Annotated in this window: 52 protein-coding genes, 1 tRNA gene and 2 riboswitches (1 of these 55 running past the window's edge); of the genes, 18 read left to right on the top strand and 35 right to left on the bottom strand. The window is 65.7% G+C overall.

Annotated features, from left to right (window positions below; genetic code table 11):
- From AB4Y73_RS13800 to AB4Y73_RS13765, 8 genes are all read right to left on the bottom strand, one after another.
- Positions 1–331, bottom strand: the 5' end (the start) of a protein-coding gene (locus AB4Y73_RS13800) for a Cgl0159 family (beta/alpha)8-fold protein (RefSeq protein ID WP_441872440.1). The gene continues 593 nt to the left of window position 1, outside the view; the window shows 331 of its 924 coding nt (coding positions 1–331); the start codon lies at positions 329–331; its stop codon lies off the left edge, out of view.
- Complete coding sequence (iolC, locus tag AB4Y73_RS13795; RefSeq protein ID WP_441872439.1) at positions 328–1353, bottom strand: 5-dehydro-2-deoxygluconokinase; 1026 nt, start codon at positions 1351–1353, stop codon at positions 328–330. Before iolC ends, AB4Y73_RS13800 begins: the two co-directional genes overlap by 4 nt.
- A gap of 208 nt (positions 1354–1561) precedes the next feature.
- Positions 1562–1966 (bottom strand): tautomerase family protein, encoded by a 405-nt coding sequence (locus AB4Y73_RS13790; protein ID WP_441872438.1) that lies wholly within the window; start codon positions 1964–1966, stop codon positions 1562–1564.
- Positions 1967–2393: 427 nt separating this feature from the next.
- The gene (gene sucD / locus AB4Y73_RS13785) at positions 2394–3296 is read right to left on the bottom strand and encodes a succinate--CoA ligase subunit alpha (RefSeq protein ID WP_441872437.1); all 903 of its coding nucleotides are present in this window, start codon (positions 3294–3296) and stop codon (positions 2394–2396) included.
- 11 nt (positions 3297–3307) lie between these two features.
- On the bottom strand, positions 3308–4477 hold the full coding sequence (gene sucC, locus AB4Y73_RS13780) for an ADP-forming succinate--CoA ligase subunit beta (protein ID WP_441872436.1): 1170 nt from the start codon (positions 4475–4477) through the stop codon (positions 3308–3310).
- A gap of 223 nt (positions 4478–4700) precedes the next feature.
- Positions 4701–5408 (bottom strand): hypothetical protein, encoded by a 708-nt coding sequence (locus AB4Y73_RS13775; protein ID WP_441872435.1) that lies wholly within the window; start codon positions 5406–5408, stop codon positions 4701–4703.
- Positions 5409–5461: 53 nt separating this feature from the next.
- Positions 5462–8008, bottom strand: coding sequence for a DNA helicase PcrA (pcrA, locus tag AB4Y73_RS13770; protein ID WP_441872479.1), 2547 nt, complete (start codon positions 8006–8008; stop codon positions 5462–5464).
- Between the two features lie 176 nt (positions 8009–8184).
- Positions 8185–9012: an inositol monophosphatase family protein gene (locus AB4Y73_RS13765; protein WP_441872434.1), complete on the bottom strand. Its 828-nt coding sequence runs from the start codon at positions 9010–9012 to the stop codon at positions 8185–8187.
- Positions 9013–9044: 32 nt separating this feature from the next.
- Between AB4Y73_RS13765 and AB4Y73_RS13760 the strand changes: the two genes are divergently transcribed.
- Entirely contained in the window at positions 9045–9695 is a 651-nt protein-coding gene (locus AB4Y73_RS13760; RefSeq protein WP_441872433.1) for a hypothetical protein, read from the top strand.
- On the opposite strand, the gene AB4Y73_RS13755 is transcribed toward AB4Y73_RS13760, so the two are convergent.
- Positions 9667–10428, bottom strand: a complete 762-nt coding sequence (locus tag AB4Y73_RS13755) for a DUF998 domain-containing protein (RefSeq protein ID WP_441872432.1) — start codon at positions 10426–10428, stop codon at positions 9667–9669. The genes AB4Y73_RS13760 and AB4Y73_RS13755 overlap by 29 nt on opposite strands.
- 83 nt (positions 10429–10511) lie before the next feature.
- Here AB4Y73_RS13755 and AB4Y73_RS13750 point away from each other — a divergent pair.
- The 3 genes from AB4Y73_RS13750 to AB4Y73_RS13740 all read left to right on the top strand — a co-directional run bounded on the left by AB4Y73_RS13750 (position 10512) and on the right by AB4Y73_RS13740 (position 11507).
- A tRNA-Arg gene (locus AB4Y73_RS13750) sits at positions 10512–10584 on the top strand.
- A 1-nt stretch (position 10585) separates the two neighbouring features.
- Positions 10586–11059: a DUF6314 family protein gene (locus AB4Y73_RS13745; RefSeq protein WP_441872431.1), complete on the top strand. Its 474-nt coding sequence runs from the start codon at positions 10586–10588 to the stop codon at positions 11057–11059.
- Between the two features lie 19 nt (positions 11060–11078).
- Entirely contained in the window at positions 11079–11507 is a 429-nt protein-coding gene (locus AB4Y73_RS13740) for an NUDIX hydrolase (protein ID WP_441872430.1), read from the top strand.
- Between the two features lie 70 nt (positions 11508–11577).
- Here AB4Y73_RS13740 and AB4Y73_RS13735 read toward each other — a convergent pair whose 3' ends face one another.
- Together AB4Y73_RS13735 and AB4Y73_RS13730 are read right to left on the bottom strand one after the other, a co-directional pair.
- On the bottom strand, positions 11578–13491 hold the full coding sequence (locus AB4Y73_RS13735; RefSeq protein ID WP_441872429.1) for an ABC transporter ATP-binding protein: 1914 nt from the start codon (positions 13489–13491) through the stop codon (positions 11578–11580).
- Positions 13488–15158 carry an ABC-F family ATP-binding cassette domain-containing protein gene (locus AB4Y73_RS13730; RefSeq protein WP_441872428.1) on the bottom strand — a complete coding sequence of 557 codons (1671 nt, stop codon included), beginning with the start codon at positions 15156–15158 and terminating at the stop codon, positions 13488–13490. The genes AB4Y73_RS13735 and AB4Y73_RS13730 overlap by 4 nt, the downstream gene beginning before the upstream one ends.
- A 255-nt stretch (positions 15159–15413) precedes the next feature.
- Between AB4Y73_RS13730 and AB4Y73_RS13725 the strand changes: the two genes are divergently transcribed.
- Together AB4Y73_RS13725 and AB4Y73_RS13720 are read left to right on the top strand one after the other, a co-directional pair.
- Positions 15414–16199, top strand: coding sequence for a hypothetical protein (locus tag AB4Y73_RS13725; protein ID WP_441872427.1), 786 nt, complete (start codon positions 15414–15416; stop codon positions 16197–16199).
- A 110-nt stretch (positions 16200–16309) separates the two neighbouring features.
- A complete protein-coding gene (locus AB4Y73_RS13720) occupies positions 16310–16933 on the top strand; it encodes a hypothetical protein (protein WP_441872426.1) in 624 nt (207 codons plus the stop codon).
- Between the two features lie 391 nt (positions 16934–17324).
- Here AB4Y73_RS13720 and AB4Y73_RS13715 read toward each other — a convergent pair whose 3' ends face one another.
- The 10 genes from AB4Y73_RS13715 to AB4Y73_RS13670 all read right to left on the bottom strand — a co-directional run bounded on the left by AB4Y73_RS13715 (position 17325) and on the right by AB4Y73_RS13670 (position 28601).
- Positions 17325–20351: an alpha-mannosidase gene (locus AB4Y73_RS13715; RefSeq protein ID WP_441872425.1), complete on the bottom strand. Its 3027-nt coding sequence runs from the start codon at positions 20349–20351 to the stop codon at positions 17325–17327.
- A gap of 131 nt (positions 20352–20482) precedes the next feature.
- The gene (fdhD, locus tag AB4Y73_RS13710; RefSeq protein WP_441872478.1) at positions 20483–21382 is read right to left on the bottom strand and encodes a formate dehydrogenase accessory sulfurtransferase FdhD; all 900 of its coding nucleotides are present in this window, start codon (positions 21380–21382) and stop codon (positions 20483–20485) included.
- 133 nt (positions 21383–21515) lie between these two features.
- Complete coding sequence (locus AB4Y73_RS13705; RefSeq protein WP_441872424.1) at positions 21516–22925, bottom strand: molybdopterin molybdotransferase MoeA; 1410 nt, start codon at positions 22923–22925, stop codon at positions 21516–21518.
- Positions 22926–22935: 10 nt separating this feature from the next.
- Complete coding sequence (locus tag AB4Y73_RS13700; RefSeq protein ID WP_441872423.1) at positions 22936–23259, bottom strand: DUF6457 domain-containing protein; 324 nt, start codon at positions 23257–23259, stop codon at positions 22936–22938.
- On the bottom strand, positions 23256–23933 hold the full coding sequence (gene mobA / locus AB4Y73_RS13695) for a molybdenum cofactor guanylyltransferase (RefSeq protein WP_441872422.1): 678 nt from the start codon (positions 23931–23933) through the stop codon (positions 23256–23258). The genes AB4Y73_RS13700 and mobA overlap by 4 nt, the downstream gene beginning before the upstream one ends.
- A 44-nt stretch (positions 23934–23977) precedes the next feature.
- Entirely contained in the window at positions 23978–24478 is a 501-nt protein-coding gene (locus AB4Y73_RS13690; RefSeq protein ID WP_190991504.1) for an HNH endonuclease, read from the bottom strand.
- A gap of 236 nt (positions 24479–24714) precedes the next feature.
- Entirely contained in the window at positions 24715–25479 is a 765-nt protein-coding gene (locus AB4Y73_RS13685; RefSeq protein WP_441872421.1) for an NlpC/P60 family protein, read from the bottom strand.
- 151 nt (positions 25480–25630) lie between these two features.
- On the bottom strand, positions 25631–26308 hold the full coding sequence (locus AB4Y73_RS13680) for a C40 family peptidase (protein ID WP_441872420.1): 678 nt from the start codon (positions 26306–26308) through the stop codon (positions 25631–25633).
- Between the two features lie 70 nt (positions 26309–26378).
- A riboswitch (cyclic di-AMP (ydaO/yuaA leader) is annotated at positions 26379–26545 on the bottom strand.
- Between the two features lie 145 nt (positions 26546–26690).
- Positions 26691–27515 carry a M23 family metallopeptidase gene (locus AB4Y73_RS13675; RefSeq protein WP_441872419.1) on the bottom strand — a complete coding sequence of 275 codons (825 nt, stop codon included), beginning with the start codon at positions 27513–27515 and terminating at the stop codon, positions 26691–26693.
- Between the two features lie 3 nt (positions 27516–27518).
- Positions 27519–27735, bottom strand: a riboswitch (cyclic di-AMP (ydaO/yuaA leader).
- Between the two features lie 173 nt (positions 27736–27908).
- Entirely contained in the window at positions 27909–28601 is a 693-nt protein-coding gene (locus AB4Y73_RS13670) for a metal-dependent transcriptional regulator (protein WP_441872418.1), read from the bottom strand.
- Positions 28602–28868: 267 nt separating this feature from the next.
- Between AB4Y73_RS13670 and serC the strand changes: the two genes are divergently transcribed.
- On the top strand, positions 28869–29999 hold the full coding sequence (serC, locus tag AB4Y73_RS13665) for a phosphoserine transaminase (protein ID WP_441872417.1): 1131 nt from the start codon (positions 28869–28871) through the stop codon (positions 29997–29999).
- Between the two features lie 42 nt (positions 30000–30041).
- On the opposite strand, the gene AB4Y73_RS13660 is transcribed toward serC, so the two are convergent.
- The 3 genes from AB4Y73_RS13660 to AB4Y73_RS13650 are packed head-to-tail and all read right to left on the bottom strand — an operon-like array spanning position 30042 to position 32321.
- Entirely contained in the window at positions 30042–31361 is a 1320-nt protein-coding gene (locus AB4Y73_RS13660; RefSeq protein ID WP_441872477.1) for an MFS transporter, read from the bottom strand.
- A gap of 45 nt (positions 31362–31406) precedes the next feature.
- Positions 31407–31928 carry a DUF3027 domain-containing protein gene (locus AB4Y73_RS13655; protein WP_441872416.1) on the bottom strand — a complete coding sequence of 174 codons (522 nt, stop codon included), beginning with the start codon at positions 31926–31928 and terminating at the stop codon, positions 31407–31409.
- A 9-nt stretch (positions 31929–31937) separates the two neighbouring features.
- A complete protein-coding gene (locus AB4Y73_RS13650) occupies positions 31938–32321 on the bottom strand; it encodes a cold-shock protein (protein WP_441872415.1) in 384 nt (127 codons plus the stop codon).
- Positions 32322–32546: 225 nt separating this feature from the next.
- Between AB4Y73_RS13650 and AB4Y73_RS13645 the strand changes: the two genes are divergently transcribed.
- The 7 genes from AB4Y73_RS13645 to AB4Y73_RS13615 all read left to right on the top strand — a co-directional run bounded on the left by AB4Y73_RS13645 (position 32547) and on the right by AB4Y73_RS13615 (position 40241).
- Entirely contained in the window at positions 32547–32780 is a 234-nt protein-coding gene (locus AB4Y73_RS13645) for a hypothetical protein (protein ID WP_441872414.1), read from the top strand.
- Positions 32781–32790: 10 nt separating this feature from the next.
- The gene (locus AB4Y73_RS13640) at positions 32791–35310 is read left to right on the top strand and encodes a helicase-associated domain-containing protein (protein ID WP_441872413.1); all 2520 of its coding nucleotides are present in this window, start codon (positions 32791–32793) and stop codon (positions 35308–35310) included.
- 13 nt (positions 35311–35323) lie between these two features.
- Positions 35324–36970 carry a DNA repair helicase XPB gene (locus AB4Y73_RS13635; RefSeq protein WP_441872412.1) on the top strand — a complete coding sequence of 549 codons (1647 nt, stop codon included), beginning with the start codon at positions 35324–35326 and terminating at the stop codon, positions 36968–36970.
- A 53-nt stretch (positions 36971–37023) separates the two neighbouring features.
- The gene (locus AB4Y73_RS13630) at positions 37024–37524 is read left to right on the top strand and encodes a DUF427 domain-containing protein (RefSeq protein WP_441872411.1); all 501 of its coding nucleotides are present in this window, start codon (positions 37024–37026) and stop codon (positions 37522–37524) included.
- A 75-nt stretch (positions 37525–37599) separates the two neighbouring features.
- The gene (locus tag AB4Y73_RS13625; protein WP_441872410.1) at positions 37600–38310 is read left to right on the top strand and encodes a response regulator transcription factor; all 711 of its coding nucleotides are present in this window, start codon (positions 37600–37602) and stop codon (positions 38308–38310) included.
- Positions 38311–38312: 2 nt separating this feature from the next.
- Positions 38313–39845, top strand: a complete 1533-nt coding sequence (locus AB4Y73_RS13620) for a sensor histidine kinase (RefSeq protein ID WP_441872409.1) — start codon at positions 38313–38315, stop codon at positions 39843–39845.
- Positions 39846–39953: 108 nt separating this feature from the next.
- On the top strand, positions 39954–40241 hold the full coding sequence (locus AB4Y73_RS13615; protein WP_441872407.1) for a WXG100 family type VII secretion target: 288 nt from the start codon (positions 39954–39956) through the stop codon (positions 40239–40241).
- A 71-nt stretch (positions 40242–40312) separates the two neighbouring features.
- Here AB4Y73_RS13615 and AB4Y73_RS13610 read toward each other — a convergent pair whose 3' ends face one another.
- From AB4Y73_RS13610 to AB4Y73_RS13585, 6 genes are all read right to left on the bottom strand, one after another.
- Positions 40313–41242, bottom strand: coding sequence for an RNase H family protein (locus AB4Y73_RS13610; protein ID WP_441872405.1), 930 nt, complete (start codon positions 41240–41242; stop codon positions 40313–40315).
- A 130-nt stretch (positions 41243–41372) separates the two neighbouring features.
- Positions 41373–43001 (bottom strand): chaperonin GroEL, encoded by a 1629-nt coding sequence (gene groL / locus AB4Y73_RS13605; RefSeq protein WP_441872403.1) that lies wholly within the window; start codon positions 42999–43001, stop codon positions 41373–41375.
- 292 nt (positions 43002–43293) lie between these two features.
- Positions 43294–44565, bottom strand: coding sequence for an ABC transporter substrate-binding protein (locus AB4Y73_RS13600; protein WP_441872401.1), 1272 nt, complete (start codon positions 44563–44565; stop codon positions 43294–43296).
- Positions 44562–44768: a cold-shock protein gene (locus AB4Y73_RS13595; protein ID WP_441872399.1), complete on the bottom strand. Its 207-nt coding sequence runs from the start codon at positions 44766–44768 to the stop codon at positions 44562–44564. The genes AB4Y73_RS13600 and AB4Y73_RS13595 overlap by 4 nt, the downstream gene beginning before the upstream one ends.
- A 167-nt stretch (positions 44769–44935) precedes the next feature.
- Positions 44936–45568 (bottom strand): LytR C-terminal domain-containing protein, encoded by a 633-nt coding sequence (locus tag AB4Y73_RS13590; protein WP_441872397.1) that lies wholly within the window; start codon positions 45566–45568, stop codon positions 44936–44938.
- Between the two features lie 51 nt (positions 45569–45619).
- On the bottom strand, positions 45620–45949 hold the full coding sequence (locus tag AB4Y73_RS13585; RefSeq protein WP_441872396.1) for a DUF3263 domain-containing protein: 330 nt from the start codon (positions 45947–45949) through the stop codon (positions 45620–45622).
- A 124-nt stretch (positions 45950–46073) separates the two neighbouring features.
- Here AB4Y73_RS13585 and AB4Y73_RS13580 point away from each other — a divergent pair, with 124 nt between their 5' ends.
- Positions 46074–46844, top strand: a complete 771-nt coding sequence (locus AB4Y73_RS13580) for a uracil-DNA glycosylase (RefSeq protein WP_441872394.1) — start codon at positions 46074–46076, stop codon at positions 46842–46844.
- A 14-nt stretch (positions 46845–46858) separates the two neighbouring features.
- Entirely contained in the window at positions 46859–47698 is an 840-nt protein-coding gene (locus AB4Y73_RS13575) for a siderophore-interacting protein (RefSeq protein ID WP_441872392.1), read from the top strand.
- A 54-nt stretch (positions 47699–47752) separates the two neighbouring features.
- On the opposite strand, the gene AB4Y73_RS13570 is transcribed toward AB4Y73_RS13575, so the two are convergent.
- From AB4Y73_RS13570 to AB4Y73_RS13560, 3 genes are all read right to left on the bottom strand, one after another.
- Entirely contained in the window at positions 47753–49240 is a 1488-nt protein-coding gene (locus AB4Y73_RS13570) for a threonine/serine ThrE exporter family protein (protein ID WP_441872390.1), read from the bottom strand.
- Between the two features lie 39 nt (positions 49241–49279).
- Entirely contained in the window at positions 49280–50596 is a 1317-nt protein-coding gene (locus tag AB4Y73_RS13565; protein ID WP_441872388.1) for a peptidoglycan bridge formation glycyltransferase FemA/FemB family protein, read from the bottom strand.
- A 93-nt stretch (positions 50597–50689) separates the two neighbouring features.
- Entirely contained in the window at positions 50690–51778 is a 1089-nt protein-coding gene (locus AB4Y73_RS13560; RefSeq protein ID WP_441872476.1) for a lipid II:glycine glycyltransferase FemX, read from the bottom strand.
- Between the two features lie 141 nt (positions 51779–51919).
- Between AB4Y73_RS13560 and AB4Y73_RS13555 the strand changes: the two genes are divergently transcribed.
- A complete protein-coding gene (locus tag AB4Y73_RS13555) occupies positions 51920–52465 on the top strand; it encodes a TspO/MBR family protein (protein WP_441872385.1) in 546 nt (181 codons plus the stop codon).
- A gap of 40 nt (positions 52466–52505) precedes the next feature.
- On the opposite strand, the gene gcvP is transcribed toward AB4Y73_RS13555, so the two are convergent.
- On the bottom strand, positions 52506–55379 hold the full coding sequence (gene gcvP, locus AB4Y73_RS13550; RefSeq protein WP_441872383.1) for an aminomethyl-transferring glycine dehydrogenase: 2874 nt from the start codon (positions 55377–55379) through the stop codon (positions 52506–52508).
- Positions 55380–55800: 421 nt separating this feature from the next.
- On the bottom strand, positions 55801–56280 hold the full coding sequence (locus tag AB4Y73_RS13545; protein ID WP_441872381.1) for a Dps family protein: 480 nt from the start codon (positions 56278–56280) through the stop codon (positions 55801–55803).
- A gap of 201 nt (positions 56281–56481) precedes the next feature.
- Here AB4Y73_RS13545 and AB4Y73_RS13540 point away from each other — a divergent pair, with 201 nt between their 5' ends.
- Positions 56482–56958 carry a DoxX family protein gene (locus AB4Y73_RS13540; protein ID WP_441872379.1) on the top strand — a complete coding sequence of 159 codons (477 nt, stop codon included), beginning with the start codon at positions 56482–56484 and terminating at the stop codon, positions 56956–56958.
- The last annotated feature ends 15 nt before the right edge of the window (positions 56959–56973 follow it).

Genomic DNA, 56973 nt, shown 5'->3' with positions numbered 1-56973 from the left:
AGCCGAAGACTAGCTTGCCGTCCAGCGCACCGAGAAGGAGCAGGTCATCCAGCACGTCCGGGGATGCCAGGACTCCGTCCACGGCGGGGTTCGCCAGGGCGATCTGCAGCCGGTCCAGCAAACCACGCCGGTCGGCCATGGCCACCGCGTTGCTGCCGACGGCGAGGGCACCGCGGGCCGGGTGGTCGGCGGCGACAATAAAGTTCTGGACCCCATACTTCAGGCCGGGATGACGGCGGCGCGAGGCGGCAGCCCTGGCAACGGCATCGGGGTCTTCGAGCCGCAGTGCGCTGAGGTGCTCATAACGGCGCGGGTCGTCGGTGAGGCTCATGACGCTGCTCCTTCGGAAACTGCTTCACGGGGCGTCGCGGCACCGGCAAACGCAGGCACCAGGCGGCCGCGTTCGGCAAGCAGCGAGGTGACTTCATCCGGCGTCGGCATTGCATCAGCACAGGAAAGACGTGAGGCGACTATGGCACCCGCCGCGTTGGCAAAGTCCAGCACTTCAGCGAGCGGCCAGCCGGCCAGCAGGCCATGGCAGAAAGCTCCGCCAAAGGAATCGCCGGCCCCCAGGCCGTTGACGGTCTCCACCTTCACCGGGGCGGAGACCACGCGCTCCGTGCGGGTCTTCGCCATTACGCCTTCGGGGCCGAGCTTCACCACGGCGATCTCCACACCGGTGGCCAGCAGGCGGTCGGCCTGCTCGTCAGGGGTTCCCTCCCCCACCGCGACAGCGCACTCCTTGTCGTTACCGATGGCAACCGTGACATGCGGCAGGATCTTGGCAATCTCGCCCCGGGCTTCCTCCTCAGAAGCCCAGAACATGGGCCGGTAGTCAAGGTCCAGGACCGTGAACTGGCCGATCTTCAGCTGGTCGCGGTCCCTGGCTTCATGGGCCTTGAGGTGCGCTTCACGGCTCGGCTCCTGGCACAGTCCGGTCACGGTTGACCAGAAGATCCGCGCCTTCCGGATGGCGTCCAGGTCGAGCTCTTCGGCCTTGATCTGAAGGTCGGGCGCGGTGGGGAACCGGCCATAGAAGTACAGCGGGAAGTCATCCGGCGGCTTGATGGCACAAAAAGTCACCGCGGTAGGCCACTCTTTCACGGGGGTGACGAACTGATCGTCCACGCCGAATTTGCGCAGCTCTCGGTGCAGGTAAGTGCCGAAGGCGTCGTCGCCGGTGCGGGTGATCACGCCGGTTCGGCGGCCATGGCGGGCAGCTGCCACCGCTACGTTCGAGGGTGAGCCCCCGAGGTACTTGCCGAAGGACTGCACGTCCTCCAGGTCCACCCCAATATCGTTCGGGTAGATATCAACGCTGATGCGCCCGATCGTGAGCAGTTCATGGGTCACGGTAATCGCGGACCTTTCTGTTGTGAACTCTTGCGGGTCAGTGAGAGCTCCGGTATCTGGGTCGGACCGCACGTGAGCGGGGCCACAACCACTACTCTGCACCAATATTCATGTCCTGTCAAAGGTTTGTACTGACATCTTTACAACGGAACGTAGTCTTCTGAAGGAGCGTTCCCGGCAGCCCAAATACAGGCTCCCCGCAAAGCCCCTACTTGCGCGGGACGGCCAGCTCGCCGGTGACGTATTGGGCGCGGCCGAACCCGAAGGACCAGTCGCTTGCACTGTTTTCCACGTAGCCAAGGAAAACGTCCTCACCGGCCACCCCAATTTCGGCCAGCCGGTCGGCGATAGCCGCAAAGAGGGACTGCTTGGCTTCCTGGCTGCGACCTTCCTGGGTGAATATCTGGATCATCACCACGCCGGTGCTGCGCTCAAAGCCGAGACCGGCGTCTTGGGCGAATATCTGGCCCGGCGCGTGCTCCGTGACGATATGGAAGTAGTCCCGCTCCGGAATGCCATACTCGGCCAGGATGGCATCGTGGATGCGGCGGCTGACATTGCCCAGCTCCTCGGGGCTTCGGCCTGCGTTGACATCAATTCGAACCAGCGGCATTGCTTCTCCTCCATAGTTTGTCCTGACATACTAACAAATGGCTGGGCGTCGACACAAGAAGGGTTTGCAGGCCTGTGTTGTCGGGCTGCTACGGCCGGGCTGAAACTGATCCTGCTCCATCATTCGCTCCGCCACCGGCCGAAACCGCTCGATCCCGCGCCCGCAAAGCTCGTCCCCTCGAATGATTGGGCAGAATCCGGCGAAGCATCGAACACCGACGGCGGCCATCCTCCCCTGCTTGCAAGGTGGGCGACCGCCGTGAAAGTCGCGGGACGCACTTAACGCACGACGGCGCCCGCCGCCTTCCGGGGAAGGTGACGGACGCCGTCGTGCGTTAAACAGCAACGCGGGGTCACTTAATGCCCTTCCCGGCGGCGGGAAGGGGCCGAAAGTGACCCCGCGTTGTAGTGCTGTGGTGCTGTGGTGCCTAGAGCGCTGCGTAAACTTCGCGCAGCAGCGTTGCGGTCTCGGACGGCGTCTTGCCGACCTTCACGCCTGCAGCCTCGAGGGCTTCCTTCTTGGCCTGCGCGGTTCCGGCGGAACCGGAGACGATGGCGCCGGCGTGGCCCATGGTCTTGCCTTCGGGAGCGGTGAAGCCCGCCACGTAGCCGACGACCGGCTTGGTGACGTTGGCCTTGATGAACTCGGCGGCGCGCTCTTCAGCGTCGCCACCGATTTCGCCGATCATCACGATGGCCTTGGTCTCGGGGTCAGCTTCGAACGCGGCCAGGGCGTCGATGTGCGTGGTGCCGATGACGGGGTCGCCGCCGATGCCGATGGCGGTGGAGAAGCCAAGGTCACGCAACTCGTACATCATCTGGTAGGTCAGGGTACCGGACTTGGACACGAGGCCGATGGGGCCCTTGCCTGTGATGTTGTTCGGCGTGATGCCGACCAGTGCTTCACCGGGGGTGATGATGCCGGGGCAGTTCGGTCCGATGATGCGGGTGACCTGGTTGCCGTCGGCGTCAACCGTGGACTGGGCCAGTGCCCAGAACTCGGCGGAATCCTGGACGGGCACGCCTTCGGTGATGACAACCACGAGGCCGATGCCGGCTTCGATGGCTTCAACAACGGCGTTCTTGGTGAATGCCGGCGGGACGAAGACGATGGAGACGTCGGCGCCGGTTTCAGCCATGGCTTCCTTGACGGTGCCATAAACGCTGATTTCTGCGTCGCCGTGCAGGACGGTGGTGCCGGCCTTGCGGGCGTTGACGCCGCCCACGATGTTGGTGCCGGCCTTCAGCATCAGGGCGGTGTGCTTGGTGCCTTCGCCGCCGGTGATGCCCTGGACGATGACCTTGGAGTCCTTGTTCAGATAGATAGACATGGTGCGTCCCTTTACTTAGCTGCGTTGGCGAGCTCGGCGGCCTTGTCGGCGCCCTCGTCCATGGTGGCGGCCAGGGTAACCAGCGGGTGGTTGGCCTCGGCCAGGATGCGGCGGCCTTCCTCAACGTTGTTGCCGTCGAGGCGGACTACCAGCGGCTTGTTCGCGTTGTGGCCCAGCTCGGCCAGCGCGCCAACGATGCCCTTGGCGACGGCGTCACACGCGGTGATGCCACCGAAGACGTTCACGAACACGGACTTGACCTGCTCGTCGCCGAGGATGACGTCGAGGCCTGCAGCCATGACCTCGGCGGAAGCTCCACCGCCGATGTCCAGGAAGTTGGCGGGCTTGACGTTGCCGTGGTTTTCACCGGCGTAGGCAACGACGTCCAGGGTGGACATGACCAGCCCGGCACCGTTACCGATGATGCCCACTTCGCCGTCGAGCTTGACGTAGTTGAGGTCCTGCGCCTTTGCCTTGGCCTCAAGCGGGTCTGCAGCGTCCTTGTCCTCGAGCTGCGCGTGCTTGGCGTGGCGGAACTCGGCGTTCTCGTCCAGCGAGACCTTGCCGTCCAGTGCCACGATGTCGCCCGCGCCGGTCTTGACCAGGGGGTTGACCTCCACCAAGGTGGCGTCTTCCTTCTTGAAGACATCCCAGAGCTTGAGGATCACGGCGGCGACCTTGCCGCGCAGTTCCTCGGAGAAGCCGGCGGCTGCAACGATTTCGTCAGCCTTGGCCTGGTCGATGCCAACGGCGGGGTCGATAGCGACCTTGGCCAGCGCATCGGGGCGTTCGACGGCGAGCTGTTCGATTTCCATGCCGCCTTCAACCGAGCACATGGCCAGGTAGTTGCGGTTGGCCCGGTCCAGCAGCACGGAGAAGTAGTACTCCTCGGCGATGTCGGCACCCTGGGCAATCATCACCTTCTTGACGGTGTGGCCCTTGATGTCCATGCCCAGGATGTTGGTGGCGTGCTCAAGTGCTTCATCAGCGGTCTTGGCTACCTTGACGCCGCCGGCCTTGCCGCGACCGCCAACCTTGACCTGTGCTTTGACAACAGTCACGCCGCCGATTTTTTCGGCTGCTGCTTTTGCTTCTTCTGGGGTGTACGCCACGATGCCGGCAAGCACGGGTACACCGTGCGCCTCGAACATATCGCGCGCCTGGTATTCAAACAGGTCCACGGTTTAGTGTCCTTCTACGTCGAAGTAGTTTCTGTACAGTCGGGCACCATCGTCAGACGATGACCGGGCTGCGGATTGCAAACACCTGCGTCCTGTCCGGAAACGAGCCACAGCGTGCAATGCTCCACTCGGAACTCTAGTCCTCTCTGAGGACCGGCCCGTTCCACAGTACCTCTTATGTGAGTAAGCACACTATTCTATGGAACGTAGAAAAAGCCCTACATTACGGGGTTTTTGGGGCCTCAGCCGGTGCCGGAACGGCGGCTTTGGCACCCTTGGAAAAGGCTTCGTAATGATCCCTGGCGACGAAGAAGGCAACACCTGCGGATACGTTCCCGCACGCTACGCCATGGTTATATGGCGAGCAGCGGAGCCCGTTCCGCTCCAGGTTGGCCCCGTCTGCCAGGACGGGAATTTCGCTGAGCGGGCCGCTCTTGCTTCCCTTGGGGCCGTAGGTGGCCTCCATTTGGGTGACGCCGGAACGGCATTCCCCGTATGTGGCCTTGTCCGGCGTGAGCAGCGCCGTGCCGCCGAGGTAGCCCAGACCGGTGCCGGCGCAATCGTCCCGAACATCGCTGGCGGCAGGTTTGGGGTAGTTCGCCAGTTCGCAGTGGGCGACGGGGACGGTGGCCAGCTTGTCGTTGGCGCTGTCGGTAAAACTGTTCAGCTCGTACGGGAGATTGAGGTGCTCTCCCTTGGCAGACGTCAGCGAGCACACGATATTCCGGTCCTCGGTGATGAACGAGAGAACGTCCTGGCCAACCCGGAACCCGGCCGGGTCCACCAGGGCCGCCCGTTCCAACTGTTCCAAGGGCGGCAGCGGCGGCGGAGCCACATAACCAGGGTCCTGGGTGGTGACAGTGCAGGCCGTGGCGGTCACCACAAAGAGGGCGGCCAGGAGCCCCAATACAGTCCGTCGCATGGCCTCCATTATGCCCGGCAGCCGGGGTGGCCCCGTTCGCGAATATCCCTACGTGCCCGCGCTCAGGCGTCGAGCTTCGTCAGCGGCGCGTAACGGAGCAGGAGCCGCTTCTCGCCGACGTCGAACTTCACCTTGGCCACGGTCTTGTCCCCTGCCCCTTCGAGGGCAAGCACCGTGCCGTTGCCGAAGCTGGTGTGGTTCACCTTGTCCCCCACGCTGACGGCCACGATTTCCTTCTGTGGCTGGACCCGGTTCTTGGCGATGACAGCGGGAACGTCCGCATTGAAACCGGCCGAGGAGTCCGCGGCGGCCCCGCGGGAGGAGCCTGCGCCCCAGAACGATCCGCTGTACCGGCTGGAGCCGATGGACCCACCGCTCCCCCAGCCGCCGGACTGCCGGCTGGTGCCTTCGCGCTTCCATTCGACCAGCTCGGCCGGAATTTCCTCGAGGAACTGGCTGGCCGGGTTGTACTGGCTCTGGCCCCACATACTGCGGACTTCGGAGCGGGTGACGTAGAGACGCTTGCGGGCGCGGGTCAGGCCCACATAGGCCAGCCGCCGCTCTTCGGCGAGCTCCTTGGGGTCCGTTGCCGAGCGCTGGTGCGGGAACAGCCCGTGCTCCATGCCGGTCAGGAACACCACCGGGAATTCAAGGCCCTTGGCGGTGTGCAGGGTCATCAGCGTGACCACGCCAAGGCGTTTGGCCTCCGCCACGGCGGCGTCGATGTCAGCCCCGGGCGCGTCCGGGATCTGGTCCGCGTCGGCCACCAGGGACACCTGCTCCAGGAAGGCACCCAGGGAACCTTCCGGGTTCTCCTGTTCGTATTCACGCACGACGGCGACGAGTTCCGCCAGGTTCTCCACGCGGGACTCGTCCTGTGGATCCGTGCTGGAACGCAGCCCGGCGAGGTAGCCGGTCTGTTCCAGCACGGCTTCCAGCGCAGCGGCGGCGCCCGAGCCGGTGGCGACTTCGGCGAGGTCATCGAGCAGCTTCACGAACCCCAGGACGGCGTTGACGGAACGCGTTGCCATGCCCGGGGCTTCCTCGGCACGCCGGGCAGCCGCCATGAACGACATCCGCTCCCGCTGGGCCAGCGCCGCCACGGCACCCTCGGCGCGGTCACCGATGCCGCGCTTGGGTTCGTTAAGCACCCTGCGAAGGTTGACGTCGTCGTCCGGGTTGACCAGGACCCGGAGGTACGCGAGGGCGTCCTTGATTTCCTTGCGTTCGTAGAAGCGGGTGCCCCCCACTACCTTGTACGGCAGGCCCACCCGGACCAGCACGTCCTCAATGGAGCGGGACTGCGCGTTGGTGCGGTAGAAGATGGCCACGTCCCCGGGGCGGAGGTTGTCCTCGTCCTGGAGCCGGTCGATTTCCTTGGCGATGAACTGGGCTTCGTCGTGCTCGTTTTCACCCACGTAGCCGATGATTTTGTGGCCTTCACCCTCGGCCGTCCACAGCCGCTTCTCGGGCCGGTTGGGGTTGCGTGAGATCACTGAGTTGGCGGCCGTAAGGATGTTCTGCGTGGAACGGTAGTTTTGCTCCAGCTTGATGGTGCGTGCTTCCGGGTAGTCCTTTTCGAATTCCACAATGTTGCGGATGTCCGCCCCACGGAAGGCGTAGATGGACTGGTCGGAGTCGCCCACCACCGTCAGCTCGGACGCTCCCGGGCCTTCGCCCACGATTTCCCGGACCAGGGCGTACTGGGCGTGGTTGGTGTCCTGATATTCGTCCACCAGGACGTGCCGGAACCGGCGGCGGTACGAGTCCGCGAGCGCCGGGAAGGCCCGGAACATGTAGACGGTCTCGGCGATGAGGTCGTCGAAGTCCATCGCGTTGGCCTGGCGCAGCCGCTGGGTGTAGCCCTTGAAGACGTCCGCCACCGCGCTTTCAAACGGATCGTTGAAGTTGGCGGCGGAGGCAAAGGAATCAGCGTCGATCAGCTCGTTCTTGAGCGCGGAGATCTTGTGCTGGATGGCCTTGGGCGCGAATTTCTTGGGGTCCAGGTCCAGGCTCTTGGAAACCTGTGTGACCAGCCGCAGGGAGTCGGCGGAGTCGTAGATGGAGAAGTTCGATTTCAGGCCAACGTTGGCCGCTTCCTGGCGCAGGATACGCACGCAGGAGGAGTGGAAGGTGGAGATCCACATGATCTTGGCCCGGCCGCCCACCAGCGCCGCGATGCGCTCCCGCATTTCGGCGGCAGCCTTGTTGGTGAAGGTGATGGCCAGAATTTCGCCGTAATGGGCGCGGTGCGTGGCGATCAGGTACGCGATCCTGTTGCTGAGCACACGGGTCTTGCCCGAACCGGCGCCGGCCACAATCAGCAGGGCGCTGCCGGCATGCTTAACGGCCTCTTCCTGCTGCGGGTTGAGCCCCTGCAGCAGTTCCGCCGCATTCGGCCGGTGGTGCGGCTGGTCTTCGTTGCCCTCTCCGCGGTGCTGCTGGCTGGCCCAGCCGCCCGTGCTCTGCGCACTGTCCGGGCGCTGGTGGCCGGTCCCGCCGCCACCCAGTTCGGCAGCCTGGGAAAGGCCTTCCGGGCGCGACTTGGTGCGGGCTGAGGCTGCCGATGCGGCCTTGAACGGTCCGTCAGAGTAGGGGTCAAACAACATATCCATGGTGCCTACAAGTCTAGGCGGTGGGGCTGACAGTCAGGTTCAACCTGTGGATAACACCGCACCCGCCCACAGGTCCCCACCCCGGACCAGAAGGAGTTTTTGTCCAGATAATGCGCCTAAAAGCCGCCCCACACGGCATTATCTGGACAAAAACTCCGATGAGCCACGGCTCAGGTGACCGAGCCGGACAGGAGGGCTGCACGCAACTCCCCCACCGCCGTCGTGCCTCCCGCCATGAACCACTGCAGCCCGTTGACCTGCACCGAGTCCGTGGCACCGCCGGCAGCCTGAACAATCGCTTTGCCCGGCAGCCAGTCCCATTCCGGGCAGCTGTGCTGGAACCAGCAACCCAGTTGCCCGTCGGCCACGCGGCCCAGGTCGCAGGACCCGGAGCCGAACATCCGCAGGGCGGCGGCGGAGGTCGCGGCCGCGTGCCAGGGCATGGCACAGAGGGGATCCATGAGCCAGGTGGGGTGGATGTAGGTGGCAGCCCCGAGTTCCGCGAGCGCGTTACGGTTGCGGGCGCCACCCTCCTGGTAGGCCGTCAGGGCCTCTCCGTTCAGCGTCGCGGCCTGCGCCGTTCCGCCGAGCCACAGTTTGTCCTCCTCCGGCTGGAAGATCGCACCCAGCAGCACGTCTGCGGAGTCCTTCAGGGCAATGGCCGAGCACCAGTAGGTGGAACCGTGCAGGAAGTTGTAGGTCCCGTCCACGGGGTCAATCACCCAGGTCCGGCCGCTGGTGCCAGCCACCGAGGCGCCCTCCTCGCCCAGGATGCCGTCCTCGGGCCGGCAGCGCCGCAACTGCTCCAGCACGTAGGCCTCGGCTGCGTGGTCCGCCGCTGTCACCACGTCCGAAACCGAAGTCTTCTGCCGGGACTGCAGGCCGGCCATGCGCATCAGGAGCGCCAACTGCCCGGCTTCACGAACCAGGGCCGATGCCAGCTGGTAGTTGTCCAAAGCGGGGTCAAGTTCGAGGGCGCTATGCCTGCCAGTGGTCATAGGACCAGTCTATGCAGCGCCATAATGGTGCCATGGCCAAAACCCCAGCGCAGCGGATCAAGAAGCACGGCTCCAAGGCGGTTGTCCCGCAGCACAGCCTTCCGCCGGTGATCAACCCCACCACGGCCCGCTCCCCGCAGAAGGCCCAAAGCAATTCCAAGCTGATTGTGATCGCGGGCGTGGTGGCCAGCCTCTTCCTGTTCTGGTACCTGCACCTGCTCGTGCTGAACCAGATGACGCAGCTGTCCGGCGGGATGGCTATGCCGGATTCCTTGGTGGGCGGCTTCGATACGTCCTACGTTGGCCAGTTGAAGGCGGCGATGGACGACGACGCCCGAGGCCAGCTCAACTACATCCACAAAACCGCCGGCACGCTGTTCCCGCTCATCTTTGGGTTCACCTGGCTGCTGCTAATCGGTACCAACGTGGCCGGGAAATGGCTCCGGTGGGCCCTGTGGGCCGTCCCGATGCTCTTTGTGGTGGTCCGTTTGTGGGCCAACGTGACCGTGGATTCAGTGCTGGCAGCAGAAACGGCCGATGCCGGCCAGATCGCCCTGGCGTCCGGCCTCACCGTTGCGGGCTGGGTGCTGTTCGTTGTGAGCCTGCTGGCCGGTGCCGCGGCGGTGTTCCTAGGCAAAAAGTCCGCCGAGACAGCTAAGCCCGGGCAGCAGCAGCGGCCCTGATTGCCCGCCGGTGCTGCTGCACGCGCTGGGCTATCACCAGGCCCGCTGCCGCAACGCCGACCGTCACGGGATACCCCATCAGCCGCTCCAGTGTGCCGGGTTCGGGCACGTGCATCCTGGTCAGGCCCCCGGTCACCAGTGCTGCGAACGACGCTAACCCGCACACCAGGACGAACCAGCCGAGCGGCGTCTGCCGCAGCCACAACACACCCAGCACCAGGACCGCCAGCGCGCCCGCAATGAAGTACATGAGCGCGCCGGTGTAGTGCCAGCCGGAACCAAGGTCCTCCGGCACCAGTCCCACGATCATGGTCCCGGCGCCGGCGGTGCCGACCAGGATCCTGACCCAAATCGCGGCGAGCCAGGGCTTCCGGCGGCCGGGCTGGACCCGTGCTCCGGGCCGAGCGGCGACGCACAGCAGTCCCGATGTCAGCAGCAGTGCGCCAAGGAGCATGCCGAGCCCCTGGACCACAAAGGAAGCGTTCATCAGCCAGTGCAGCGGCGAACAGACGTCCCGGCCGTCATAGATCCCGCAGTGGATCGCGCCGAGGTCGCTGATGTAGCCGGTCCGGCGGTCATATGGCCGCGGGCCCGCCCAACCTCCGATCACGGCCGCTTCCGCCACAAAATACTGCAGGACGCTCAGGACGGACCAGGCGCCGATGTAGTGGCGGGTGGACGCCGTGTCCGGGATGAAGACCGCTGCGGGCGTGGACGTAGGGGCTGAACTCATGCCAAGAGCGTAGTACGGCCTCCCACCTTGTATGCTTGTATCCGTGTCCGGACGGACCGGCCCTGCCGGGACAGCGGACACGCGCCCTCGTAGCTCAGTGGATAGAGCACGGCTCTCCTAAAGCCGGTGTCGTTGGTTCGATTCCAATCGAGGGCACTTGAACCTTCCCGCACCGGAGTTCGGCCTCCGCGCCTACCTGCTCGGCCCGGCGCCGGCTGGCCCCGCCATTGCGGGAAAGTGGGCCCTCGAGCGCCAACTGCTGGATCGGTCCGCAGGCACCCGCGGAACCTTCACCGGCGTCGTCATTTATTCTCCAACGGACGACGACGCACTGATCCTCCGCGAGGAAGGCACCATGCGCTGGCCTACTTTCACCGGCCCCGCCTCCCGCGAATACCTCCTCCGCCTTGCCGACCGGCCGGACGCCCTGGACGTGTTTTTCGATGATGGGCGGCCCTTCCATCGGATGAGCTTTGCCCCGGAAGCCAACCTGGACCGGCACTGGTGCGATCCCGATACCTACCGCGTGGCCTATGCGTATGAGGGCCTTGACGCGTTCAGCTACACGTGGGAGGTCAGCGGGCCGCGCAAGGACCTGCTCCTGACGTCGATGCTTCGGCGACTGCCATGAAACGGCTAGGCTCAAATCCGTGAAAGCGCGCATTGTTGTCTCCGCCGTCTGCGTATTCGACGACGCCGGGCGGCTCCTGACTGTCCGCAAACGCGGAACCAGCATGTTTATGCACCCCGGCGGCAAGCCCGAACCCGGCGAGACGGCCGTCCAGGCTGCGTCGCGGGAGTTGGCAGAGGAAGTGGGGATCATCGTTGCCCCGGGCGACCTCGAACTGATGGGCGTCTGGATTGCCGACGCCGCGAACGAGGCCGCCACTGACATCGAGGCCACCGTGTTCCTGGCACCCGGCACGTGGACAGCCGGTCCGTCGGCCGAGATCGCCGAGATCCGTTGGCTGGACCTTGCTGCGCTGGCAGGGGGTGCGCCGCCGCCAACGGACCTCGCCCCGCTCCTGACCGACTACATCCTGCCGGAACTGGCCGCCTCCCGCCCCGGCCCCAAGTAGGTAGCAGTAGGTGTCGTTTTGAGGGCTCAAAACGACACCTACTGCTACTCAGTTGGGGAAGGCTGGGCCCTTAGAACTCCGGCACTGCTTCCTCAGCCACCGCCGTGGCCTCGGCGAACTGCGTCCGGTACAGCTCGGCGTAGCGTCCCTCGGCCGCCAGCAGCTCCGTGTGCGTGCCGCGTTCCACGATCTGCCCGTCCTCCACCACCAGAATGACGTCGGCGGCGCGGATAGTGGAGAGCCGGTGAGCGATCACGACGGCGGTGCGCCCTTCGAGCGCGGCACCAAGGGCCTCCTGGACAGCAGCTTCATTGGTCGAGTCCAGGGCCGCCGTGGCCTCGTCCAGGATCACGACGCGCGGCTGCGCAATGAGCAGGCGGGCAATGGTGAGCCGCTGGCGTTCGCCGCCCGAAAGCCGGTAACCGCGTTCCCCCACCACTGTGTCCAGGCCGTCGGGAAGGGACCGGACCATGGCCTCGAGCCGGGCCTGCCGCAGGACATCCCACATGAGCTCGTCGCTGGCCTCCGGGCGGGCCAGGCGCAGGTTGGAGGCAATGCTCTCGTGGAACAGGTGCCCGTCCTGCGTGACCATGCCGAGGGTTTGCCGCATCGAATCGAAGGTGAGGTCGCGGACGTCAACGCCGGTGCCGGGGGTGGCTCCGCCAAAGCGGACGGCGCCGGAATCCACGTCATACAGGCGCGAGAGCAGCTGCGCGATGGTTGACTTGCCGGCCCCTGAGGAGCCCACGAGGGCAACGGTCTGGCCGGGTTCCACACGGAAGCTGATGCCGTGCAGCACCTCTTCGCCGCCGCGGGTGTCCAGGGTGGAAACGTCCTCCAGTGAGGCGAGCGAGACCTTGTCGGCCGAAGGGTAGGAGAAGCGGACGTCGTCGAACTCCACGGACAGCGGCCCGGCGGGAGAGGACACCGCATCCGGCTTCTGCTCGATGAGCGGCTTGAGGTCCAGGATCTCAAAGACCCGCTCGAAACTGACCAGGGCGCTCATGATCTCCACCCGGGCGTTGGAAAGCGCCGTGAGCGGCGCGTACAGGCGGGTGAGCAGCAGTGCCAGCACCACGACGTCGCCCGCTGCCAGTTGCCCCTGCAACGCCAGGAAGCCGCCGAGGCCGTAGACCAGAGCGAGAGCCAGCGCCGAGACAAGTGTCAGGGCGGTTACGAAAGTGAACTGCAGCATCGCCGTCCGGATGCCGATGTCACGCACCCGGCCCGCCCGCAAGGCGAACTCGCGGGATTCCTCATCCGGCCGGCCGAACAGCTTCACCAGCGTGGCGCCCGGAGCGGAGAACCGCTCAGTCATCTGGGTGCCCATTGACGCGTTGTGCTCCGCAGCTTCGCGGCGCAGGTCCGCCAGCTTCGAACCCATCCGCCGGGCGGGGATCAGGAAGAGTGGCAGCAGGATCATGGCGAGCACGGTGATGAGCCAGGATTTGCCCAGCATCACCACAAGGGTCAGCGCGAGGGCGACGACGTTGCTGACCACGCCGGAGAGGGTGCCGGCGAAGGCCGACTGCGCACCGATCACGTCATTGTTGAGCCGGCTCACCAGGGCACCGGTCCGGGTGCGGGTGAAGAAGGCGATGGGCATCTTCTGTACGTGGTCGAAGACCTTCGTGCGGAGATCCACGATGACGCCTTCGCCGATCGTGGAGGAAAGCCAGCGGGTGACCAGTCCCAGCCCGGCTTCGGCGACCGCCACAATGGCGATCAGCACGGCCAGCCAGACGACGACGCTGGTACCCGCGCCGGCGATGATTGCGTCAACCACCTGGCCGGCGAGGACCGGCGTGGCGACGGCCAGGACGGCCATCACGATGGACAACAGCACGAAGGCGATCAGCTTGCCCTTGTGCGGCCGGGCGAACGTGAAGACACGTTTGAGCGTCGCCTTTGAGAACGGCTTGGAGCCGCTCGAAGCGCGCGTGATGTTGTAAAGGGAGCTCCAGGCCACCCGGTCCATGCTCATGAGTTGATGCCTTTCGGGGCGCCGTGGCCCAACAGTTCGGTGACGACGCCGTTGTCCACATTCCACCGGACGTCCAGCTGAACGTTCTCCAGCAGCCTCCGGTCATGGGTTACCAACAACAAAGCACCCTCATAACTTCCCAGGGCCTCCTCCAGCTGCTCGATGGCGGGCAGGTCAAGGTGGTTTGTCGGTTCGTCCAGGACCAGCAGGTTCACCCCGCGTGCCTGCAGCAGTGCCAGCGCAGCGCGGGTCCGTTCGCCGGGTGAGAGGGAATCCACGGGCCGCGTGGTGTGGTCGGCCTTCAGCCCGAATTTAGCCAGCAGGGTGCGGACTTCGGCCGGGGTCAGGTCCGTCAGGACAGCCTCGACGGCGTCCGCCAGATTGAGGTGGCCGGCCAGCAGTCCGCGGGCCTGGTCAATTTCGCCGACGGCCACCGAGGCGCCCATCGCGGCGTTGCCTGAGTCCGGTGCCTGAACGCCCAGGAGCAGGCGCAACAGTGTGGACTTGCCCGCCCCGTTGGGACCGGTGATGCCAATCCGCTCCCCCGCATTGAGCTGCAGGTTCACCGGGCCCAGGGTGAAGTCCCCCTGTTGGACGACGGCGTCACGCAGGGTGGCCACGACCGCACTGGACCGCGGCGCGTGGCCGATGCTGAACTGCAGCTGCCATTCCTTCCGGGGTTCTTCCACCATGTCCAGCCGGGCAATCCGGGACTCCATCTGCCGGACCTTATGGGCCTGCTTTTCGGATGATTCGGTGCTGGCCGCGCGGCGGATCTTGTCATTGTCCGGGCTTTTCTTCATGGCGTTCCGCACGCCTTGGGAGCTCCATTCGCGCTGGGTCCGGGCCCGCGAGACAAGGTCTGCCTTGGTGGCGGCAAACTCGTCGAACTTTTCGCGTGCGTGCCGCCTGGCTACCGCGCGTTCCTCCAGGAAAGCCTCGTAGCCGCCGTCGTACACAGCGACTGAATTCTGGGCGAGGTCCAGTTCCACGATGGTGGTTACACAGCGGGCCAGGAACTCGCGGTCGTGGGACACCAGCACCACGCCGCCACGGAGGCCTTGGACAAAGGCCTCGAGTTTGGCCAGCCCCGCCAGGTCCAGGTCGTTCGTGGGCTCATCCAGGAGCACCACATCGAAACGGCTGAGCAGCAGGGCGGCCAGTGCTACGCGGGCGGCCTGGCCGCCGGAGAGCCCGGTCATGAGGGCGTCGGGGCCGGTTTCCAGCCCGAGATCGGCGAGGACGGCCGGGATGCGTTCGTCGAGGTCCGCCGCGCCGGACGCCATCCAGCGGTCAAAGGCGAGGGAATAATCGTCGTCAGCGCCCGGGGCCCCCGAACCGAGCGCTTCGGCAGTGGACTCCATTTCCGCCGTCGCCCGGGCACAGCCGGTGCGCCGGGTGATGTAACCAGCCACGGTTTCTCCGGGCACGCGTTCGTGTTCCTGGGGAAGCCAGCCCACAAACGCATCGGCGGGGGCGAGGCTAACGCTCCCGTCCTGGGGCTGGTCAACTCCGGCCAGCAGGCGCAGCATGGTGGATTTTCCGGCGCCGTTGGCACCCACCACGCCTACAACATCGCCGGGAGCCACCGTAAGGGAGAGCTTGGAGAAAAGTGTCCGGTGGTCGTGGCCGCCGGAAAGGTCTTTGGCAACAAGGGTTGCTGTCATGGCTTGGTCTGTCCTCTCGCCCGGCCTGCGGATGGCCCGGATGACCCCGCCTGAAGAGGCAGAATTGCGTTGAATCCGCAGCAAACCAGCCCGCAAAAGTGCCGGGGCACTAAAGAGCCCGCCGGTCCGGACTTGGGGGGTGTGCGGACCAACGGGCTCGACCATCAAGCATAGTCGACTCGGCAACACGCATCAAACCGCCCACCGAAGGCAGGCTAAAATCAAGTGCAATCATCCGTTCAGCAGAGAGCCGATATGCCCATTCCTGCCAAGGCTTTCCAGCGCTGGCTGCACGGTGTCGCCCCCGAGACGAGTACCTCTGACGTCTGCCGGGCGGCCGGCATCAAGCGGACAACCCTGGCCCAGCAATTGGTCCGGGGCAAGGTGGCGGAGGCAACCGTGGTGAGCATCAGCCGCGCCTACCACGTCAACCCCGTCTCCGCGTTGGCCGGTTTTGAGGCCTACAGCCAACTCTCGGGCCCGCAGCGCCAGCCCACCAGGTCCGAACTTGTCAGCCAGATTTCCACGACGGATCTCCTGCGGGCGCTCCTGCTTCGCGGTGTTGGTGAACGGGGCGGACTGGCCGAGTCAGGTCTCGGCGAGCCGGGGATCCCCGACGCAGCCCTTCCGGGTCGCGGGCGGCAGACGGCCTTGGGGCCGCCACCGCATGCCACCTCGGTGCGAGACTGGGTAGAGGCAATCGACGACGGCGTACTGCGGCACCGCGTCTCGACCGCCACGGGGATCGCACCGCAGAATTATTCGGCACAGCTGACTGCCAACCGGCTCTCCCCGGAACTGGCCGTGGCCACGGCCTCGGCGGCCGGCGTAGCGGCGGCCGGCGGCCTGGTGGCAACCGGGCTCATCACGGAGGCGGAGGCCGGCTGGCCTCCCGGAGCCCGGCACGCGGCGCTGGAGAGTATGACCGACGGCGAACTGACCACCTTGGCAGGGGAACGGCTGCAGACTCTCGGCAGAGCCCTCCGCCGGCAGGAACATGACCAAGAACGAACCGACAAGATCTGGGAGAACCTGGGATGATCGAAATCCTGCAGTGGTCCACCTTGGCTGCTTGCGGTTTGGTGGCCCTCGCCCGTGTTCCCGGCGCTTTGCGGGGGAAAAACCGGACAGTTTGCTACATTTGCGCGCTCATGACCCTGGCGATCCTCCTCAGCATCGAGGCGCCGTATGTTGCCATCGACCAGGCGCTGGGCGGGATCAACCTGGCGAATCTCATTCTTCGGCTGGTCATCTTTGCCGCCATCTATTTCTTGGGGATCCGCATCACCAAGGGCTTTGGCGCTGACGCTGCCTACCGGCTGATCACCGGGCGGATGGGGATGACTGTGCTTGCGCTGACCTCACTGATGGTCCTGGTCGTCTTCCTGATGATGGACACGGCGGGGTCCTCCGCGGGCATGGTTGCGGTGTCGTTAAAGGACAGCCGCAATGGACAACTGGTTGAGTTCTATGGAGCCGCCGGCCGCGCCTACCCGGCCTATGTGGCACTCGTCCTGCTGCCGGCCATGGTGCGCACAGTCAGCAGCACTCTTCCGGCGCTGGTTCGGGTGTCAGCCTTCCTCCTGGCCCTCGGTGCCGTCGCCACTGGCTGGAGCCTGGTGTTCCCGCTGATCCCACCTGAGTTCGGCTTTGTGGAGTTTGTCATCAACTACGTGGCGGTGCTTTGCTTCGTCATTGGGCTGGCATTGATCGGTGTGGCAGGCATGATTTACAGGCGTGGCCCTTCGCACCAAAAGACTTCTACTGACAAGTAGCCCCTCCCGGCTTTCACAAAATCATTAGACGTGGAACAATCATGAATGTGTGAAGGTGGCGCGCCGGTGTTTGCGAACGGGGATAACTTCTTGGATGCCGAGCCGCCTCTAAGCCTTTGCGCGCATTGGGGGGATGAGTGGTGGCGGCCGTTGGGGACCGCCCCCACTCAGCCTGCTTAAGGGCATAACCCGTTACCGCTCCGCGTCAAGCGCGCCCGGTGACCCAGCGGCCTCAGCAGAAGTGGTTCCCAGCTCACGCTGCACGAGCGGGAGCACCTCAGTACCCAGCAACTCGATGGCTTCGAGTACGGTCTGCTGGGGGACGGACGAGAGATCCAGCTGGAAATATCCAGTTCGCGGGTGCCGCCCCGGCTGCGGTGTTCCAGGAGCGCTACCGGGCGAACCGCAACGTGACCAACTGGAAGGGGCGAAGGGCCAGGCTGACGCTGCCCTGCTCCGCGGGCGTCACCCCTGGCGCGTCCACGGGGCGTTCCAGAAGATCCGTTGCCTGCACGCCCTGAACCGGGAAGCCGGCTTTGATGGCACCGGCCGAGCGCTGGCCCAGGGATTCGTAGAGCCGGACCACCACATCGCCCGAACCGTCCTCCGCCAGCTTGACGGCCTCGACGACCAGCGCAGGGTTGTCCACGGTGAACAACGGCTCCACGCCGCGGCCGCCGCGAACCAGGCGCGGCGCCAGGTTGGTGCGGTACCCCTCTTCAACGGCGTCGGCGATTCCTGCACCGGGGCGGATGGTGACCGTCAGCTCATGGTGTCCGCGGTCGGCTGCCGGGTCGGGGAACTTCGGTGCCCGCAACAGGGAGAGGCGCACTGAGGTGGTGGTCCCGCCGTCGGCCTCCCGGACATTCCTGGTGACATCATGGCCGTAGGTGGCCGAGTTTGAAATTGCCACGCCGTAGCCGGGTTCGGCCACGTGGATCCAGCGGTGCGCGCAGATCTCGAACTTCGCCGCCTCCCAGGAGGTGTTGTTGTGCGTGGGCCGGAAGACATGCCCGAACTGCGTTTCGGCAGCCGAGCGGTCAGCCTTGACGTCAAGCGGGAAACCCAGCTTGAGGAGTTTCTCGCTCTCCTGCCACTCAATGGCAGTGGTGATGGCGAGGGAGTCGCTGCCGACGTCCAGCGTGATCCGCTGGGTGACCGGGGACGAACCGGCGATCCGCTGCACCACCACGACGGCACTGTTTCCGACGTGCTCCAGCCGGACGTCCTGCACGTCGGTCAGGGCCGTAACGTTGCGGCGGTAGAACTCATCGATGTCCCAGGCGTCCCATTCGTTGGGGGTGTCCCGGTGCAGTTCCAGCAGGTTGCCGCGCGATCCGGGGGCGATGGCTTCGCGGCCCGTGGCGTAGTCGGTGAGGGACGTGAGCAGGCCATCGCTGTCTACGACAGCCCTGATGATGCCGTTGTCCAGCACAAAACCGCCGCCCGCCCCGGTGGCCTGCACAGACTGGCCCTCGATGGCCGGCTCGGCGGCGCCGAGTGCCGGGACGCCGTTGCGCGCGTGGGGTGCGGCGTTGAGCAGGAACGTCCGCGAACCTTCCCCCAGCAGTGCGGCCGCGGCCTGGCCGATGATGGCCTCCAGGCCGGCACTGATGGCGGCGTAGTTGCGCTCCGCGTCCTGGTGGACCCAGGCGATGGAACTGCCAGGCAGGATATCGTGGAACTGGTGCAGGAGTACCAGCCGCCAGAGGCGTTTCAGCTCGGCACCCGGGTAGGCGAAAGAGCTGCGGACAGCTGCTGTGGTGCACCAGAGTTCGGCCTCGCGAAGCAGGTGTTCGCTGCGCCGGTTGCCGCGCTTGGTGTTGGCCTGGCTGGTGTAAGTCCCGCGGTGAAGTTCAAGGTACATCTCCCCCACCCATACCGGCAGGGCCGCATAGCCCTCTTCCGCCTGGGTGAAGAAACTCTCGGCGGAACCTATCCGGACCTTGGGTGAGCCCTCGAGGTCCGCGGTGCGGTGCGCGGCGGCCAGCATCTCACGTGTGGGTCCGCCGCCGCCGTCGCCATAGCCGAACGGCACCAGCGAAGTGTTGGCGCGCCCATGATCACGGAAATTGCGTTCAGCATGCGCCAGTTCCCGCCCGGTCAGTTCGGCGTTGTAGGTGTCCACGGGCGGGAAATGCGTGAAGAGCCGGGTACCGTCGATGCCTTCCCAGTTGAAGGTGTGGTGCGGCATCCGGTTGACCTGGTTCCACGAAATCTTCTGCGTCAGGAACCAGCGGCTTCCGGCCGACCGCACAATCTGCGGCAGGGCGGCGGAGTATCCGAACGAATCAGGCAGCCAGGCTTCGCGGCATTCGACGCCGAATTCCTGCAGGAAGAAGTTCTTGCCTTCAACGAACTGGCGCGCCATGGCTTCGCCGCCGGGCATGTTCGTGTCCGATTCGACCCACATCCCGCCCACCGGAACAAACTGCCCTGCCTTAACCTTCTCCCGGATCCTGCCGAAGAGCTCGGGGTAGAACTCCTTCATCCAGGCAAACTGCTGGGCCGAGGAGCAGGAGAACACAAAATCCGGATCCTCGTCCATCAGGGACACGACATTGGAAAACGTCCTGGCACACTTACGGATGGTCTCACGCACCGGCCACAGCCAGGCGGAGTCGATGTGGGCGTGACCGGTGGCCACCAACTGGTGCGCGGACGCATATGCGGGACGGGACAGGACTTCGGCCAGGGCGGCGCGGCCGGCGGCGGCAGTACCGGGCACATCGTCCGGGTCCATCTGCTCCATCATGCGCTCCAGCGCACGGAGGATCTCATGGCGCCGCGGCTGCTCCACGGGAAGCTCATGCATTAGTCCGGAGAGGGTCCAGACGTCCTGCTGGAGCTCCCAGACCGTCCGGTTCAGTTCTGCAATGGCGATCGTGCCGAGCCTGTACTGCGGCGCCGTGCCCGCAGTCGCCTTGTCCCCCAAGGGGGTTGCGGCGAAGGTCCACCCCTGCGCCATATCAGGGTTGGCAGCTGCCTCAACATAGAAGTCAACCGCTATGCCGCTGCCCAGCAGCTTGAGCGGGATGTACTGGTTCCGCGGCGAAATCGCCTTGATGATGGTGCCGTCGGGACGCCACGCGATGCCTTCGCACTGGAAACCCGGGGCTTCGTTGATAAAACCGAGGTCCACCACGATCTCCACTGTGGTGTCCGGCGCCGTGCCCCAGGCCTCAGGAACATCGCCCTGGAGCCGAAGCCACTTGGTGCCCCACGGCCGGCCCCAGGCGGCACCGTGTTCCTGCGGGAGGAAATCATGACGCAGGGCTTCCATCACGGCGACCGGTTCGCCGGGCGCTTCCCAACTGCTCAGTGTGAGGGGAACACTGCGTGTGTAAACGGCAGGATTGATCCGCTCGCGGACAAACCGGCCCAGTCGGACTTCGGTAATCCGGCGGTCGTCATGCACTGTAAACCCTCTTAGATACGTGGATTGGATCATTCGACGCCGGACAACGCTGTCCAATCGATGGATAAAATCTACCGGCTAGTAGCCCAATAGCCAAGTACCAGTTCCCGTCCCAGGAGCGTTAGCAGGACTTATCCCGCGACCCCGGTTGCGGCGTCTTCGGCCACGTCGGGGGCGGACAGGGTGACCCTTTCCTGGCCGGCATAGACGTTCAGGCTCGTGCCTCGGCTGAACCCTGCAAGCGTCATGCCACTGGCCTGTGCAAGCTCTGCGGCCAGGCTCGAAGGCGCACTTACCGCCGCCAGGACCGGGATCCCTGCCAGTGCAGCTTTCTGGACGAGTTCAAACGATGCCCGTCCCGATACCTGCAGGACCAGGCCGGTCAGCGGCAGCATCCCCTCCCGCAGTGCCCAGCCCACTACCTTGTCCACGGCGTTGTGGCGGCCCACGTCCTCGCGCAGGCACAACAGGTCCACGCCGCCGTCGTCGGTTATCCGGAAGAGGCCCGCGGCATGGACGCCTCCGGTGGTGTCAAACACCGCCTGCGCTTCCCGAAGCCGGTCAGGCAGGGTAGCCAGGACGTCCGCCGGTATGGTCACAGGATCCGCCGCCGGGCTGTAGCGGGACGACTTCCGTACGGCTTCGATGGAGTCCGTACCGCAGATGCCGCAAGAGCTCGAGGTGAACACGTTCCGCCCTTTGGACGGAAGCTCCACGTCAGGCCTTAGCTGGGCCTCCACGACGTTGAACGTCTGAACACCATTTTCGTCCTCACCGGCACAGAACCGCAGCGAAACAAGCTGCTCGGGAGTCCAAATGATTCCTTCGGACACCAGGAATCCGGCCACCAGGTCAAAGTCGTCACCGGGAGTCCGCATTGTCACCGAGAACGAAAGCTGGCCGAGCCGGATCTCCAGCGGCTCTTCCACAGCGAGGACGTCCTCACGGTGACGGATGGGGAACTCCAGGGCAGCGGGCGAGCCGTCCAGGACGTATTTGTGCACCTTGCGGCGCTGGGTAACGCGTCCCATCAGCGGCCTGGCATCCTGTTCATAGGTCAATCATCGCACCACCGACGGGCCTGTGCGGAACGCCCGGTGCCCGCAGAGTAGGGCTGGAGCCCGTGCAGCAGGGCCGTTGCAGCCAGGCACTGGGCTGAGCCCGTCAGCCGAGCAGGGCGCTCCAGTCCACCGGGCCTGCGGGCTTCGCCATATCCTTGCCTGCGGTTTTGGTGGCGCCCTTGGCGGCTGACCGGGTTTTGGGTTTGGCGCCGGCCGGTTCCGGTCCCGGCAGCGGCGGCCCCCACGGCAAAGCGAAGGCAGGCACGGGCTCACCGAGCTGCACTCCGTGCGGCGGGACAACCATCACGCCGTGTGCCGATGCCAGCCCGCGCATCATCCCCGGACCGGTGTGCTTGGCGGGCGAAGCCATGCCGTACAGGAGCCGGAAAGGCATGAGCCGTGTCCGGCCCGGCTCCGGTTCAATGGTGGTGCCGCAGGGGACGTGCTCGACGGGCGGCATGGCCCCGTGGCCCAACGCAGCAAGCAAGGGTGTACCCACCGTGGACAGCGCCATCATGGCGGCCAAGGGGTTTCCGGGCAGCCCCAGCACAAAACGCCCGTCGGGGAGTTCAGCCAGGACAGCAGGGTGGCCGGGGCGCATGGCGATGCCGTCGATGATCAGCCGACCGCCCAGCTCCGCCACAGCCCGGCGCAGGTGATCCGTGGCGGAGAGCCCCGTCCCGCCGGTGGTGATGACGACGTCGGCAGGCAGCGCGGCGGGGTCGGGAACCTCCGGCGCGAGGTCCTCCAGCCCTGCCAGCCATTCGGGATAGGAATCGCCGATTCTTTCCTGGCCGGAGTAAAGGCCGCCGAGCATCTCCACCACGGATGCAAGCTGGGGGCCGAACGTGTCGCGGACCTTCCCCGGGTCAGGCAGACCCTGGGCAACCACTTCGGAGCCGGTGAGCAGAAGTTTGACCACGGGCTTCCCCCGGACCATCAGGTCATCATGCCCGGCCAGCGCGGCGACGGCCAGGTGTGCCGGGTTCAGGGTCACCCCGGCCTTCACCAGGATGTCCCCCTCGGCCGCTTCCTCGCCGGCTCTCCGGATGTGTTGGCCGTTACTGGGCTCGCCCGGGCGGGCAGTCCCGCCCGTCAGCAAAAGCGGCAGGCCGTCGTCGTCAGCGCCCAGCACCGCGCTCTCACTGCGCAGCACCGCCTTGGCGCCGGGCGGGATCAATCCGCCCGTAACGATTGGACTTGCCTGATGCGGAGCCAGCCGCTGGCCGGGCTCCGCCACGATCCATGGGCCGCTGCCGTTGACCGCCCAGCCGTCCATGGCCGAGGACGCGTAGTGCGGCATGTCGTGCAGGGCCGTGATGTCTTCGACCAGTACCCGGCCCAGGGCCTGGCTGAGCGGGACCCGTCCGGGGGGAATCGGCGTGGCACTGTCAAAGGCTGCTTGGCGTGCCTCTTCCCATGTGTGGGCCAGGTGGGTTGGGTGGGCCTCGGGTGGGGGCGGGGAATGCTGCGGGTCGGGGCTCCCGGCTTCATCGCCGGGGGCGGTGGTCATTCGACGGTGATCATTCGACGGAGGCCCCGGTGATTTTGGGAGCGGTGGCTTCAGACGCTGACGCATCCGAGTCGTAGTCCGCCGCGAGGGTCCGGGCGCGGTCCATGACCGCTGTCATGGCCGTGGAGTCGGGCGCCTGCCCCGATCCGGCAGCCAGGCCCGCAGCGAGGCCGGCAATGAACGTCGTCAGCGGGGCGGCTGGACGCACTACGGAGTGGGCCGCAACTCCGGCCAGCGACAGGACTGCGTTGACGTCGATTTGGACGTCCTCCAAGTCATAGGCCTGGAGCAGGGACCTGCACCACTCTTCCAGCGTCTCATCCTGGCTTTTCACGCTCTGCCTCCCAAATCATCTGCGGCCGCTTCGCTCCGGAATCCACCAAGCGGACCAGGGCCGGCCACTCCAAGTGCGGCGGCATCGTCCCATGTGTCCACGTCTGCCGTGGAGCCGGCCGGAACGGCGACAGGCTTAACGTCAAGACTAGCAAGGAGTGCCCGGACCGACCCGTTCATTAATTCGCCGTTGGCGGCAAGTTTCGCCGCGGAACGTTGTAGCGCGGCCGTGCTATAAAAACCCACCAGGGGCTGCCGGCGACCATCCTCGGAGACAGCCACCACCCCGTCCCATCCCGCCCCCGGGCCGGCGGCAAGCAATCCCTCCTGAAGGGCCGCTACCGCCTGCCGGACGTTGGGCATGTCACAGGCAAGAACCAGGGTAAAGGGCGGGCGGCGGGCGTCCGCCTTCTCCAGTGCTGCGAGCCCGGCGGCGATGGCCGCGGCCGGACCACCGAAGGGGGGATCCTCCCGGCATTTGAGGGCGCCGGCCGGAGTTTCGGCGATATCAGGACCCACTACGACGACGGTCCGGGCACCTCCGGCGGCGGCGACCGAACGGCGCAACAGGGTTTCGCCGTCGTACGTCAGCCCTTGCTTGGGGACGCCGCCCAGACGCGCCGAACGCCCACCGGCGAGAATGACGGCATCAAAATTGAAAGGGTTTGCATCCACACGCCCAGCCTAGCTGCGCCGGAAGTTAACTGCTCCGGTAGCGTTCAGGCGGCGCGTTCAGGCAGCAGGAAAGGATCCCAGGCCGGCGTCGGCTTCTCGAGCTCCTTGATCTGCCAGATGGTGCCGTGCGGCGGTTCAGGCACAAACCTCAGCTTCCAGCCCATCTCAGCCGGCGTATGGTCACCCTTGCTGTTGTTGCACCGAAGGCACGCGGCCACAAGGTTCTCCCACGAGTCGGCGCCGCCACGCGATTTAGGCTGCACGTGGTCGATGGTGTGCGCGCCTTTGCCGCAGTAAGCACAGCGGTGACCGTCCCGGCGGAGCACACCGCGGCGGCTGACCGCGGTGCTCTGGTTATATCTCGGGCGGATGTAGCGATTCAGGAGAATCACGGACGGGCGGCCCAGGATCTCCTGCGGACCCACCACGGGGTCATCGCCCTCGGCGATAACGCTGGCCTTGCCCGTTAGCACAAGCACCAGCGCCCGGCGGAAGGTGACTACCGCCAGCGGTTCATATCCAGCATTCAGAACGAGAGTGCGCATGCACTTACCTCTTTGTGGCCGCACCCGTCAGGGGCACGAGGGCCGGCTGCCCCCGGCATATCCGGGCTATGGATCGACACCACAAGAGTAAACAAAAAATGCCCGGTTAAACTAATCGCCGGTCCGACCGTCCTGACGGGTCGGGCTGCTCCCTGGCCGCCGCGTCCCGAAAGGGCAGGAGACAGCAAAGGACCCCCACCACCAGGCGGGGGTCCTTTGAAAGGCTCAAACAGTAACTAGGACACGCGGATGAAAACCGGTCCCGAGCCAACATTGGCGCTGAATACAACGGTCTGGTTGCCGTTGTAGCCGCCGTGCACGGCCTGGCCGTTGCCTGCGTAGACCGCGATGTGGGCCATGCCTGCGCCACCGTTTGCGTAGTAGATCAGGTCGCCGGGCTGTGCTTCTGCTGCACTCACGGTGCGGCCGAGAGAGAGGTAGCCGGCGGGCCAGTCGTGGAAGTGGATTCCCACGGCGGCGAGAGAGTTGGTTACCAGCATGGTGCAGTCCTGGTTGACACCCAGCTGGGCGTACGCTGCAGACAGGATGGCCTGGCCCTTGCCGCTGGCAGCGACCGGAGCGGCCGGTGCAGCGGGGGCGGAAGAAGCCACCTTGATGGCTGCCGCGGGCTGGGCTACGGGAGCGGCAGGAGCGGCCGGAGCGGCCTCAACAACGGGCTCGGGTTCCGCGACGGGAGCCGGCGTGGTGGTAACTGCCGGCTTCTCGTAGGAGATGGCAATGGTGGATTCAGCCGAAATGACGGCCGGTGCTGCCGTCCCCACCTCGAAGGTGGCGGTTGAAGCCGCTTCGCGCTGAACATTGGTGTCAGCGGCGTTGGCCGCGATACCGCTGGTCAGGACCAGACCGGAGGCAGCGGCGATAACCGCGGCCTGACGGCCCATGCCGCCGGCGTTGTCGCCGACTGCTTTGGCAATGACAGCCAGCGAGTTGGTCTTGGTGACCTCGGCGCGGTGCCGTGCAACAGTTGCACGTGTAGTCATTAATTTTTCTCTCTTTCGTGTTCCTCAGGGCCGCGATGGCAGCCCAGGGGCTTTGGACGCGCCGGCATCTTGGGGGTACGCCGGCACGCCCCGAACGGGGATTTAGCGAAGAGTTTCCAGGAAAGAAACGGGAGGAGGTCCGGAGTCCGGACTAGCCCAGGGTGTAGTACGAGGACGTGCCCGTTGCCGCAGCGGCGTGCAGCAGGGTGCCCTGTCCAGGGTTCAGCGCGCTGATCATCATGCCGTTGCCGACGTAGATGCCCACGTGGGCTCCGCCGTTCTGCATAACCAGGTCACCGGGGGACGGAGTGGAGGTGGGCCGCATGGCGGTCCAGGCATTGGTGCGGGGAATGCTGATACCGGCCTGGGCGTAGACCCACTGGGTGAAGCCGGAGCAGTCCCAGCCATTGGGAGTGGTGCCGCCCCAGAGGTAGGGGTGGCCGATGCCCGTGTAGGCGATGGCTGCCAGGCCCGACGCTGCTGCGGAGGAAACGGTGCCCGCGAGCTTGGCCGAAGCATCCTTGGTTACGTCAGCAGCACGGCTTGCCGTTGCTGTTTCCGTAGCCGTGGACTGCGCACGCACCCGTTCGATCACGGGCGCGGCCGTGGTCTTCACTACCGGGCGCTCAAAGGAGACAGTGGCAGTGGGTGCGGCCGTGACGGCAAGGGCAGCCTGCGCGGAGCCGGACTCGGTGGACGCGGACACACCAGCGGTGGTGTCCGCAGCGTTGGCCGGAAGCCCCATGGTCAGGATGAGACCTGACGCGGCTGCGATGACAGCAGCCTGGCGACCTACGGTCCCGGCATTTGCACTTACTGCCTTGGACACGGAGCCCAAAGGATTGGTGCGAACCGTTTGCGCACGGTGGCGCGCAGAATTATGACGTGAAGACACGAAGGTAGCCTCTCCCAATGCCTGCGAGGTGAGCTGTCGGATTCGGATGGGAGTGCACCCGGCCGCGCTGCTTCCTGGGAAGCTATGCGACTTAACCCCAAGGCCTTCAGAAATCGAAGGCCAAAATTGGTTCCCCCGCCCCTGCCAGACGAATTCATGCGAACGGACCTTGAGCGGTGGCAGAGCTAGGCAATCCACTCAAGAACGTCAACTTCGGAAAAGTTGACGCGCCTTAGACGTTACAGGACTTCGGAACCAATGTCACATTCAGGTCACGGCATGTCACTGCGATTTGAGAGTTTGCCATCATTTGGGCTTAGAGCCAGCCTGTGGGGTCAACAACGTCGCCGTTGACCTGGACCTCGAAGTGAAGGTGGCAGCCTGTGGAGGCGCCGGTGGTGCCGCTGAGGGCAACGACCTGGCCGCGGGTCACGGTCTGGCCAACCTTGACGCTGGCCGAGGACAGGTGGTTGTACGTGGTTTCCAGGCCGTTGCCATGATCAATCACCACGCGGTTGCCGCCGCCGTACTGGTGCCAGCCGACGAACGTCACAGTGCCGCTGGCGGCAGCCATGACCGAGGTCCCGCACTGGGCCACATAGTCCTGACCGCGGTGAAAGTCGCCGGCGCCACCCGTGATGGGGCTGACTCGAAAGCCGAACGGTGAAGCCGTAATGAGCTGGGCGAGCGGTGGACCAAGGCTTCCTGCGGAGGCAGCACGCGTGATGGATCCGGCCGACTGCGCGCTCAACAGCTGCTTCAGTTTGCCGTCCGGGTCACCCTGGGTCACCACAGAGGATCGGCTGAAATCAATCTGGGCGCCCGCTTCTGCGGATATTTCCGGCTGTGGGGCGGCCGACACTGCCGCAACGGGGTGGCCGGGCTGCTGGTCTGCCATCACCGGGCCCGTCACCGGCACAGTCACGGTCAGGACCAGGCCCGTTGCAGCAAGGGCAATGCCGGCCTTCTGCCCAACGCCGCTGGCGGCCGCGAAATCGGTGACCTGCCGGAAGGCCCCGCGGCGGCGGCGAGCTTCGCGCTGCGGATCGCGGGGCCTCTCCGCGGTGGCATCTTCGACCGCGCGGGCCGCCGAAGCGGGGCCAGCCGCCCGGCGGCGGCCCCTGGAGTATTGCGTGGTCAAGAATGTTCCTCTCTGGATAGCCTGCGAAGTTAGCTGTCGGATTCGGGTCAGAGAGTTCAAAGACCCGGTCCGCCGGTGCAAGCTCTCGGCGCAGAGATACCCATAAGGAACCTTCACTGGAGAGGCTTGCTGCTGACGGACTTCACCCCGAGGCAGCCTTGCGACTGCCGGTTGTGGTTCCCCCGCCTCTGCCAGTTGGTGACTCGTGCACCTGATCCGCTGGCAGAGCTCGGCTCCGGATCAGGTAACGCTTTTATATCGACGCTTGGGTTTAAACTATAAGCGATCAAAACGGACAGTAACAATTCCGTTATATTTGCGCAACCGCCACCGTTGCGCTAGCGCCTTGTGTAAGCGCACCCCGAGGCGCCACTTCGCCGGATGGCGGTGGTCTCAGCTGACGGAGACGAAAACGTGAACGGCAACTTCCGGAGGCAGCTCGAGCGCGCCCTCGATGCCCGGAACCCGCACGGAAATGTACTCCCCCACACGCTCCAGCGACACGGAAGCTCCGGGCCTGATGCCGCCTTCATCCAACTGCACCAGCAACTCAGGTTCCACCTGGATGGGCTCAGCCAGCCGGCTGACGGTGACACTCGACGTCGGCCCGTATCCGCGCATGGCCTCAACGAGATTAATCACACCAGCTTCCGGGAGGGCGGCAGCCCCGCCCAGCGCGGCCAACCCTGGGATGGGATTGCCGTACGGTGACTTGGTGGGATGGTCAAGGAGCTGGTAGATGCGCCGTTCCACCCGCTCGCTCATCACGTGCTCCCAGCGGCATGCCTCATCATGGACGTAGGCCCAGTCCAGGCCAATTACATCAGCCAGGAGGCGCTCCGCGAGCCGGTGTTTGCGCATCACCTCAGTGGCACGCTTGCGGCCGGTGTCGGTAAGTTCCAAATGACGGTCTCCGGAGACCACTACCAGTCCGTCACGCTCCATCCGGCCGACAGTCTGGGACACGGTGGGCCCGGAATGGCGCAGCCGCTCGGCGATGCGTGCGCGAAGAGCAACGATGTTCTCTTCTTCAAGTTCCAAAATGGTTCGAAGATACATCTCCGTGGTATCGATCAGATCCGTCATCCAGCTCAGCTCCTCGAACAAAGTACCTTGCGTTGACCCACCGTATCGCGTTCAAGCCGCAGCGAGGTCCAGTAAAAAGCTTAGCCTATTTTGACTTTGTCCGGATAATCCCCAATCGTCTCACTGACCAGACTATGACGGTCCCGGTTGCCGCCAGATCCAAGGTTTCAGGCAGAATAAAAGCGGCCCTCGTTGCAGTCGCCGCTGACTGCCGGCCACCCCACCGTCCCGGACGCCCATCACGTCCATGCCGAAATTGGAGCCCTTGTGAGCGAAACCAGCATCACTATTCCTGCCGATCTCCTGCCCAAGGACGGACGCTTCGGCGCGGGACCTTCCAAGGTCAGGCCGGAGCAGATTGAGGCACTCTCAGCAGCATCCCGGACCATCCTCGGAACCTCCCACCGCCAGGCGCCCGTCAAGAACCTGGTGGGTTCCGTCCGCGACGGCCTCAGCCAGTTCTTCCGTGCCCCGGAGGGCTACGAGGTGGTGCTCGGCGTGGGCGGCTCAACCGCATTCTGGGACATCGCAGCCTTCGGCCTGGTGGAAAACAAGGCCCAGCACCTTTCGTTCGGCGAGTTTGGCTCCAAGTTCGCTTCCGCCACCAACAAGGCACCCTTCCTGGATGCCTCGTCGATAATCAAGTCCGAGCCCGGCACCCGCCCGGTGCCCCAGGCGGAGGCCGGCGTTGACGTCTACGCGTGGCCGCAGAACGAAACCTCCACCGGCGTGGCTGCTCCGGTCAAGCGGGTCGCGGGCGCCGACGACGGCTCGCTGGTCCTGGTGGACGCTACCTCTGCGGCCGGCGGCCTGGATGTGGATGTTGCCGAGTCGGATGTCTACTACTTCGCCCCGCAGAAGAACTTCGCGTCCGACGGCGGCCTGTGGCTGGGCCTCTTCTCCCCCGCCGCGCTGGAACGCGCCGCGCGGATCAAGGCCAGCGACCGCTGGATCCCGGACTTCCTGGACCTGCAGACCGCCATCGACAACTCCAGGCTGAACCAGACGTACAACACGCCGTCGCTGTCCACGCTGGTGACCCTCGACGCCCAGGTGCAGTGGCTGAACTCCAACGGCGGCCTCGACTTCGCCAGCAAGCGCACTGCCGACTCTGCGGGCCGGATCTACGCCTGGGCAGAGGCCTCCGAATACGCCACCCCGTTTGTGGCCAAGGCCGAGGACCGCTCCAACGTCATCGCAACCATCGACTTCGAGGACTCGATCGACGCCGCGGCCATCGCCAAGGTGCTGCGCGCCAATGGCGTGGTGGACACCGAGCCGTACCGCAAGCTGGGCCGCAACCAGCTCCGGATCGCCACCTTTGTTGCCATCGAGCCGGACGACGTTACCGCCCTGCTGGCAAGCATCGACTACGTGGTGGGCAAACTGCGCAAGTAACCTCCACACGGCGCGAGCGTCCCGTACGGGGGCGTACTTGCGTCAGCGTTCGACGGCGTCGTCCGGGTTTTGGTCCCGGGCGGCGCCGTTTGCTGTGTCCCCCAACGTGGAGACGACGCGGAACTGGCGCAGGCCGCGGGCACGCCGGTTGAACGTGAGCCGGAGCTGTTGGGCACGGATGATCCACACCATGCCAATCAGGGCAGCGGTGATCCCGGAGGCGGCCGCGACGGCAAGGGACCAGCGTCCCCCTGCGACGTTGGCGACCCAGCCCACCAGCGGCGCCCCGATAGGCGTGCCGCCCATGAAGATGGCCATGTACAGGGCCATGACCCTGCCCCGCATGACCGGATCGGTGGTGGTCTGGACGTAGCCGTTCGCGCTGGTCATCATGGTGATCGCAAACAGCCCCACCGGCACCAGCGCAACCCCGAACCAGAAGTAGTTAGGGGCCAGCGCGGCCAGTCCGGAGGTCACGCCGAAGGCAGCGGCGGCGCCGAAGATCATCCGTAACCGTGGTTTCCCGCGGCCGGCGGACAACAGGGCACCGGTAACGGATCCGATCGCCATGATCGAATTCATCAGGCCGAACGCGCCGGCGTCCAGCCCGAATTCAGTGCCCACCATGGCAGCGATGAACAGGACGAAGTTGAGCCCGAGGGTTCCCACGATGAAGACTGCCACCAGGACCACCACGATGTCCGGCCGGAACCGCACATAGCGCAGCCCCTCCCGGATACGCCCCTTGCCGGGCGCCGCGCGGGGCAGCTGCCGCAGAGACGCCGTCGGGATCCTCCACAGGCTTAAGAGCATCGCCAGGAACGTGACGGTGTTGATCAGGAAGACCCAGCCTGGGCCGACGGCCACCGTCAGGACCCCGGCCACCGCGGGCCCGATCATGCGGGCCACGTTGAAGGAGGCGCTGTTCAGTGCGACGGCGTTGGGGAGGTAGTCGTCGCGGACCAGCTCCGAAACGAAGGTCTGGCGGACCGGTGCATCCAGTGCGGACACCATGCCCAGCAGCAGGGCAAAGCCATATACGTGCCACAACTGGCCGACGCCGAGGACCACCAGGACGCCCAGTGCGGTACTCAGCAGCGCCATCACAGACTGGGTCATGATCAGCAGCTGTTTGCGGCTGTAACGGTCCGCCACGAGCCCGGCCACGGGAGCGAGGAACAGCTGGGGGCCCAGCTGGAGGGCCATGGTGATGCCCATGGCGCCCGCGTCGTGATCGGTCAGGTGGTCGAACACCAGCCAGTCCTGGGCGGTCCGCTGCATCCAGGTTCCGATATTGGAGACCAGGGCGCCGATGAACCAGATCCGGTAATTGAGGATGTGCAGGGATTTGAAGGTGGACATCATGGCCGGCCTCCGTGCTGATCAACCCTGCGCGTCACCAACTGCCTAGTCAGCCTCGCCAACAGGTTCGTGTTCGCCGGGCTGGTCCGTGTCCGGTTCTTCATTGCCGGCAGGTTCCTCATCCAGTGCGGGGTCGGCCTGGGCGGGCTCTTCCTCCATTGCCTGTGCGTCCTCGGGGCGGACACGTTCGGCCCACGGCACCCACTCCGGGGACAGGATGGAGTCCGCCGACGGGAGGAGGCCCAGCTCGCTGACGGTCACCACCTTGGAGCGGGAGTTCCTGGTCACCACTGCGTACCATTGCCAGCCCTGGTAGCCGGGCAGCTTGGATTCGAAAAGGTGCGTGACCAGGCGGTCGCCCTCGCTCTTGGCCGCGATATGGGCCCCGATGTCCGAGGGCGCGGTGATGCCCTCGATGGCGGCCCGCGCCAAGTCGACGGCGGCCGCGAGGAAAGCATCCGGTTTGCCGACCCGCCACACGGGCACGCCGGCGCGGCGTTTGGCCTCAGGTTTGACGCCTGCCTGCTCCACTTCCGTGGTGTCCGGCTGTTCAGCTTCCGGGTTCATCGCCAAGGCCTAAACGTCCAGCTCGTCGGCAACCTTACGCAGTGCCGCCGCGATCGCTTTGCCCTTGTTGCCTTCCGGGTATTTGCCCGCGGACAGGGTGCCGGAGAGGTTATCCAGGACGGTTACCAGGTCCTGCACCAGCGGTGCCAGGTCCCGGGCACTGGGCCGCTTGGCTTTGGCGATGGACGGGGTCTTGTCCAGGACACGCAGGCCCAGCGCCTGGGCGCCTTTGCGTCCGTCGGCGACGCCGAACTCAACGCGGGTGCCGGCCTTCAGTTCCGTAACGCCTTCGGGCAGCGATGATTTGGGCAGGAAGACTTCCTGGCCGTCTTCGCCCGCGAGGAATCCGAAACCCTTTTCCTTGTCATACCACTTGACCTTGCCGGTAGGCACGTAATCAACCTTCTTCGTTCTGCGTCTTGAGACACGGCCGGCAGTCACCGCATCCGCACCGTTATGCGGGTTCAGGGTATGACAGCGACGGACCGTGTTGGTCTGTTCCTTCAAGGTTATCCTGCCGCGGACGGATTCCCGCTTTCAGCGGCCCGTCGTCACGTTCGTCACCGCCGCCGTTGCCCATCCGGCTACCCGGGCGGCCGCCCTGTTAGCGTTACGTGCATGACACCCTCGCGTTACCGGCGCCCACTGATGATCTGTGCAGCGGTAGTTGCCGTCCTTTCCCTCGTGGCAGTGGGGGCGGTAATGGCCATGGCTTTTGCGGGCGTGGCCGCCCCGGTCTGGGTCACGTCCACCGCCTTATACGGACTGCCCGTAGCCTTCCTCCTGATGCTTTTCCTAGTGCTGGACAGCGTGGCCGGCAGGCGCCGGGCGGGAAAGTCCGGCGGGCTGTAACGTTGGACTGATGTCCCTTATCCGCGCGCTCAGCAAAGAGTTGGAGGCACGCAGCGATGACTCGTTGCGGGCCCTCTTTGCAGCGCGGCCGGATCTGGTGTCCCCACCGGTCCCCGACTTTCCCGCGCTGGCGGCCAGGGCCAGCGCCCGGGTCAGCGTCCAGCGCGCCCTGGAGCGTCTGAACAGACCCCAAATGCAGGTGCTGGAGACGCTTCATCTGTGCACCAACACGGACACTGCCCATAGTGCCTCGGCCGCGGGCGTGCGGAAGCTCATTGCCGGGTCCACCGTGGCGGCGGTGGAACGAATCCTGGCCTCGCTCCAGGAACTGGCCCTGGTCCACAGGGCTGAGCCGCCGCACGGGACCCCGGTAGCGGGGCATCGGCAGCGCTACTACCTGCCCGTGGGGTGCCTCAAGGACGTCGTGGGCATCTATCCCGCCGGGCTGGGGCGCAGCTACACCGAACTGGTCCGGCTCCAGCCGGCCTTCGCCCAGCGGGTAGTCCAGCTCGTCTCCGAGCTCCACCACAGCGGTGTGGCTATCCAGGAAGCCACCACGCCCATGGAGGCGGCGCTCGCGCTGCAGCACTGGACGTCCTCACCGGAGGCACTCGCCCAGGCCTTGGCCGGAGCGCCGGAACGGACGACGGCGTTGCTCGCCAAATTCCGTAACTGGGCCATGGGTGCCGTCCCCCAGGCGCAACGGAAAGCGTCAGTGGCACACCAAAGCGCCGACGTCGGGCCCGTGGACTGGCTGCTGGCGCGGGGACTCCTCGTCCCGCTCGACGCCGCCCACGTGGAACTGCCGCACAGCGTGGGGCTGTCCCTGCGCGGCGGTGCCATCATCAACGATTTCACCCTTGCGCCGCCGGTGCCGGAGCTGGGCAGCACCACCGCTGCCCTGCGCCGGAACGCAGCGCTGGGCGCCATCGCCGAAACGCTTCGGCTGGTGGGCGAACTCCTGCACGCGGTCAGGGCCCAGCCTTTGGCCACGCTGCGCAGCGGCGGAGTGGGGGTCCGGGAAATGAAGCGACTGGCCGAGGCCTTGCGCATCGACCAGCACCAGGCCGGCCTGCTGCTGGAACTGAGTGCGCTGTCGGGCCTGCTGCGACTTGATGTTGATTCCTCCACGTGGGTGCAGCCGCCGCAGCTGGAATGGCTGGATCTCACCCGGCAGGAGCAGTGGCTGTGGCTGGTCAACGCCTGGCTCGCGAGTGAGCGGGTGCCTTCGCTGGTAGGGCAGCCCGTCAGCGGGCCCGTCGGCGCCTCCGCCGGGCACCGCGGCGTGGCCGGAACCACCGTCAATGCCCTCTCCGCCGAGGCGCAGCGGCCCGACGCCCCGGTTGTCAGGAAACGGATCTTGGAGATACTGAACGAACTCACGCGTGAGGCGGGTTCAGGAGACGGCACAGCCCCGGTCCTGGACGCGGCCGCGGTCCTGCAGCGAGCCGAATGGGTGCAGCCCCGGATGGCCCGCCGGTTCAGTTCCCTGATCAAGGGGGTGTTGGCCGAGGCAGAGATGCTGGGGCTGATCGGCTCCGGCGCCCTGAGCCAGTTGGGCAGCGCTGTCGCCGAGGACAACCCGGACGAAGCCTTGAACATCCTGGGCGAACACCTGCCGGCCGCAGTTAACCACGTCCTGCTCCAGGCAGACCTTACGGCAGTTGCCCCTGGCTATCTGGCTCCGGAGCTGAGCGAGAAGCTCCTGTTGATGGCCGACGCGGAAGGTCAGGGCCCCGCCACCATCTATCGGTTCTCCGCCAACTCCATCAGGCGGGCGCTCGACGCCGGGCATGACGCGGCCAGCCTGCTGGGCTTCCTTCGGGAACATTCGGCCACTGCGGTGCCCCAGCCGCTCGAGTACCTCGTGGAAGACACCGCGTCCCGGCACGGCCGCCTCCGGGTGGGAACAGCCGCCAGCTTTATCCAAAGCGATGACGAGGCAACGGTCTTGGAGCTCGCTTCCGAATCGAGGGCGGCCGCCCTCGGACTGGCCCGCATTGCACCCACAGTCCTGATCTCAGCAGCCCCGCCCCGGGAGACTGCCCAGGTACTGCGCGGACTGGGATTCTCCCCCTCGGTGGAAGAGTCAGACACCGCGTTGGTCCGGCTCCGGCGTACCACCAGCGCCCCCGGCAGTGCCCGGCCCGTCTACACTGCACCGCGGACTGCGCCTGCGGAGGATGATGTGGCCGCCCAGCTGGCTGTCCTGCGGAACGGCAGGCCGGACGGCCGGACGGAGGGCAAGGCAGACGGCAACGGGAACCAGCCTGGCAGCGGCAACGGCATCGGCTCCGGCGAAGCAGCCACCCAGCTCGGCCTCGAGACCCTGCAGCGGGCCATCCGGCTCAAGCAGCTGGTGAGCATGAACGTGGTGGACAGCCATGGGAATTCCAGCCTGGAAACGGTTGTTCCCCTTTCCGTAGGCGGCGGCCGGGTCAGGGTCTTCGATCCGGCCAAGGAAACCGAGCGTGTGCTCTCCATCCACCGCATCATCGATGTCGAAGCCGCAGAGGAACTGCGTCAGTGAAGGATTTCCCCACGTGAACGACGGCCCGCTGATTGTCCAGAGTGACAAGACCATCCTGCTCGAAGTGGACCACGAACTGGCTACCGAGGCGCGCCACGCGATCGCCCCCTTCGCCGAGCTGGAACGCGCCCCGGAGCACATGCACAGCTACCGGCTGACGCCGCTGGGTCTCTGGAACGCAGGCGCCGCCGGGCTGGACGCGGAGAAGGTCCTGGACACCCTGCTGAAGTACTCAAGGTTCCCGGTGCCGCACTCGCTGCTGATCGACGTCGAAGAGACCATGTCCCGGTACGGCCGGCTGCGGCTTGAAAAGGACCCCCAGCACGGCCTGGTGATGCGCACGGATGACTACCCGGTGCTGGAGGAGGTGATCCGGGCCAAGAAGATCCAGCCTTTGCTGGGGCCTCGGATCGATGGCGAAACCATCGTGGTCCATTCCTCCCAGCGCGGCCAGCTCAAGCAGCTGCTCCTGAAGATCGGCTGGCCGGCCGAGGATTTGGCCGGTTACGTGGATGGCACACCGCACCTGATCGCCCTCAACGAGGACGGCTGGAAGCTGCGCCCCTACCAGCAGCTCGCCACAGAGAATTTCTGGTCCGGCGGCAGCGGCGTGGTGGTGCTCCCCTGCGGTGCGGGCAAGACCCTGGTGGGTGCCGCGGCCATGGCCACCAGCTCAACCACCACGCTGATCCTGGTCACCAACACGGTGGCTGCCCGGCAGTGGAAGGATGAGCTGCTCAAGCGCACCTCGCTCACGGAGGACGAAATCGGTGAGTACTCGGGCGCGGTCAAGGAGGTGCGGCCGGTAACCATCGCCACGTACCAGGTGCTCACCACCAAGCGCGGCGGCCTCTACCCGCACCTGGAGCTCGTGGACGGCCACGACTGGGGCCTGATTATCTACGACGAAGTGCACCTGTTGCCGGCGCCCATCTTCCGCATGACGGCCGATCTCCAGGCCCGCCGCCGGCTGGGCCTCACGGCCACCCTGGTCCGCGAGGACGGCCGGGAAGGCGAGGTTTTCAGCCTCATCGGGCCCAAGCGGTACGACGCGCCCTGGAAGGACATCGAGTCCCAGGGCTACATCGCGCCCGCGGACTGTGTGGAGGTTCGCGTTGACCTGCCCCGGGACGAACGGGTGGCGTATGCCATGGCCGAGGATGCGGACAAGTACCGGCTGTGTTCGACGTCGGAATCCAAGACCCTGATCGTGGAGCAGTTAGTGGCCCGGCACCAGGGCGAGCAACTGCTGGTGATCGGGCAGTACATCGACCAGCTGGACGAGATCGGCGAGCGCCTCGGCGCCCCCGTCATCAAGGGCGATACGTCGGTCAAAGAACGGCAAAAACTCTTCGATGCTTTCCGTGCGGGCGAGGTTCAGACCCTGGTGGTGTCCAAGGTCGCCAACTTCTCGATCGACCTGCCGGAGGCCTCGGTTGCCATCCAGGTATCGGGCTCGTTCGGGTCCCGGCAGGAGGAAGCCCAGCGGCTGGGGCGCCTGCTCCGGCCCAAGAAGGACGGCCGGGCGGCCCGCTTCTATTCGCTGGTGGCCAGGGATACCCTGGACCAGGATTTCGCGGCCAAGAGGCAGCGGTTCCTGGCGGAGCAGGGCTACGCCTACCGCATCATGGATGCCAAGGATGTGGAGCAGCCCGGCTAGTTCGGTCCGCGCTGGTGCGTGCGGATGGGCCGCCGGCCGCGCACACTGGAGGAATGCGCCAGAAAATCGAACCAATCATTCCGCTCCCAGGCCAGGAATCGGTGTGGGACTACCCGCGGCCGCCCCGCGTTGAACCCAGCGGCGAAAGGATCCGGATATTCTTCGGCGGCCAGCTCATTGTGGACACGTCTGACTCGGTCCGGGTGCTGGAGACCAGCCATCCCCCGGTCTATTACCTGCCCCGCTCGGCCTTTAGCCCTGGCGTCCTGGAGCCGGTGGCGGGGAGCAGTTTCTGTGAATTCAAGGGCACAGCAAAGTACCTGACTGTCCGCGCCGGCGGTGCAGAGGCCACGGGTGCTGCTTGGTTCTACCCCGAGCCAGCGGCCGGGTTCGAACTCCTGGCTGACCGTGTTGCCGTCTACCCGGGCCGAATGACCGCCTGTGAGGTGGACGGGGAACGCGTGCGCCCGCAGGAAGGGGGCTTCTACGGCGGCTGGATCACCGACAAGGTGACCGGCCCCTTCAAGGGCGGACCGGGGACGCTCGGCTGGTAATGCGGCCTGCCTACCCTCGCCGAAAGCACAGGAAACGTCCAGAAAACTCACAGAGTCTGGGAGCATGATGGGAGTATGAAGAAGACCGGTCCTGAAGCCAAGCTCCTCGTAGTTGACGATGAACCCAACATCCGCGAGCTGCTGTCCACGTCCCTGCGCTTCGCCGGTTTCGAGGTGGTTTCAGCTGCCAACGGGCGGGATGCCCTGGCCGCGGCCGAGCTGCATACCCCCGACCTCGCCGTGCTGGACGTCATGCTGCCTGACATGGACGGATTTACCGTCACCCGCAAGCTCCGGGCCTCCGGCAAGCACTTCCCCGTCCTGTTCCTGACGGCAAAGGACGACACCGAGGACAAGGTCACCGGGCTCACCGTGGGCGGGGACGACTACGTCACCAAGCCCTTCAGCCTGGACGAGGTGGTGGCCCGCATCCGGGCCGTCCTCCGCCGCACGCAGCCGCTGCTGGACGACGACGCCGTCATCCGGGTTGATGACCTGGAGCTCGACGACGACGCGCACGAGGTGCGCCGTGGCGGCACCGTCATCGAGCTCTCCCCCACCGAGTTCAAGCTCCTGCGCTACCTGATGCTCAATCCCAACCGGGTGCTCTCGAAATCCCAGATCCTTGACCACGTCTGGGAGTACAACTTCAACGGGGACGCCTCAATCGTGGAGTCCTACATCTCCTACCTGCGGCGCAAAGTGGACATCGATCCGGACGCCCCCGCCCTGATCCAGACCAAGCGCGGCGTGGGCTACGTGCTCCGGACGGCAGAGAAGCGCTGACCTTGCTGCAGCGGTGGAAATCGGCCTCCCTACGGTCCCAGCTGGTCGCCATCATCATGGCGCTGCTGATTGTTGCCCTGACCGCCACCGGCGCAGGCACGCTGACGCTGCTGAACAGCTATCTCCAGGGCCAGGTGGATGACAAACTGAACGCCGCCGTCGACCTCGCGAGCAAGCAGCGCTCGTTTACGCCGCTGCAGGCGCCCAACCCGATGGTCCCCACCGATTACTCGCTCACTCTTTTCGTTCCCGGCGAGGAGCCCTACCCGTTCGGCGGAGACGCCAACATCCGCCCGGACATCAGCGGCATCTCGTTGGAAGAGGCCCAGAAACGGGGCACCCAGCCCTACCAGGTGAGGGGCACGGACGGGCAGAACTGGCGTGTTGTCGCGGTGACAGTGCTCAGCGGCGGGCGCCTGGCCGTTGTGGTCATCGGCTTGCCGCTGCAGAGCGTGGATGACGTGCTCAAACATGCCACCCTGGTGATCTGCGGGGCCGGCCTGCTCACCCTCCTGCTCGCTTCCCTGATCGCCAGCTGGACGGTGTCCCGGTCCTTCCGGCCCCTGGCCAGGGTGGAGAAAACCGCCGCTGCCATCGCCGCCGGGGACCTCTCCCGGCGGGTGGACATCGACAACCCCCACACTGAACTGGGCCGGCTCGGCAGCTCGCTGAATGCCATGCTGGCCCACATCGAGACGGCATTTGCCGCGAGGACCGCCTCCGAAGCCAGGATGCGCCGGTTCGCGGCTGACGCGTCCCACGAGCTGCGTACCCCGCTGGTGACCATCCGGGGCTTCTCCGAGCTTTACCGCCACGGTGCCCTGGCCACCGACGAGGATGTGGCCATGGCCATGGGCAGGATCGAAAGCGAAGCCAAACGGATGGGGTCCATGGTGGAGGACCTCCTGCTGCTGGCGCGCCTGGACGAACAGCGCCCCCTCCAGCAGAAACCTGTTGACCTGCAGCTCATCGCGCACGATGCCGTGGTGGACACGCAGGCCAGCGACCGGACCCGTCCCATCTCCCTGACCGGGCTCGACGGCGGCCCTGCCGTGCCCGCGCCCGTGCTGGGCGACGAAGCCAAACTGCGGCAGGTGGTGGGGAACCTGGTGGGCAATGCGCTGCGCTACACGCCCGAAGGCAGCCCCATCGAACTGGCTGTAGGCATCCGCACGTCCGACGCCGGGCAACCCCGCGCCGTGATTGAAGTCCGGGATCATGGCCCCGGCATCTCCGAAGAGGAAGCAGCCAAGGTCTTTGAGCGTTTCTACCGTGCGGATACCTCCCGGACCCGTGAGACCGGCGGAAGCGGGCTGGGGCTAGCGATTGTGGCCGCCATTGTGGGTTCGCACGGCGGCTCCGTCAGGGTGGCCAGGACCGACGGCGGCGGTGCCACTTTGGTGGTCAGCCTGCCCGTCCGTCATGAACCTGACGGCGTCTACGAGGACCAGGCAGACCGGCACGATGAGGACGACCGGCACGACGGGGACGCAGCGGGCGGCGGGCAGGGCGACGGCAAGGTTATCCACATATAGCAAGCGGGCGTGGCGTGCCGGCTGCTCCCCTTCGTAGGCTCGTTGCAATGGCCCGGAGCAGCCGGGCGGGCAGTGCAGACTGTCCCACTACATCGAGAGGTATCAGCCATGAGCATTATTTCCGTCGACACCGAACTGCTCCAGCTCAAGTCAGCCAACGTCAAAGCAACAGTGGACCGGATCAGCTCCGATGTGCAGACCATGAAGCGCGGCCTGGACGAGCTCCAGGCCACCTGGCGGGGCTCCGCCGCCACCAACTTCCAGGCCCTGGTCACCGAGTGGACCCTGACCCAGGGCAAGGTGGAGGCGTCGCTGGCATCCATCAACACGGCGCTGGCATCTGCGGCGAACACTTATGCCCAGGCCGAGCAGGGCAACACGCAGCGCTTCAGCTGAGCAGTTGCGTTGGCCCAGTCCCCCCGAGCCGTTGAGCCGTCAGGCTTCGGACGGCCGCTGCAGCTGTGCCGTCAGGCCTCGGGTGTCCCCTGATGGAACCTGAGCCGCCATTTGGTGCCATCCAGCACCCACAGGGAGCTCCGGAGAACCGTGCCCGAGCGCGCGTAGCTTCGGTACGTCAGCAAGACCGCGCTGGGGCCGATGCGGTCGGCGCCCAGGATCTCGAGCTCCCTATGGTGTCCCGGGTCCTCTTCCAGTGCCATCATCATGGCGTCCCGGGTCCAGACTCTGCCTGAACTTCCGATCTCCATAAAGTCCGGGTGCAGGAGGACGCCGGTGCGGCCAATGTCACCCCTGACCTCCGGGCCGGCCAGCTCGCGCTCGAGGGCCTCGACGATCGCTTCGGGACTTGGCTCTGCCCCGGTGGCCTCCGCCTCGTCGAATGCCTCGGCCTCAAGCTCGCTGAAGAGGTCGGGCTCCTCAAAGGATGCCTGGCCCAAGGGGTCCGCATCTGACGGGTGCGCTGCTGCGGGGGCACCGGCGAATCCGGGGCCGCTGCGGGCCGCGACTCCTTGCTGGTAGGCGGTGGCTGCCGCGCGGGCGCGTTCATCGGCTGCCTCATTGAGGTCATGCCCGGCGTGGCCTTTGACCCATTCAAACGTGTATTTGCGGCCGGCGAGTTCACGGTCCAGTTCCTTGAGCAACTCCAGGTTCATGACGGGCTTGCCGTCACCTTTTCGCCAGCCTTTCCGTTTCCAGCCCGGCATCCATTTGGTGATCGAGTTGATGACGTACTGGCTGTCGCAGAGGACCCTCAGGTGCTCGTCGGGAACATGGGCGGTAGCGCGGAACAGGTCAAGGACGGCCATCAGCTCACCCTGGTTGTTGGTGCCGTGCGGCCATCCCCCTGCCCGCCAGCACTCGTCGTCGACGTACCATGCCCAGCCGGCCGGGCCCGGGTTTCCTAAAGCCGAACCGTCGGCTGCTGCTGTAATTGTCACCATTCCATCCTGCCAGAATTCCGGCGCACCCTTAACGCGTGGGGTTAACGGCCGACGGCGGCCCCCACCCTTGGTGAGGACCGCCGTCGTGCGTGTTGCTGTGGTGCGTCTTGCCTGGGGCAAATGGGGGCTAGAAGCCGCCCATGCCGCCCATCTCGTCGCCGCCACCCATGGCCGGAGCGTTCTTCTCCGGCTTGTCGGCCACGACGGCCTCGGTGGTGAGGAACAGGCCGGCAATGGAAGCCGCGTTCTGCAGGGCAGAGCGGGTTACCTTGACGGGGTCGTTGATGCCGGCGGCCAGCAGGTCGACGTATTCGCCGGTTGCTGCGTTCAGGCCGTGGCCTGCGGGCAGGCCGCGGACCTTGTCCACCACAACGCCGGGCTCGAGGCCGGCGTTGAAGGCGATCTGCTTCAGCGGAGCGTCGATGGCAACGCGGACGATGTTGGCGCCCGTTGCTTCGTCACCGGTGAGGTTCAGGTTGGCGAACGCCTTGGCGCCGGCCTGGATCAGTGCAACGCCGCCACCGGCGACGATGCCCTCTTCGACAGCAGCCTTGGCGTTGCGGACGGCGTCCTCAATGCGGTGCTTGCGTTCCTTGAGCTCAACTTCGGTTGCGGCACCGGCCTTGATGACTGCAACGCCGCCGGCCAGCTTGGCCAGGCGTTCCTGCAGCTTCTCGCGGTCGTAGTCCGAATCGGAGTTCTCGATCTCGGCACGGATCTGGGAAACGCGGCCAGCGATCTGGTCGGCGTCGCCGGCACCTTCAACGATGGTGGTCTCGTCCTTGGTGACAACAACTTTGCGGGCGCGTCCCAGGAGTTCCAGCCCGGCGGTCTCCAGCTTGAGGCCGACTTCCTCGGCGATGACCTGGCCACCGGTGAGGACAGCAATGTCGGCCAGCTGGGCCTTGCGGCGGTCGCCGAAGCCCGGAGCCTTGACGGCAACAGACTTGAACGTGCCGCGGATCTTGTTGACGATCAGCGTGGCCAGGGCTTCGCCCTCGATGTCCTCGGCAATGATCAGCAGCGGCTTGGACGACTGCATGACCTTTTCCAGGACAGCAACCAGTTCCTTGACGTTGGAAATCTTGGAGTTGACGATCAGGATGTACGGATCCTCAAGGACCGTTTCCTGGCGCTCGGTGTCGGTCACGAAGTAAGCGGAGATGTAACCCTTGTCGAAGCGCATGCCTTCGGTGAGTTCCAGCTCCAGGCCGAAGGTGTTGGACTCCTCGACCGTGATGACGCCTTCCTTGCCCACCTTGTCCAGGGCTTCGGCGATCAGGGCGCCGATTTCATCGTCACCGGCGGAGATGGAGGCGGTGGCCGCAATCTCTTCCTTGGTTTCGATTTCCTTGGCGGAGGCAAGCAGCTCAACGGTGACGGCCTCTACGGCCTTCTCGATGCCGCGCTTGAGGGACAGCGGGTCAGCACCGGCTGCAACGTTGCGCAGGCCTTCTTTGACCAGGGCCTGGGCCAGCACGGTTGCCGTGGTGGTGCCGTCGCCAGCGACGTCGTCAGTCTTCTTGGCAACTTCCTTGACCAGCTCTGCGCCGATCTTCTCATAGGGATCGTCCAGCTCGATCTCCTTGGCGATGGATACACCATCGTTGGTGATCGTGGGGGCGCCCCACTTCTTTTCGAGGACGACGTTGCGGCCACGCGGGCCGAGGGTGACCTTGACGGCGTCGGCGAGGATGTTCAGGCCCCGCTCAAGACCGCGGCGTGCCTCTTCATCAAATGCAATGATCTTGGCCATAACGGCAGTAGTCCTTTCGGGACAGTCGTTAAGAATGAACCTCACTGCAGTGCCCGCGACGGACGATCTTTGACCGCGGCCTCTGTATGCCGCGGCTGGGGATCTCACTCCAGCTAGGTGTTTCTCTCGCTCCATGCCCGGTGCCAAAGCTCCGCAACCGGCGGATGCCGGACGTTGCTTTAGCAGTCGGTACGTAGGAGTGCTAACTCAATAATTAGCACTCCCTAGGTGAGAGTGCAAGCGAATGCACCCCGAAACCGTCTATCCGCTGGAGGCCGTTCGCCGTTGGCGATCAGCCCGCCGCGCGGCCTGCTGCTTCGCGGCCGGTGAGCACGGCCCTGTTGTCCGCGCCATAGGTGAAGACCATGTAGTTCGCGGTGGTGATATCCCCGTGGGAATCGAAGGCAACCGGCCCCGATTCGCCGTCGTAATTGATTTTTGCCCCCGTCTTCACAACCGCAAGGCAGTCGGCATACGACAGGCACACTTTGCCCGGCTGGCCGGTATCCTGGCCGCCGGAAGTACCACCGGATACGGCGATCAGGCTGGCTGCGATGGAGCGGCCGGCGTCGTCACCGGCCGCAGCCGCAGCCAAGGCCGCCAGGTTCACTGCGTCGTAGGCCTCGGCCGCGAAGGACAGGTCCTTCAAGCCCGGATTGACCTCCAGCAGCCGCGCCTGGAAGGCGGCCGAAGGGAACACCCCGGGCACCACAGCGCGGGCCCCGTCAAGGGCCTTCGAGCCGAGCCCCGGGCCATACTGCGCGAAAGCACCGTCACTGAGGATGAGCTTGCTGCCGGACAGCCCCGCATTGTTGAGTTCCGCAAGGGCACCCTGAGCGTCCTCCCGGGCGATCAGCACTACGGCGTCGGGTTTTGCCGCCCTGGCTGCGGCGGCGGCCTTTTGCGCGGCGCCCGGTTTGAAGGCCGAGGTGCTGACCGTTTCCAGGCCTGCGGCCGTGGCGGCACCGGCAACCGCGGCGGAGACGTCCATTCCATAGGCACTGTCCTGGTGGACCACTGCTATGTTCTTGGCCCCGCCGTCCTTGGCCAGTTTCACCAGTACGGAGGCCTGGGCAACGTCAGTTGGGGCGGTCCGGAAATAGTAGCCGCCGCTCTTGTACGTGCTCAGGGCCGCGGCTGAATTCGCCGGCGAGATCAGCGGAGTCCTGGCGGCGGACAGCACATCGATGGCTGCTGCCGCGTGGCTGGAATCCGTGGGTCCAATCACCACGTCGGCTTTGCTGTCCAGGAGGTTTCTGGCCTGCGCTCGGGTATCTTCGCCGGTCCCGATGATCAGTTCAACAGGCTTGCCCTTGTGGCCGCCGGCAGCGTTAATGTCCTTGACTGCAACCTCCGCGGCAGCACGCTGTGCGTCGTTGAGGAAGCTCTGCTCCCCCGCGTTGTCCAGGATCAGGCCTATCCGCAGGGCACCGTCGCCGGAGGCTTCGACGGTGTCCAGCCTGGCGTTGCCCCCGGCGGCGCCGGCACATCCTGCCAGTGCCAGAAGGAGGGCCGCCGCTGTGGTGCTACGGAGGATGGCTGTGGGGAGGCTGCCGCGGTTCACTCGGCGGGCCGGACACTTTCGGCCTGCGGGCCCTTCTCGCCTTCGCCGACTTCAAGCTCCACCCGCTGCCCCTCGTCGAGGGCCCGGTAACCCTCGCCTTCGATGGCCGACCAGTGCACAAAGACGTCATCCCCGGAGCCATCCACGGTGATGAAGCCATAGCCCTTTTCGGCGTTGAACCATTTGACGGTTCCCAATGCCATGTGTCCACTCTTTCCGTAGTGCCGACGGTCCACCCCGCTGTGAGCCGCGTACGGCCGTGTGCCGCGAACGGGACCGAAGCCTGAAATCACTCTAGCCACAACGCGTCGGAGTGGCCGAGCCGCACGGCCTACGGCTGTCTGAACGTTATGGACGCGTGACCGCGGCGTTACCGGTAGCCCGGCCCAAGCACCACCACAAGGGGCACCTGGAACTCCTGGCTGTTGACCAACGTGGGGATACCCAACAGGGTGCCGAGCGCTTCGGCGTTGGCCCGCTGGGCCTCGCCCGCATAGAAGATCCGGGACGTCTGCTGCGGCGCGCCGGCCCAGTTGCCGACCTGCCCCAGCGTCCAGCCGTCGTTCTGCAGCACCGAACTGACCCGCCCGGCCAGCCCGCCGGTCCCGGCAGCGTTGTACACGGCGACGCCCTGTGCCTTGTTCAGGGTGGCGGCGGGCTTTTCGGTGGCGGACGGGGACGCCGAAGCCTCGGGACTCGCGGAAGGCTCGGAGCTCGCCGAGGGCTCTGCGCTGGGGGAAGGTTCCGTTTTGGCCGACGGAGCGGCGCTGGCTGGAGACGATGCGGACGTTTCAAGGCTCGTGGACAGCTCAGCGCCGGCCTGCGTGAAGCCGAGCTTGGGAAGAATCAGGAAGGAAACAAGTCCGATGGCCAGTGCCGCGATCCCCACCGCCAGGACAGGCCAGAGCTTGCGCCGGGCGGGCGCCGAGGCCGTGCGGTGGACGCCTTGCCGCGAGGCGGTCTCCGGTACCTTGTCGAATTCATCGCGAGCGTATTTGGTCATGGTGCTGGGACGTCCTTGTTGATTGCTGCTGATGGCTCAGCACGAAGTTAGTCAGGCGTCGGAACCCAGGCGGCGAGCGGTGCGTGCCCGGTGACGCGACGTACGTAGTCTACGCAATCTCTTCACCAGCATGGGGTCGTGGGCCAGCGCCGCCTCGGAATCAATGAGGGCATTCAGCAACTGGTAGTAGTGCGTGGCGGACAGGTCGAAGAGCTCCCGGATGGCCTGTTCCTTGGCGCCGGCGTACTTCCACCACTGCCGTTCCAGAGCCAGCATCTGCTGGTCGCGCTCGCTTAACGTGGAGTCACGAAGGGTGAAGTCAGCCAGCAGCGGGCTGCGCTGCGCGGCGTCCGGCAGGTGTTCCCGAGCAGGCTCCGCCACGGCACGTCCCTTCGCTGGTGAGGTTGAAATCTCATCCCATGCTACGGCGTAAATAACAGGCTTGTCATTTGCAGCCCGCCGCGGGAGCGCGTGGTGCGGAGGGCGTCCCTGCGAGAATGGGACCGTGTTTGAATCTGATGCCCTGTTCGAGCTGGCGCCGGAGCCTGCTGACGCCGTTGGTTTCGCCGCGCTGGCTGCAATGCCGCTCCGGGAGCTGATGGCTCCTGACTGGGCGGACGCGTTGGGCCCGGTGGAAACAGAGCTGCGCGGCGTCCTCACGTTTTTGGCCGCAGAGGTGGACGCGGGGCACCAAGTGCTGCCGGCGCCGTCGAACGTTCTGCGCGTCTTCAGGCAGCCGCTGTCTGACGTCAAGGTCCTGATCGTGGGCCAGGACCCCTATCCGACGCCCGGCCACGCGGTAGGCCTCTCGTTCGCCGTCGACGCGCGGACCCGACCCATTCCCCGGAGCCTGGCGAACATCTACCGCGAACTGGAGTCCGATCTCGGCATCCCGCCGCGCGTCCACGGCGACCTGTCCGCGTGGGCCAGCCAGGGCGTCCTGCTGCTGAACAGGGTCATGAGCGTCCGGGCGGGTGCCGCGGGCTCGCACCGCGGTAAGGGCTGGGAGGCAATTACGACGGCGGCAGTCACCGCGGTTGCCAACCGGCGCACGGCCGACGGCGGGAGGCCGCCGCTGGTGGCCGTGCTCTGGGGCAGGGATGCCGAGGGAGTCCGGCCGCTTCTCTCGGGCGCGGCGGTAGTGTCCAGTGCGCACCCGAGCCCGTTGTCGGCGTCGCGCGGTTTCTTCGGCTCACGGCCTTTCAGCGCCATCAATAAGCTGCTGCTGGAACAGGGCTCGTCCGGCGTAACCTGGGAGCTCCCCCAGGTTGTTTAGCTTAGGGTTGCCTTATGAGCACTGTCCCGGCCGCCACGAGCGCAACGAAGAACACCCGTCCGCAGATTGACCTCACGGTGATCCGGCGCGAAGAACTCTCGCCCCACATGGTCAGGATCGTGGCGGGCGGCCCGGGGTTTTCCACCTACGTGAACAACGCCTTCGTGGACCGCTACGTCAAGATTGTGTTCCCGCAGCCCGGCGTTGAGTACGCCCAGCCACTGGATCTGTGGACCATCCGTGAAACCATGCCGCGGGCGCAGTGGCCTTTCACCCGCACCTACACGGTCCGCTGGGTGGACACGGCAGCCCAGGAACTGGCCATCGACTTTGTAATCCACGGGGACGAAGGATTGGCAGGGCCCTGGGCGGCCACCGCGAAGCCCGGCGACTCCTTCACCTTCACTGGCCCCGGAGGCGGCTACAACCCCTCGCCCGACGCCGACTGGTATCTCCTTGCCGGGGACGAGGCCGCCCTGCCGGCCATCGCCGCGGTCATCGAATCCCTACCCGCGGACGCCCGCGGCCTGGCATTCATCGAGGTGGACAGCGACGCTGACGTCCAGCCCGTCGAGGCCCCGGCAGGTGTGCAACTCAACTGGCTCCGCCGCTACGGCGCCCCCGCCGGTGAGGGCCATCTCCTCGTCTCGGCAGTGGCCGACGCCGAGTGGCCGGAAGGACGCGTTGACGTTTTTGCCCACGGCGAGCGCGGCTACATGAAGGCCATGCGGAACGTGCTCTTCGACCAGCGGGGCCTCGAGCGGAGCCAGGTTTCCCTGTCCGGCTACTGGGCAAAGGGCCGGGTAGAGGACGATTTCCAGGCTGAGAAGAAGCTGCCCATCGGAAAGATCTGAGCCGGCAAGCCCTTGCGCGGCGATAAATCCCCGCGTGAACCGCACCCGGCGGCCTTACCGCCGGCGGGCGCGGCGCCGCTCGTTGCTGGCCAGGCTGCGCGTCAGGGGCCGGGCCAGCGTATCGCCGAGGACAATGCCGCCAGCTGTGCCAAGCACAATCGCCCCTGCGTTGAGCATCCCGCCCGCCCCAAACAGGATCTCGGATTCCTTAATCGTCAGGACGTACATGGAGCGGAAGATGGTCAGGCCGGGCAACAGGATCAGCGCGGCCGGAACGGCAACCACCAGCTGCGGGGCCCCCATCTTCAGTGCCACCACCCTCGCCAGCAGACCGATCACGACGGCGGCGAGCGCCGGGGAGAACCGGTCACCGACGCCGAGGGAACCGGCGCCCAGCAGGACGAAATAACCCACCACGCCCACGCCTGCCGTGGGCAGCAGCAGGTCCCACGATGTCTGCTCCGTGATGCCGATGGCCATCACGGCGACGGCGATGAAGATGACCAGGACCCAGAGACTGTAGGCGGGCGGGAACGTCTCGGTAACGTCGATGGTCTGCATCCCGGACATAGCCCCCGCAACTGAGGCCACCGCGATCCCGGCCACAATCGCGCCGAAAGTCAGCAGCGTGGACAGGAACCGGCCCGCTGCGGTCACGGGGAAGCCGTTGATGGCGTCCTGGACGGAGGAGACCAGGCGTCCGGTGGGCAGGAGCAGCAGGATGCCGCCCACCACCACGATGGCCGGTGCGTTGGTGAGGCCGAAACGCCACAACAGCAGCGCGGTGAGCGTGACGCCAAAGGAGCATGCCGCCGTCGTAAAGAAGTCCGGAACCCGCCACCGGCCCAGCTGGCGGGCCAGGAGGCTGACCCCGAGGTTTGCCACGAAGGCGATGGCCGAGGACGCCGGGCCCCCGCCGAGGACGCCCACAAAGACTGCCGCGAACACGCCGAAGGCCATGGTGACCATCCAGCGCGGGAACGGTTTGGGGCTGGTGATGGCCTCGTCCAGCCGGCGGATGGCCTCATCACGGCCCACTCCCCCGGCCACAATGTCCGTCACCAGGCGGTGCACTTTTGCCAGCCCGGCGTAGTTGTTGGTCCAGGACCGCACCACCCGGAGCAGCGCGATGGGCGGCTGGTCCTTGGGGGCGTAGTTGATGGCCACCGACTGGTTGGTGATGTCCACTTCGATGTTCTTGAGCCCCAGCGCTGCAGTGACCGCGATGATGCTGGTCTCCACTTCCAGCGCGCCCGCCCCGTACCGGAACATGGTCTCGGCAAGGTGCAGGGCAAAGTCCAGGGTCTTGCGCGCGGAGGTGTCCACGCCCCCCACCTGGATCATGGGGTTGGCGTAGGGGCTCCCGGCGAGCCGGTCCACGATGCTCAGTGGCGCCGTCGGCGGGTTCTCCCCCTGCACCAGGCGCCGCAGCATCCTCTTCGCGGCGGCATCCTGGCGAAGCTGGGACGGCGAAAGGGCCTCTGTTTTAGGCAGGCCGTCGGTATGATGCCTGCCCCGGGAATCTTCCGGACGTTTGGTCACGTTGGTCCGCCTCCCTGGCTGACGCTTGCTGGGTTGGTGTTACGCCTGGCGCTTCAGCGGCAGTTTGCCGAGTACTGTGCGGGCCGCCGCCACGCCGGCGCGGGCCAGTCTGTTGGCCCGGAAGGCGAGCGGACGGACCGGCATCACGAAATCGCCAACGAGCTGGACCACTTCGCCGCCGAAGCCCTTCTTGAACTGGTAGCCGCCGTGGCCTTCCTCGTCCTGCCCCTCGATGCCGAAGGTGCCGTAGAAGTTGTACCGGGCGTAGCCCTTCTCCAGCCCGTGGAGCATCATGCCCCAGTACAGGGAGGTGGCGCCGTTGAAGTAGATGTAGTCCTGTACCGTCCCGCCGATCACGCACACCACTTCGTCGCCGAAGCAGACAAAGTGGATGGCAGCCACGGTGGCCACGCCCACGGAATCGGGGAAGCGTTCGATGTCCTTGAGGCTGCGCTCATAGCTGTCCGCCAGGTCCTGGACCACCTTCAGCCGGTTGGCCTTCTTCTTGCTTCCGGTCTCCTCGACCTCACGGCGCAGCTCGGCGGCAGCCGCGGATTCGGCTTCCAGGCGTTCGGTGATGGACTTCCGGTACGCCGGGATGTCGATCTTGGCCATCATGAGTTTGGTGAACTCGGGCGAGGTGGTCCGCAGGAGCTGTTCGTAGTACTCGCGCTCCCGGTAGACGAAACCCTTCTCGTCTCCTGCGGTGCTCAGCGCGTTGTAGAACTCATCGAGGGTTTCCGCGGTGGCCTGTTCGAGGAACACGCCGTTTTTCTCGGCCTTGCGGATGGCCTTGCGGGTCCGGTAGCTGGTGCTCATGATGAGCTCTTCGGCATCCTTGATGCCTTCGAGCTTCTTGATGAACATCCAGTTGACGTTGACGAAGTCCATCTCCGAGCCTTGGTGTTCAAAGCCCAGCCGCGCCAGCTCGGCCACGAGGGGCCTGTTGTCCGTGACCTCGGGGCGCTCGGCACCGTCTTCATCGCGGGCGATGTACGGCAGGTTCGGAGAGATCCGCAGTTCGGCGGCTTTGCGGCCGGCGGCGCGCTCTTTGAGAAGTCCGACGACGTCACCCACCAGAGTGGCGTCCGTGTAGTCCATGAGGGGGCCCTTGGCGCACTCGCACACCTTGTAGCCCAAGCGGTTGGTGGTGTAGTTCAGCTTGCCGGCGGCGACGAGTTCGCCGTCGCGCCTGACCCCGAAGAGCTCCACAACTTGGCCGCGGGCCCGCTGGAACCGGACGAAGTCAGCGGACTGGATGAAGTTGTTTTGCGGGTGTGTCAGCGCAAAGGTCTCGAACTCGGCATCGCTGATGACGCCGAGTTCGAGCCCGGCTCCTGCCTTGGTTGGATTCACGGAAATAACCTCATCTGTGGCTGCGCCGCCGGCTGGGGCATGAGCTGGCGTTCGTCTGTGTGTGGGTGGTGGGGTGCGCGTTGTCGACGCGTGTCAGTAGAACTGCTGGCCGGTGCGGGCGGTTTCGAGCCGGCGGAAGATCCGCTCCGCTCCCTTGACCCACAGGGCGTGCCGGACCGGGGCGGTGACGTAATCGTGGCATCCGACGAAGTCTGTAACAGTCTTGGTGAAACTCGTCTTGAACATGCCCATTCCGTACAGGTTGTGGGCCTTGTCCTTGATCTGCGCCGCCGGTGGGGTGCCGCAGAAGTCGTATTCGGTGCAGCCCAGTTCCTGCATGCGGCAGATGGCCGCCCACTGGACCAAGTGGGAATCCCCGTACTGCTTGCGGTTCTGGGTGGAGCCGCCGTCCTTGTAGGTTGCCTTGGCACCGTAGTTGATCACAAAGGCACCGACGCTGGGCTTGCCGTCCTCATAAACGAAGAAAAACCGGCCCTGGCCGCGGTCGCAGAACTCGTCCCAGAACTGGGCGTAGTACTCGTAGCTGCGCAACGGCATAGAGCCCTTGGCGTTGACCGTGTCCGCCATCAGGTCATAGAGCGCCTTGTACGTTTCCGGGCTCTGTTCGCGCTCCACCACCGTGCAGCCTTCACGTTCGGCCCGGCGGATCGCGTTCCGGGCCCGGGACGAGATGGCGCGGAGCACCTCGTTTTCCGGTGCGGTGATGTCCAGCAGCGCGGTGGAGTCGTTGGACTGGATGTTGGGGGCCTTCACCAGCCCGGCCGCGGCGAGCTGCGCCTGGGCTTCGGGCGAGGAAATGATGTCCGGTTCAATCTTGATGGTGAAGACGTTGAGCTTGCGGCTCCGGGCGAACGCGGCGCAGGCTTCGAGGGCTGGCTTAAGATCCGCGGCGGAGTCCAGGTCCGGTCCCTTGATCAGGTACCAGAGACGGCCCAGGATGGGGAACTTCTTCTCCAGGACCAGGTTGTAGCTGGACGTGCCGGCAGACTCCACGACCAGGAAGCGGACACTCCAGCCGCTGCCGTTCTTTACCGATGCATAGGCCGCAGACTGCAGCATGTTGCCGCCATTGGGGTTGGCCGTGACGTGTTTGTCCCAGTTCTCAATTTCCTCCGCTGTGGCAAAGCGGGCGGTGAATTCTCGCAAGGGGGCCGTGTCCAATCTCAGGGTTTCGTTCGGGGTTCTGTTCTCGTGGCTGCGTGCGGACATGTAGCCACAAGTCTAAAGCCTGAACCGGTCCGGCCGTTTCAGCACGGTGACACGTGGCTTGACCGCCGGGCCCCGCTTCGCGAGGGTTGACACATGGAACAACTGCCGGAAAAGTCCGCCCCGAGCCCCGACGGCGCCAGTCCCAAACGCGTGGCCGGCCCTCAGGTGGCCGCCCTCGCGATCTTCCTGGCAGCTTCCGCCTTCGTCGCCTGGCTGGGGGCGTTCTCCACAGTGGCTAATGTGAACGGGTGGTACGTCGACGCCGACAAAGCTCCGTGGTCACCACCCAACTGGCTGTTCGGGCCGGTCTGGACATTTCTGTACACGGCCATGGCGGTGGCGGCATGGTTGGTCTGGCGCCCCCACCGCCCGGACTCGCGGCCAGCCCTGGTTACCTACGGAATCCAGTTGGTCCTCAATCTGCTGTGGACGCCGACCTTCTTCAGCCTGTACCCGCTGATGGGCACAGCCGCTCTCTGGCTGGCCTTTGCCATCATCCTTGCGCTGATCGTCGCCGTGACCGTGACAGTGGTCCGCTTCGGCCCGATCTCCCGTGTTGCCGGGCTCCTTCTGCTGCCCTACATCACGTGGATCGTGTTCGCGTCGTCCCTCAACCTCTGGGCCGCGCTGAACAACTAGTCAGGGGAAGCCGGCAGGCAGGCTTCCCGGCTTGCCGGCCTTAGTTTTCGAACTCGGAGAGCGGCGGGCAGGAGCAGATGAGGTTGCGGTCTCCACCTGCTCCGTCGATCCGGCCTACCGGCGGGAAGTACTTGTCCTGCTTGAGGTGGTGGACGGGGAAGACGGCCTGTTCGCGGCTGTACTGGCGGGTCCACTCGGAATTCACGACGGCGGACGCGGTGTGGGGTGCGTGGCGCAGCGGGGAGTTTTCCACGGTGAAGTCACCGTTGGCGACCTGGTCGATTTCCTTGCGGATGGTGATCATCGCGTCGATGAACCGGTCGATTTCGGCCAGGTCCTCGGACTCCGTGGGCTCCACCATCAGGGTCCCCGCGACCGGGAACGCCAGGGTGGGGGCGTGGAAACCGTAGTCGATGAGGCGCTTCGCCACATCTTCAGCGGTCACGCCGGTCTTGGCGGTCAGGGCCCGGAGGTCCAGGATGCACTCGTGCGCCACCAACCCGCCCTCACCGGTGTACAGGACCGGGAAGTACTCGTTCAGCCGGGCCGCAACATAGTTCGCCGCGAGCAGCGCGGACTTGGTGGCTTCCTTCAGGCCCTCACCGCCCATGAGCTTCACATACGCGAAGGAAATCGGCAGGACACCGGCCGAGCCGAAGTTGGACGCGCTGATCGCGACACCGTGGCCGTCCGCTGCGTTTTCGGAAGAAGCGTTGTTCGCGTCCCCGGGCATGAACGGGGCCAGGTGGGCCTTCGCCGCGACCGGGCCAACACCGGGTCCGCCGCCGCCGTGCGGGATGCAGAAGGTCTTGTGCAGGTTCAGGTGCGAGACGTCGCCGCCGAACTTGCCCGGCTGCGCCAGGCCGACCAGGGCGTTCAGGTTGGCGCCGTCCACGTAGACCTGGCCGCCGGCAGCGTGCACGGCGTCGCAGATCTCGGTCACGTCCGCGTCGTACACGCCGTGGGTGGAGGGGTAGGTGATCATGATCGCCGAGAGGGCGTCCTTGTGCGCCTCAATCTTCGCGTACAGATCCGCGTGATCAATCGTGCCATCAGCCGCCGTGGCGACAACAACAACCTTCATGCCCGCCAGGACGGCCGAGGCGGCGTTCGTGCCGTGCGCCGAGGCCGGGATCAGGCACACGTTCCGCTGGGCATCGCCGTTGGCGCGGTGGTAACCGCGGATCGCCAGCAGGCCCGCGAGCTCGCCCTGGGACCCGGCGTTCGGCTGCAGCGACACCTGGTCATAACCGGTGATCTCCGCGAGGTCAGCTTCGAGGCCGCTGATCAGTTCGCGCCAGCCCACCGTCTGGGACTCGGGAGCGAACGGGTGGATCGAGGCGAACTCCGGCCACGAAATCGCTTCCATCTCCGCGGTGGCGTTCAGCTTCATCGTGCACGAACCCAGCGGGATCATGGTGCGGTCCAGGGCCAGGTCCCGGTCTGAGAGCTTGCGGATGTAACGCAGCAGCTGGGTTTCGGAACGGTGCGTGTTGAACACCGGGTGCTGCATGAATTCCGACGTGCGGAGCACTGAGTTATCAAACGAGTACCCAGCCTGGGCGGAGGGGCCGGCGTCGGCAACCCGGGCACCAAAGGCCTCAGCGACCGCCGCGACGGTTTCCGGCGTCGTAGTTTCATCCACGGAGATGCCAACAGCATCGGCGTCGATGCCGCGGAGGTTGATGCCCTTGGCCTCGGCAGCGGCAATCACGGCCGCGGCCTTCCCGGGAACTGAAACAGTGAGGGTATCGAAGTAGCTGGTGTGCAGAACGTCCAGCCCACCCGCTGTCAACGAGGCTGCAAGCGTCTTCGCGTGGTTGTGGGTGCGCTCGGCGATCGCTTTCAGGCCGTCCGGGCCGTGGTAGACGGCGTAGAACGAGGACACAATCGCCAGAAGTGCCTGCGCGGTGCAGATGTTCGAGGTCGCCTTTTCACGGCGGATGTGCTGCTCACGGGTCTGCAGCGCCAGGCGGTAGGCGGGCAGGCCGGCGTCGTCCTTGGACACGCCCACGAGGCGGCCCGGCATGGACCGTTCCAGGCCCTTCGCCACGGCCATGTACGCCGCGTGCGGGCCGCCGAAGAACAACGGCACACCGAAACGCTGGGTGGAACCAACCGCGATGTCGGCGCCCTGCTCACCGGGAGGGGTGATCAGGGTCAGGGCCAGCAGGTCAGCGGCGACCGTGACCAGCGCGCCGCGTTCCTTGGCTGCCTTGATGACCTCGGCATGGTTGAACACGCGGCCGGAGACGCCCGGCTGCTGCAGGACGATGCCGTTGATGACACCCTCGGGCAGGCCCTTGGACAGGTCAGCAACCTCCACCTCGAAGCCGAGGGCCTCGGCGCGGCCCTTCACGATAGCGATGGTCTGCGGCATGACGTCGGCGTCCAGGACGGTCTTGCCGTCGTGTGCTTCCTTGTTCTTGTTGGCGCGGCGCATCATCAGGACGGCTTCGGCCACAGCGGTGGCTTCGTCCAGCAGGGAGGCGTTGGCGATGGGCAGGCCCACCAGGTCCTGGACCATGGTCTGGAAGTTCAGGAGCGCCTCGAGCCGGCCCTGGGAGATCTCGGGCTGGTACGGCGTGTACGCGGTGTACCAGGCCGGGGCTTCGAGGACGTTGCGGCGGATCACGGCGGGGGTGACGGTGTCGTAATAGCCCTGGCCGATCATCTGCACAGCCGTCTTGTTCTTGCCCGCGAGCCTGCGCAGCTCGGCCAGGACCTCAACCTCGCTCAGGGCGTCCTTGAGGGCCAGCGGCTTGGCCTGGCGGATGGAGGCTGGAACCGCGGTGTCCACCAAGGCGTCCACGGTGTCATACCCGACAGCCTTGAGCATCGTGTCGATATGCGCCTCGCGGCGGGCACCGATATGCCGGTCAACAAAGGTGGCTGAGGCGGGCTTTACACTCACGGGGAACTCCATAACTAAGGCGGGCAGGGGTACGCCACATCGATCCGGTGCTCCCCGCCCTGGGTCGGGCCTGAGAGTTTCCGCCGGGCCTGTTTCCAGAGCGAGGCTTGCACCGAAATTCGTATGCTGTGCCGGCCGCAGACGGCCATCACGAGGTCCAATTCTCCTCCGCCCCTGGTCATCGGGCAAATATGGACGACGGGTTTTGCCCCATCATTCCGGCGCGGAGTTCCCGAGCCTGCGGATGCCCGCGGGCCCTCCGTAGGGACGGCCGAATGATTGAGCAGAATCAGCCGCTCGCCTGCAGCGCCGTCGCGCTTCGAAGGGTCCCGACGGCGGAGGCGCCGCGGGTGGGCACACGAAGGCCCGGCGTCGGAAGTGGTTCCGGCGCCGGGCCTGTTAGCCGCTTAGTGGGCGGTGCTTATTTCGCGTCCGGTGCCGTGACGCTGGCCGAGGCTTTCATGGTCTCGGCGTTCACCATCCAGGCGTACTGTTCCAGCTTGGCGATGAATTCGTGGAGCAGGTCCGCGGTGGTGGGGTCCTCCTCATCCACCTCGTCATGGACTTTACGCATGGTGCCCACCGCAGCTTCAAGGGCGGCGACGATCCGCTCGATGGCGTCCTTGGTATTGATGAGGCCCTCGGGGAACTGGGCCAGGGACGTCGACTTGGCTACGGTGGCACTACGGCCATCCGGCAAGGCGTGCAGGGCGCGCATCCGCTCTGCTGTGTCGTCGGCGAACTGCCGGGCGGCGTCGACAATTTCGTCCAGCTGCAGGTGCAGGTCGCGGAAGTTGGTTCCCACGATGTTCCAGTGGGCCTGCTTGCCTTGGATGTGCAGTTCGATCAGGTCCGCAAGAACGGCCTGCATATTGTTGGTCAGGGTCGGTGAAGCTTTCATGAATCCTCCTCGATTGGTCCAGTAATGCCGACGCTATCAGTCCGGCCGAGGCTTCGCCGAGCGGTCGAACATGATTTCTCAGTAAGCTTACTAAGTTGACCTGCACCGCAACAGCAGGGCGCATTGACGGCATCACCGCGGATCACGTCCACAGAGTTGCCGGGCGGTAATCAGTGTCTTTATGCATGCTACGTTTCCCTCATGACTCCTACCCGAACGGCACTGACCCGCCTCCTCACCCGCCCCGCCGGGAAGGTTTCCGTGCCGCGGCTGATCGGCGCGGTTGCCCTGGGCGGTTCGCTGGTTTTCGCCGGCGTCAGTCACCTCACCGTTGCACGGCAGGAATTTCAGGCGCAGGTTCCGCCATGGTTCCCCATGGATAAGGACTTTGTGGTACTGGCCTCAGGCGTGGTTGAAATCAGCCTCGGCGCGGCACTGATCGCGCTGCGTAAGCGCCGCGTCCCGGTGGGACTGTTAGCGGGGGCCTTCTTCATCCTGATTTTTCCCGGCAATATCTCGCAGTATGTGACCCGGACGGACGGGTTCGGGTTGAATACGGACCGCGCCCGCCTCTTGCGGCTGTTCTTCCAGCCTGTACTGGTGGCGTGGGCGCTGTGGTCCACCGGAGCGTGGAAGGAAATGCGCGCGGCGCTCACCGAGGCCAGGCGGACAGACTGATGCCCTGCCCGGGGT

The sequence above is a fragment of the Pseudarthrobacter sp. TAF60_1 genome, assembly GCF_052113505.1.
Classification (GTDB): Bacteria; Actinomycetota; Actinomycetes; order Actinomycetales; family Micrococcaceae; genus Arthrobacter.
This window is presented reverse-complemented; position numbering and strand designations above follow the sequence as displayed.

What these genes read in the sequence shown, in the direction of transcription:
- AB4Y73_RS13790 (WP_441872438.1), bottom strand. Translation starts at nt 1,966, where the DNA reads ATGCCGCTGGTTCGAATTGATGTCAACGCAGGCCGAAGCCCCGAGGAG.
- sucD (WP_441872437.1), bottom strand. Translation starts at nt 3,296, where the DNA reads ATGTCTATCTATCTGAACAAGGACTCCAAGGTCATCGTCCAGGGCATC.
- AB4Y73_RS13775 (WP_441872435.1), bottom strand. Translation starts at nt 5,408, where the DNA reads ATGGAGGCCATGCGACGGACTGTATTGGGGCTCCTGGCCGCCCTCTTT.
- pcrA (WP_441872479.1), bottom strand. Translation starts at nt 8,008, where the DNA reads ATGTTGTTTGACCCCTACTCTGACGGACCGTTCAAGGCCGCATCGGCA.
- AB4Y73_RS13765 (WP_441872434.1), bottom strand. Translation starts at nt 9,012, where the DNA reads ATGACCACTGGCAGGCATAGCGCCCTCGAACTTGACCCCGCTTTGGAC.
- AB4Y73_RS13760 (WP_441872433.1), top strand. Translation starts at nt 9,045, where the DNA reads ATGGCCAAAACCCCAGCGCAGCGGATCAAGAAGCACGGCTCCAAGGCG.
- AB4Y73_RS13755 (WP_441872432.1), bottom strand. Translation starts at nt 10,428, where the DNA reads ATGAGTTCAGCCCCTACGTCCACGCCCGCAGCGGTCTTCATCCCGGAC.
- AB4Y73_RS13735 (WP_441872429.1), bottom strand. Translation starts at nt 13,491, where the DNA reads ATGAGCATGGACCGGGTGGCCTGGAGCTCCCTTTACAACATCACGCGC.
- AB4Y73_RS13730 (WP_441872428.1), bottom strand. Translation starts at nt 15,158, where the DNA reads ATGACAGCAACCCTTGTTGCCAAAGACCTTTCCGGCGGCCACGACCAC.
- AB4Y73_RS13725 (WP_441872427.1), top strand. Translation starts at nt 15,414, where the DNA reads ATGCCCATTCCTGCCAAGGCTTTCCAGCGCTGGCTGCACGGTGTCGCC.
- AB4Y73_RS13720 (WP_441872426.1), top strand. Translation starts at nt 16,310, where the DNA reads ATGACCCTGGCGATCCTCCTCAGCATCGAGGCGCCGTATGTTGCCATC.
- fdhD (WP_441872478.1), bottom strand. Translation starts at nt 21,382, where the DNA reads ATGGGACGCGTTACCCAGCGCCGCAAGGTGCACAAATACGTCCTGGAC.
- AB4Y73_RS13705 (WP_441872424.1), bottom strand. Translation starts at nt 22,925, where the DNA reads ATGACCACCGCCCCCGGCGATGAAGCCGGGAGCCCCGACCCGCAGCAT.
- AB4Y73_RS13690 (WP_190991504.1), bottom strand. Translation starts at nt 24,478, where the DNA reads ATGCGCACTCTCGTTCTGAATGCTGGATATGAACCGCTGGCGGTAGTC.
- AB4Y73_RS13685 (WP_441872421.1), bottom strand. Translation starts at nt 25,479, where the DNA reads ATGACTACACGTGCAACTGTTGCACGGCACCGCGCCGAGGTCACCAAG.
- AB4Y73_RS13670 (WP_441872418.1), bottom strand. Translation starts at nt 28,601, where the DNA reads ATGACGGATCTGATCGATACCACGGAGATGTATCTTCGAACCATTTTG.
- AB4Y73_RS13660 (WP_441872477.1), bottom strand. Translation starts at nt 31,361, where the DNA reads ATGTCCACCTTCAAATCCCTGCACATCCTCAATTACCGGATCTGGTTC.
- AB4Y73_RS13655 (WP_441872416.1), bottom strand. Translation starts at nt 31,928, where the DNA reads ATGAACCCGGAAGCTGAACAGCCGGACACCACGGAAGTGGAGCAGGCA.
- AB4Y73_RS13645 (WP_441872414.1), top strand. Translation starts at nt 32,547, where the DNA reads ATGACACCCTCGCGTTACCGGCGCCCACTGATGATCTGTGCAGCGGTA.
- AB4Y73_RS13640 (WP_441872413.1), top strand. Translation starts at nt 32,791, where the DNA reads ATGTCCCTTATCCGCGCGCTCAGCAAAGAGTTGGAGGCACGCAGCGAT.
- AB4Y73_RS13630 (WP_441872411.1), top strand. Translation starts at nt 37,024, where the DNA reads ATGCGCCAGAAAATCGAACCAATCATTCCGCTCCCAGGCCAGGAATCG.
- AB4Y73_RS13625 (WP_441872410.1), top strand. Translation starts at nt 37,600, where the DNA reads ATGAAGAAGACCGGTCCTGAAGCCAAGCTCCTCGTAGTTGACGATGAA.
- AB4Y73_RS13615 (WP_441872407.1), top strand. Translation starts at nt 39,954, where the DNA reads ATGAGCATTATTTCCGTCGACACCGAACTGCTCCAGCTCAAGTCAGCC.
- groL (WP_441872403.1), bottom strand. Translation starts at nt 43,001, where the DNA reads ATGGCCAAGATCATTGCATTTGATGAAGAGGCACGCCGCGGTCTTGAG.
- AB4Y73_RS13595 (WP_441872399.1), bottom strand. Translation starts at nt 44,768, where the DNA reads ATGGCATTGGGAACCGTCAAATGGTTCAACGCCGAAAAGGGCTATGGC.
- AB4Y73_RS13590 (WP_441872397.1), bottom strand. Translation starts at nt 45,568, where the DNA reads ATGACCAAATACGCTCGCGATGAATTCGACAAGGTACCGGAGACCGCC.
- AB4Y73_RS13575 (WP_441872392.1), top strand. Translation starts at nt 46,859, where the DNA reads ATGAGCACTGTCCCGGCCGCCACGAGCGCAACGAAGAACACCCGTCCG.
- AB4Y73_RS13555 (WP_441872385.1), top strand. Translation starts at nt 51,920, where the DNA reads ATGGAACAACTGCCGGAAAAGTCCGCCCCGAGCCCCGACGGCGCCAGT.
- AB4Y73_RS13545 (WP_441872381.1), bottom strand. Translation starts at nt 56,280, where the DNA reads ATGAAAGCTTCACCGACCCTGACCAACAATATGCAGGCCGTTCTTGCG.
- AB4Y73_RS13540 (WP_441872379.1), top strand. Translation starts at nt 56,482, where the DNA reads ATGACTCCTACCCGAACGGCACTGACCCGCCTCCTCACCCGCCCCGCC.